The organism is Alteribacter natronophilus (assembly GCF_006007885.1).
Taxonomy (GTDB): domain Bacteria; phylum Bacillota; class Bacilli; order Bacillales; family Salisediminibacteriaceae; genus Alteribacter; species Alteribacter natronophilus.
In genome coordinates, this window is the sequence record NZ_VCRO01000004.1 from 170,177 (window position 1) to 223,698 (window position 53,522).

Consider the following 53,522-nt stretch of genomic DNA (forward strand, 5'->3'; position numbering starts at 1 on the left):
GAAAAGGAGGCAACCAGGCAGTTGCCGCCGCACGGCTCGGAGCGGACGTAACGATGGTAACCAAAGTCGGCGTGGATCCTTTTGGTGACGAGGCAATCCGCAATTTTACCGTTGAAAAAATTAATGCGCCCTGGATTACCCGGCACGAAAAGGAGGCCACCGGTACAGCACTGATCGCCGTCGATGACCAGGGTGAAAACATGATTATCGTCTCGCCGGGTGCGTGCGGAGTGATGACAAAAGAGGATGTGGAGGCTGCGGGAGAGGCTTTTGCCCGGGCAGACGTGATTCTCGTTCAGCTCGAAATCTCCATGGAGGCAGTGAAAGCAGCCGCAGGGATGGCACAAAAGTATGAGAAACCCCTCATTCTGAACCCGGCGCCGTACCAGGAAATCGATGACGATCTCCTCGCCGGTGCCGCTTATATCACACCGAACGAAACGGAAGCCCGTCTCCTGACCGGGATTGACGTACGGGACGAAGCAACCGCCGGGCTTGCTGCACGTAAGCTGGCGGAAAAAGGGGTCCAAAACGTCATCATCACCCTTGGAAAACAGGGATGCTACGTGCCACACAGACGGTGAAGGGACAATGGTAGAGGGCGTCCAGGTGGAAGCCGTGGACACAACGGGCGCAGGAGATGCCTTCAACGGAGCACTCGCTGTTTTTGTCGCAGAGGGAAATGGGATTCATGAAGCCTGCCGGAAAGCAAACCGGGCAGCTGCTCTCTCGGTCACGAGAGAAGGAACGTCCCCTGCCATGGCATACAGGAGCGAAGTGGACTCTCTGTGAGGAACAGAACAGGGGTGGAAGAAGGAGAGGGAAATAAAAAAGAAGAGGCCGGGACATAAAGGAAGTGTCCAACAGAGAGAACCCGGAGAATAAACAGCATTAGCGGATGAAATATACGCTGACTCCTGCGGGAGGAAAAGCGCAGGTGAGACCCCGCAGGGCGAAGCACGCGGAGGCTCAGCCGCTTCCCGCGGAAAGCAGCGTATATTTCAGGAGCGATTTACCTGCCCCGCATATTGGTTGTTCGGATTTCCGTCTGTAAAAACACTTCTGGCCCAGTTTCTACGAAGAATACGATTATTTTTCCTTATAAATGAAGTAGTCAAAGTCCGCAGGCTGTCCGGCTCCGGATGTGTCCTGGCACTGCATGCCCACAAAGGCACCGGTAAAGAAGCCACCGCCCTGAATGTAGTCATCGGACAGTTTCCACGAAGGAAGCTCAGCAGGGATCTCTGTCCAGCTGCTGCCATCGAAGGAATAGGAGTACCGGTAAACGGCTGAATCCACATCAACCCGCAGGTAAACATACTCCACGTCGTCAGGTATCACAGGTTCGCGGCCCTGAAGAGGCTCAGAAAATGAGAAATTATCGCAGACGGTGAGCTTGAGAATCCGCCCTTTGTCCTCATCCAGTGTAATCTGCAGGGCCGTCCAGTTCTGCGTATTGTAGTAGTTTACAAGACCCGCGGCCTGCTGGAAGGACTCAGGCTGGAAGGAAACTCTGGTTTCCGCCTGGAACTGAAAATGCTGCCAGCGTCTGGCCACATAGGCCTGGGTAAACTTCGAGGTCAGCGATTCCCTGCCGTAAATACGGAGGTGGCCGGGGCGGTCCTGAAGCGATACGGTCTGTTCGTTAAGGGGAATACGCAGTGTCTGAAAGTCCAGGCTCAGTTTCTCTGAATCGAAGTCTTCTTTTTCCCCGGTATTTTCCCACTTCACTTCATCAATGGCAGGGCCGGTTATTTCCGCTGACGGCTCGTTTCCACCTGTAACGTACGGCCAGTCGTTCTTCCACTCCAGCCGCTGAATCGCTGTCTCCCGACCGAGGGGACAGAATCCGCGGGGATCAAGCAGTGGCTGTCCTTCCATCGGCAGCGGTCTCCCTGTTAAATGAACGAGGAACCATTCATTCGTATGGGTTTCAACGATCGAGGCATGTCCGGCTTTCTGCAGGGGGTTTCTCGGCGAAGCAAAAGACGAGATGAGCGGGTTTTCCGGATGAACTTCATAGGGCCCCCATAGATTTTCCGAGCGGGCAATGGTAGCCTGATGGTCGTATTTTGTACCGCCTTCAGCAGTTAACAGATAATAATAACCGTTGATTTTATACAGATGCGGCGCTTCGGTAAGCTTTACATCCGTACCTTTAAAAATGATTTCCTTTGGCCCTGTCAGCTTCCTTTCCTCGGCATTGTATTCCTGAAGGACGATGCCGTAAAAAGGATGATTGCCCACACGCTGGTCCCAGACCATGTTCACGAAGTACTTTCTTCCATCATCGTCATGGAAAAGAGAGGGGTCAAAGCCTGAACTGTTCATATGTACCGGCTCCGACCACTCACCGTCGATCGTCTCGCAGGTAACGAGGTAATTATGACAGTCTTTCCACTGTCCCTCTGTCACTTTTACGTCGGTATAAATGAGCCAGAACTTTCCGTCGCTGTAGGAAAGAGCAGGAGCCCAGATTCCGCCGGAGTCGGGGTTGCCCATCATGTTAAGCTGGCTGAGCCGGTTTAAAGGTCTTGAAACGAGACGCCAGTTTTTCAGATCCCTGGAATGATAGATTCCCACCCCGGGAAACCATTCGAATGTGGAAACGGCGATGTAATAGTCTTCGCCAGCACGGCAGATGCTCGGGTCGGGATTGAAGCCTGTAAGAATTGGATTTTGAATCATGTTCATTACTTCATCTCCTCTGTTTTTTCTTCTATATTTACTGCCAGAAACTGCTCTGCAGAAAAGGCAGCAACTCCGAGAGCGGCGGATCTTTTCTCCAGCTTTGAAAAGTGAATCTCAAAGTCCTTCTCGGATGGGGAGCTGCCCTGCTGATTAAGACAGTCTGCCAGCGCAGGCTCCAGCCACTCCTGGAGGAGGACGAGTCTGTTGCCGATAATAATCTGCTCAGGGTTGAAGCTGTTAATAATACTGTTTATCCCAACCGCCAGGTAGCGGCTGTGGGCCTGGATCAGTTTAATCGTTTCTGCATCTCCGGTCTCTGCAAGGAAGATGATGTCTTCCAGTGAAAGGCTGTTACCGGAGCGGGAAAGGTTCTGCTCACGTGCCAGTTTCAGAAGGGCTTTCTCCGAGGCATAGAGCTCCCAGCATCCTCTGTTGCCGCATTTGCAGACGGGTCCTTCCATATTAATGGTCATATGACCGAGCTCTCCTGACAGCCCGTTGTGTCCTCTGTACAGCTCACCGTTCAGAATGAGGCCAACCCCAATCCCGATGCCGCCGCTGATATAAATGATGTCATTTAATTCTTTTCCGGCACCGAACTTTTTCTCCCCGTAAGCCCCGGCGTTGGCTTCATTCTCAATTCTGACAGGAACCTGGTAGCGGTCTTCAATCACGCTTTTCAGATCAGCGTTTTTCCAGTCAAGGTTTGGGGCAAGCAGTATTTCACCTGAAAGACTGACTGTACCTGGTACGCCAATCCCGATCCCCACGACGCCGTAAGTGGATTCAGGCATCTCCTTTATCAGGGCGTCAATGACCTGAAAGAGCAGGTCCTGCGTGTCGTCGAGGGACAGATTTTCCACTTTCATCTGCTTTTCGTTGCAGATGTTCCCCTGAAGATCGCATAAAACCGCAAGAATGTAGTTCACGCCGATGTCAATCCCGATGGAATAGCCGGCAGACTGATTAAACAGCAGCATGACCGGGCGTCTGCCTCCGCTGGAGACCCCGGGGCCGGATTCGGAAATGAGATCCTCCTCAAGCAGGTCACTCACCATGGAGGAAACGGTTCCCTTATTCAGTCCCGTCTGGGCGGCAATGCCGGCACGTGAGATCGGATAGGAATGAATAATGGAATGAAGAACCAGTGATTTGTTCCGCTTTTTAACAACGTGCTGATTGAATGTCTGAATCATTTTCATAGTCGGCTCCACACTTTCTTTTTTAGATTCTACGTTTGATCGCGTTTAAAAACGGTGTGAAGAGTATGTTTGAATGATTTGAAAACGCTTTAGTGGAATCTATTATAGCATTTATAGTTTTTATTATACACTTAGTTTATCCACTGGACAAACTATGATTGTGATGATATTCTGAATTTACAGTCTTACTTTTTCAAAAATTAAAGGGGGAAACATCATGGTGAAAATGAAAGCGATTTCTTCGTTTGCTGCTTTAGCTGCGCTGAGTCTGGCTGCTTCAGGATGTGGAGGAACCGATGATGCGAATGTGGAAGGAAGCGGTAACGGTGACAGCGGTGATTCGGCAACAGTTGAATTCATGCATCTATGGCCTCAGGGAAGTTCTGCTGAGCATCATCGCATTGTTAATGAAATTATTGATGATTTTGAGTCGGAGAACAGCGGCATTAACATCGACCTGCAGGTTCTGAGCAACGAGCAGTACAAGGATCAGATGACGGTGCTGTCATCTTCCAATCAGCTTCCTGACGTAGGAATGACGTGGGCTGCGGGCTATCTTGATCCGTTTGTAAATGGCAATCAGTTTGCCCCGCTGGATGATATGCTGGAAGACGGACTGAGAGATGAGTTTGTGGCAGGAACACTTGAAGCCTATGAAAAAGACGGTGAGACGTACGGCCTTCCCCTTGAACTGAACACGGTATATGTCTACTATAACCAGGCGATCTTTGACGAGTACGGTCTAGAGGCACCACAGACCTATGACGAGCTTGAGGCAGTCATCGATACACTGAATGAAAATAATGTGGAGCCGATTGCACTCGGAAACAGAGACCGCTGGACCGGCTCCATGTGGTACATGTACTTTGCTGACCGCATTGGCGGGGAAGATGCCCTGAACAGCGCGATCGACAGAAGCGGATCTTTTGAAGACCCGGCGCTTGTAGAGGCAGCGGCAAAAGTACAGGAAATGGTTGAAAATGATTCTTTTGCAAGCGGATTCAACGGACTGGCCGATGAAGAAGCCAAGAGTATGTTTATGAATGACCAGGCTGCCATGTATATGATTGCCACCTGGGACCTTCCGAACTATACCACAAATGAGGATGTTCCTCAGGAATTCCGGGACAACGTGGGTTACTTTAAATTCCCTACTGTAGATGGGGAAGGGGACACTGACAGCTTTGTCGGGGGACCTGGTGTTGGTCTGTTTGTGAGTGAAAACTCGGACGTTCAGGACGAGGCGAAACAGTTTGCAGCCTACTTTGTACAGGAGTGGGGAGAAAGAGCAGTCAGTGAAGCCGGCGTAATCCCGGCAACGATTGTGGACGGAGAGGATCTGGAGCTTCCGGACATGTATGTGGAGGTTCTTGAAGATCTCAACCAGGCTACGAATCTCACACTTTATGCAGATGTTCAGATGAGTGCCTCGGTGGCCCAGACACACCTGGATCTGATTCAGTCGCTGTTTGGTATGGAAATTACCCCTGAGGAATTTGCAGAGAAGCACGAGGAAGCTCTTTCGCAGGAGTAACCGGACCGGATGTCCGGAGCCGAACGGGAAACGAGCAGGTAAGAAAAGGGCGGTCTTAATCACATGATTGCCCTTTTCCATTCTTTTTTTACTGGAGTTGTGGAATATGAATAAAGTCATGTCTGACAAATGGTTTATTACCCTTTATATTCTGCCTGCGATGCTGCTGCTTGGCATTCTGATCTTTATTCCACTGGTTCTTACAGGCTATTACGGCCTGATGAGGTGGGACGGCATTGGTTCGATGGAATTTATCGGTCTCGCCAATTATATAAATGTTCTTCAGGACGGGGTCTTCTGGCGAAGCGCAGGTCATTCTTTTCTGCTGGCTCTTTTTTCAACACTGAGTCTGATCATTTACCTTGCTGTGGCAATGATTCTCGCCTCGAAAATAAAAGGTGCGGACTTTTTGAGGAAGATCTATCTGATTCCGATGCTTTTATCATCCGTGGCGATTGCCCAGCTCTGGATCAAAATCTATAACCCTTCCAATGGAATGCTGAATGAAATTCTACGGGGTCTGGGTGTTCAGAATCCGCCATTATGGCTTGCGGATCCGAACATCGTCCTGTACTCGATTTTCGTTCCGATTCTCTGGCAGTACGCAGGTTTTTATATTCTTATTTATTATGCAGCGCTTAAAGGAATCCCGGAGTCCATCGTTGAAGCAGCAAAAATCGACGGGGCTACACCAATTCAGATTGCCTACAAGATTAAACTGCCTCTTATTATGGGGGTAGTGAAAGTAACCGTGGTTCTTGCCATCATCGGTTCTCTGAAATACTTTGACCTTATCTGGGTCATGACCGGCGGCGGGCCGAACGGGGCAAGTGAAGTAATGGCCTCGTATATGTATAAACTCGCATTTGCGAACAATAATTTCGGATACGGAAGTGCAGTTGCATTTATGCTGCTTTTAATAACACTCCTGGTTACGTTAATTGTGCGCAAACTCACTGCGGATAAAGAAGAACTTCAATATTAGGGAGGTTGACATATGGGACGGATCGGCTACTTCCTGCTGTACATCTGTTTAAGTATAGTGGCGGTCTTTCAGATTTTTCCGATCGTCTGGCTGTTTTTATTTTCCCTTAAGGATAATCGGGAAATCTTTGCAGGATCCCCTTTTGCTCTTCCGAGTGAAATTCAATGGCAGAACTACGTAAACGTCTGGCAGGGAGGGATCGGAAACTATTTCTTTAACAGTGTCTGGATTACCGGCGTTTCGATTGCACTGACGCTGCTGTTTGCAAGTATGGCAGTTTTTGTGATTACGAGAATGACGTGGAAGCTGAATAAGTTTTTCCTCGGCCTGTTTATGGTCGGACTGATGATCCCGATTCATTCATCATTAATTCCGCTGTTCAGCATGTTTTTAAGTGTGAACCTGATTGATAACCCGTGGTCCATTGTTCTCACCTATACGGCTTATAACCTGCCGATTACGATGATGATTCTGCTCGGTTTCTTCTACACGATTCCGAGAGAGATCGAGGAGGCTGCCATTATCGACGGGGCATCTCTTCACCGGCTGTTCTTTGGGATCATTTTACCGATCTCCACTCCAATCCTGTCGACGACTGCCATTATTAACATGATTTATAACTGGAATGAATTCGTATTTGTAAATACGTTTATCTCCTCTGACCGTTACAAAACGCTGACGGTGGGGATTCAGAATTTCGTCGGCCAGTATATGACCGACTGGGGTGCGATCGGCGCCACGCTTGTGATCAGTGTGCTTCCAATTCTCATTGCCTTCCTGTTTTTCAGTAACAAAATCGTCGACGGCATTTCCTCGAGTGCGGTTAAGGGATAGATGAGATTAATTATGGAGCGAAAGGCGGCGATTCCGGCGGGAACAACATCAGGTGAAGACCCCGCAGGGACGTTTTTCCCGAGGAGGCTGAAGCGATGCCCGCGGAAAGCGTCCGCCTGCAGCCTGATAAAAAAACCACCCGCCGGGAAGCGGGCAGTTATTGAGGCTGCTGTTTCTCCTGGATCCTGTTAAAGGCATGGTGAGCAAACCACATCATGATGAACCCGGAGTAGCTGACCCCGAAAATAAATCCGAGGGCAGGGACCGCGGAGACGAGAGTGTAAAAAGCTCCGAGACTGATGAGCATCAGCAGCGTATGTCCGGGACTGACCAGCATTGTGAGAAAGGCGTTTTTGGCTGTTTTGAAAAGAGACAGGTCAAAGTGAACATAAGCCGGAAACAGATAGGACAGAATCATCAGAAACAAAAGCAGTCCTGCAAGAAGAGGCGCTGACGTCCATGTAAACAGTTCTCCGATGTTGGCATGGAGAAAAAAGAGATTGAACACGAAAATTGAAGATAGCAGATAAATGACAATCCCAAGCTGATTGCTTTTCAGAAATTCGATTTTATAGTACTTCCAGAATGTCGTGAAGACAGGGAGATCCGTGTCTCCCATCAGCCACCTCCTGATAACGGAGAACATGGCTGCTGTGGCCGGAAAGAGTCCGAGCAGGACAGCTCCGGCAAGTGTGAATACGATCCATAACACGTTTATGTATGCAAATCTGGTAATCCATTCCATCATGCTGTACAGTGTGCGGCTCATCTGATCCCTCCTGACATTAACGTCAGTTTCATTATAAGGGATTTATGGATGGATGTAACACCTTTGTTTGTCTATTGAATTAACAAAGAAAAAATATACGTTAATTTCCAGGAGGTAACAACTATGACAATGTTTAAATCTGTTGAAAAAGTGAAGTTTGAAGGACCCCGCTCAACGAATCCGTATGCCTTTAAGTTTTATGACCCGCAGGAAAAAATAGCCGGAAAGACAATGGAAGAGTACCTCCGTTTCGGCGTTGCCTACTGGCATACCTTTACAGAGGATCTGTCGGATCCGTTCGGTACAGGCACGGCAGACCGTCCGTGGGATCATTTTAAAGGAATGGACCTGGCGAAAGCACGGGTGGAGGCAGCTTTTGAGTTTTTCGAAAAGCTCGGCGTACCGTATTTCTGTTTTCACGATGTGGATATTGCCCCTGAAGGTGACAGTTTAAGAGAAACGTACCGAAACCTCGATGAGATCACCGGGATGATCAAAGAATATATGAAAGACAGTAAAACGAAGCTTCTCTGGAATACAGCGAACAACTTTACGAACCCACGTTTTGTGCATGGAGCGGCTTCCTCCAGCAATGCAGACGTGTTTGCCTACTCTGCTGCAAAAGTGAAAAAAGGTCTCGAAATCGGAAAAGAGCTTGGTGCGGAAAACTACGTATTCTGGGGCGGCCGTGAAGGGTATGAAACGCTTCTGAACACGGATCTCAAACTGGAGCTGGACAACATGGGACGCTTCTTCCATATGGCTGTCGACTATGCGAAGGAAATCGGCTTTGACGCCCAGTTTCTCATTGAGCCGAAACCGAAAGAACCGACTTCCCATCAGTATGATTTCGATGTGGCAAGCGGGTATGCATTCCTCCAGCATTACGGACTGCAGGACCACTTTAAATTCAACATTGAAGCCAATCACGCCACGCTGGCCGGCCATACGTTTGAGCACGAACTCCGCTACGCCCGCACTCACGGCATGCTCGGATCAGTGGATGCCAATCAGGGGCACCCGCTGCTCGGATGGGACACAGATGAATTTCCGACTGACCTTTACTCAACGACACTTGCCATGTATGAAATTATTAAAAATGGCGGGCTCGGTTCAGGCGGCCTGAATTTTGATGCAAAAGTGAGACGGGGTTCCTTTGAAGCGGAAGACCTGTTTGAAGCACACGTCGCCGGTATGGATGCTTTTGCAGTCGGACTGAAGGTGGCGCAGAAGCTGATTGATGATAACGTGATGGAGGATCTGGTCAGCAGCCGTTACAAGAGCTATACAGAGGGAATCGGCAAGGACATTGTGGACGGTAAGGCAGACTTTAAACAGCTTGAGGACCATGCCCTCAGCCTCGGCGAGATTAAGAATCAATCCGGCAAACAGGAGCGCATTAAAGCGGTCATCAATCAGTACCTGCTCCGTGCGTACGCTGGAGAATAACAACAGGACACGGGGAGGGAACAGGTAAATGAAGTATGTGATCGGTGCAGACCTGGGAACCAGCTCAGTAAAGCTGCTCCTGGTTGATCAGAACGGGACGGTCGTTCACGAGGTATCACGGCCGTATCCTCTCTATCAGACCTCGGGAGGCTACAGTGAGCAGGATCCGGACGACTGGGTGAAGGAAACGATTGCCGGCCTGGCCGAACTTGTGGCCGGATTTTCCGGAAACCCTGAAGATATAGAGGGGCTCAGCTTTTCGGGACAGATGCACGGCCTCGTACTGCTGGATGAGAATCACGAACCACTCCGCAGAGCGATTCTCTGGAACGATACGAGAACAACAGCCGAATGCCGGGAGATTTACGAAAAAGCCGGGAAAGAACGGCTGCTGGAGATTACGAAAAATCCGGCACTTGAGGGCTTTACGCTCCCTAAAATTCTCTGGGTCAAAAAGCACGAACCGGAACTCTTTTCAAGAGCGGTTGCGTTTCTTTTACCGAAAGACTATGTGCGTCTTAAACTGACTGAGAAGCTTCATATGGAGTATTCCGATGCTGCCGGAACACTGCTCCTCGATATTTCGGAAAAAGCGTGGAGTAAGGAGCTGTGCAGCGTGTTTGAACTTCCTGAAGGATTCTGCCCGCCGCTTGTGGAACCGGGAGATGAAACAGGACGGATCACAGCAAGTGCAGCAGAAGCAGCAGGTCTGCCTGACACCCTCCGTGTTTTTGCCGGAGGTGCCGACAATGCCTGCGGCGCGATCGGAGCCGGCATCCTGGAGGAGGGAAAAACGCTGGTGAGCATCGGTACGTCAGGCGTGTTGCTGTCCTATGAAAAAGATCACGCTAAGGACTTTAACGGTTCGGTTCATTACTTTAACCACGGGGCTCCCGGTGCCTGGTATACGATGGGGGTTACGCTTGCGGCAGGACACAGCCTGAGCTGGTTTAAGAATGTGTTTGCCAAAGGGGAGGACTTTGACAGCCTGCTTGAAAACGTGGACAAAGTACCCCCGGGTGCTAACGGTCTCTTATTCACCCCCTATATCAACGGGGAAAGAACCCCGCACGCGGATGCACAGATCAGAGGAAGCTTTATCGGGATGGATGCCTCCCACCGCCGGGAGGACTTTACCCGTGCGGTTCTGGAGGGCATCACCTATTCCCTTAACGAGTCGGCTGCTGTTTTCAGGGAGAACGGGAAAACAATCGACACGATCGTTTCCATCGGCGGCGGAGCAAAGAACGACGTCTGGCTTCAGATGCAGGCGGACATTTTCGGGGCGAAAATTGTGAAACTGGCAAATGAACAGGGGCCGGGCATGGGAGCGGCCATGCTCGCTGCCGTAGGATGCGGCTGGTACGATACGCTTGCCGCTTGTGCGGATACTTTTGTGGAAGTGGAAAAAGAGTATCTCCCTGATCCATTGAACCAGGAAGTGTATGCAGAACATTTCCGTCTGTATCAGGGTGTGTACGCTAAGACGCGGGAACTGAGTGAACAGCTGGCGGCATTTAGAAAGTAACTGTAAGACACAGGGAGAGCACAGGGCAAAAGAGCGCTGTGCTCTTTTTGTGCCGTCACTCCAGGTGAAGGATGGGAAAAATGTCTCCGATCGCTTATAATAAAGCTGGAAGTCACATTTACAGGGAGTATCGGATCTCATGGACCTTTTCATTTATTTTGCGGTTATTCCGGCCGTCTCAATTGGAGCCGGGGTACTCGCGTTTTACTTTGCATACAGGGAATGGTGGATGGCGCCTCTCGTAACCGGTGTGCTCTACATCGGCATTTATGCAGTGGCCGTCCAGTCGTTCGCCCAGTCGCTTGCCAATCCTTTTCTGATCCCGGTCAGCGCCCTTGCCGCACTCATCGTCTGGTTCTTCAATCCGTCCGAAGAGATAAAGGAGGAAAAGGAAGACGAAATGATGGCATTCTCGAAAAAATGGCGCAAGTCCGAAGGGGACAATTCGTAGCGGGAGTTGCATAACTAACAGGCAATGGCTGTGCGTGCATCGGCCAGACCGGAGCAGCACCGGTCAGGCTGGAAGACTATAAGCGGCTCCGTACATTACCTAAGGGGTTGTCCAGATGACCGGACAACCCCTTATTGAAATTTTCAGAAAGTAATAGTATACTTGTCTGAAAGCGCTATCATTACATAGGGGGAATCACGATGGCATCAGTAGCAGAACAGTTGAAGCAGGTAATGGATAACCGCAGCCTTACACCAGAACAGGTAGCTGAAAAAAGCGGCCTGTCCCCGGAGGTGCTCCGGGATCTCGACGGCCACATGGACATCGCCGTTCTGGAAAAAATATCAGAGAGCCTGAACGTGACGTTCAGGATCGGCTCGTCTTCCATTTAAAAGAATAGTACGCACTGAAAAAGTCTGGGGCTTGTCCTCAGGCTTTTTTTAAACGCTGTGTTCGTATAGATTGCTGCTATTGACGACGTTAATTATGGAGCAAAAGGTGGCGTATCCAGCGATGCCCGCGGAAAGCGAACGGACGGCGTGGAGTGAAGTTTTGTTTTTAAAAGACATGTCAGCGTTTTTCCTCCCGGGCAAAAAATCAGTCTCCGGTCTGAGAAAGCGACGGTCTCTGTCCTGATGCAGGCTTATCCTGATCAGTCTATAATGGAAGCAGGATCGGGGACAGGGGAAAAAAAGCGACTAACCTGCCGGCCGGTGAAATAAAGTGAAAAAGTGAGAGAAGAAGCGACTACAGAAGAGGGTGATTACACATGAGTCAAAACGAATTAAGCGACCTGGCCATTGAAGCGAAAGGGCTCGTCAAGGTGTTTGGAAAGCACCGGGCCGTGGATGGGGTTGATCTGCAGATTAAAAAAGGAACCGTGTACGGGTTTCTCGGCCCGAACGGAGCCGGAAAAACAACGACGATCCGGATGCTTGCGACGCTTCTGAATCCCGACGGCGGGGAAGCGTGCATTTTCGGTCATGACACCGTAAAGGAAGCAGCTGAAGTGAGAAGCCGGATCAGTCTGACGGGTCAGTACGCCTCGATTGATGAGGATCTGACGGGGACGGAAAACCTCGTGCTCATGGGGCGGCTCATGGGTTATACCCGCAATCAGGCAAAAGCGCGGGCGGCTGAGCTTCTCCACGCGTTCGGTCTGGAGGATGCTGCCAAGCGTCAGGTGAAAAAGTACTCCGGCGGAATGCGGCGCAGAATCGATATTGCCGCAAGCATCGTCGTGACACCGGAGCTTCTGTTTCTCGATGAACCGACGACCGGGCTGGATCCGCGGAGCCGCAACCAGGTGTGGGATATCGTCCGCACGCTCGTAGGCACAGGAACGACAGTCCTTCTCACCACACAGTACCTTGAGGAGGCCGACCAGCTGGCTGACCGGATCGCGGTCATTAACGAAGGGAAAATTATTGCAGAAGGAACAAGCGGGGAACTGAAGGCGTCCGTGGGAACAGGAACCCTGACGATTCGCCTTGCAGATCCGGCCGACCGGGAAAAAGCGAGGGGTGTGGTCGAGCAGGTTCTATACGGACAGGTGCACGACTCAGCAGATGCGACTGTTCTGACTGCAAACGTGACGAATCCGTCCCTGGCCGCTGAAGTGCTCGGGGAGCTCGGCCGTGAAGGAATCGAGCTAAGTGACTTCTCACTCGGACAGCCGAGTCTTGATGAGGTGTTCCTGACGCTCACCGGTGAGCCGGCAAAAGAACAGGAGAATAAAAAGGAGGTGCAGGGATAATGGATGCAGTAAACGATGACCGCCAGCAGGTGAGGGATGAGCACCTGAGAGAGGCAGTTGCCTCGAGTGAGCGGCCGAAACCGCCCAATGCCTTTTCCTCCTGTATGACCTTTGGATCCCGATCGCTTCTTCGAATCAAACATATTCCGGAACAGCTGTTTGACGTAACCGTCTTTCCCATTATTTTTCTGCTTATGTTTACGTACCTGTTCGGCGGTGCTATTGCAGGATCCACAGCGGAATACCTTCAGTTTCTCCTGCCGGGTATTCTCGTGATGACTGTGGCACAGATTACGATGTACACAGGGCTGGACATTAACAACGATATCCGCAAAGGCATCTTCGACCGGTTCCGGACGCTCCCGGTCTGGCTGCCGTCCGCCCTGGTCGGCTCGCTTCTCGTGGATACTGTGCGCTACACAGGTGCTTCGGCGGTCATGCTCGGCCTCGGCTATATTCTCGGTTTCCGTGCCGACGGCGGGCTGCTCGGCGTCCTGGGGGCTGTGGCAATCGTGCTTTTTTTCAGTTTCAGCATTTCCTGGGTATGGACGACGCTCGGGATTATCATGCGCTCCGATAAATCGCTCATGATGGCAAGCTTTATGGTCATGTTCCCTCTTACGTTCGTGAGTAACGTGTTCGTGGATCCGGACACGCTTCCGGGCTGGCTCCAGAGCTTTGTCGACGTGAACCCGATCTCCATTCTCGTGGATGCGGTGCGCGGCCTCATGCACGGGCATGCAACTGCAGACCAGATTATCTGGGTGTTTATCGTATCGGGCATCTTTATCGTCATCTTTGCCCCGCTTACGATGTATCTGTACCGGAACAAGAAATAAGTTTTTATGGAGGCTCTGCCGATTCAATTCGGCGGGGTCTTTTGCTGATTAGCGGCAGAATGCTTCACCGGAGTTCTGCCGGAGAGGCTAAAAGCTGAATAAATGAAGGTAACCACCAAATCCACCAAACTAAAAGCTGAATAAATAAAATAACCACCAAATCTTAAGAATTAAAAGCTGAATAAAACAGCAACACCAATTTGATGAACAGCTCCCATCAGCCTGCTCCTCTCTTCATGTCATCCACCGGATCGGAATTTCGCTCCACCCTAAACTGCAGAAATTGTCCGAAAACAGTTGCTTATCTGAACCGTTCGTTTATAATGGAATTAACAAATGTTCAATATTACATAAACAAATGTTCACATGAGCGAAACCGAACGAATAAAGCGAGGAAAAAATTATGGACGCAGTAAAACTGAAACGGATTGTCCGCGCTGCGAAGATGTACTACCAGCTCGACTACAGCCAGCAGCAGATCGCAGCGGAGCTCGGCATTTCCCGCCCGTCCGTATCGCGCCTGCTTCACGAGGCGAAGGAGCACGGGATCGTTCGCGTGGAGATTCTCGATCCGACAGAAGACGCCCAGAAACTGAGCGGCGTAATCCGGAAGCGCTACGGCCTGTCCGACTGCATTATCGTCAGTGCCTCCGGCCGTGACGATACAGCGATTAAGAGCGCCATCGGAAAAAAAGCCGCAGCCTACCTCCGTGACACCGTAAAGGACGGGGACACGATCGGCGCCACGTGGGGGACAACGTTATATGAAGTCACAAAGCACCTTACACCCAAACACGTGAACGGCGTGTCTGTCGTACAGCTGAATGGCGGTGTGAGCCATTCGGAAACGAACACCCACGCCCACGATATCCTGAACCGTCTCGGGGAAGCGTTCAGCACCGCCCCGCACTTTCTCCCGCTCCCGGCCGTGGTGGATCACCCACTCGTAAAAGAGGCGATCGTGGCGGACCGGCATATTAAACGGACGCTGGATCTGGCAGAACAGGCGAATCTGGCCCTCATTACCGTCGGGGACCGGACGGAAAACTCCACCCTCGTGCAGGCGGATTATTTTACGGACGATGATTTGAACGTGCTTCAGGAAAACGGTGCCGTCGGGGATATCTGCTCAACGTTCATCGACAGTGCCGGAAACGTCTGCAACAAGGAGCTCGCGGCACGCACGATCGGCATCGAACTTTCCCGGCTGCAGAAAAAAGAGCGCACCGTTCTCATCGCCGGCGGACTCAACAAAGTGGAGGGCATTCTCGGTGCCCTGAAAGGCGGATACGCCAACGTGCTGATCACCGATCAGTTCACAGCCGAAAGCATGGTGGAACATGACGCCGGAAAGGAGTGAACGTGATGAACGAAGCAAAACTGAGAGAGCTCATCAAAGAGACCGTTGCCCGAACACTGGAACACCGGTCAGCTGAACAAGTTGACAGCACAAGCCCTCAGCTCAAGCCAGGCCAGGTGCCGATCGCCGTATCCAACCGGCATATTCATCTCTCGGAAACGGCGGTGGAGCGCCTGTTCGGCAAAGGGTACCGGCTTACAAAGAAGAAAGACCTCTCCCAGCCCGGCCAGTTTGCTGCAGAGGAAACGGTTACGATAATCGGTCCGAAAGGCCGGATCGAACGGGTCCGGGTGCTCGGCCCGGCCAGAGGTAACACCCAGGTGGAAGTGAGCCTCTATGACGGCTTCACCCTCGGGGTAACCCCGCCGGTCAGAAATTCCGGTGACATTGAAGGCACACCGGGGGTCAAAATTCAGGGCCCCCGGGGACAGCTGACGATCGATAAAGGGCTGATCTGCGCTGCCCGCCATATTCATATGCATCCGGATGACGCTGAGCGGTTCGGGGTAAAAGATCAGGATTTTGTAAGCGTTCACGCACCCAGCGAGCGTCCGGTCACCTTTGATCACACACTGATTCGTGTATCGGAAAAGTACAGGCTCGAGATGCACGTGGATCTGGATGAAGCAAACGCCGCCGGTATGAAATCAGGTACCGTTGGTAACCTCATAAAAGGCAAATAAGAGCGCACTTGTTTTCTTTTCCCGATAGTTTAGTTCGCCGCCTTACGCTCTTAAAGAACAGCAGCCAATTTCCAGACTTCCCGAAAGGAGGGGGTAAAATTTGAGAGAGCAGATCGCGGCACTCGTTCAGGAGGCGGTGAAGGAGTTTTTCAGGGGACCGGGACAGAAAACGAGACGAAAAAATGTCCTTGTCCTGCTGGACTATGAATCTCTGAATCCTGAACTGGTAAACGCACATTTGAAAGCGGTCACACAGGCCCACGACGTGACGATGTACGCTGGCAAAGGATGGCGTGAGCTGTTTCCCGGGGCCGCCGCGCTTGAGGAAGCGGGTCGCAAGGAGCTCACGGACGCTGCCGAAGCGGCTGAAATCGTCTACATACCCGTTGCGAGCCATGGATTTGTCGCCAGACTGGCGCTTACGATCGACGACGATCCGGTGGCGCAGACAGCGATTGCCCTGCAGCTTGCCGGCCGGCCGTTCCTCGTGGCAGACGATGAGCTGGGGCTCCGCTCGTACAGACGGCTGTTTGCCAGACCATCGGTGGAAAAGCGGATTACCGGCTACATGCGCCAGGCACGTGAGGACGGAGCCGTGTTCACAACCCTGGATAAAGCAGAGCAGCGGATCGGGGCGATGAAGCCTCACGAGCCGAAACGGCCCCTCGTCCTTGCCTCCCACGTGGAGGAGGCGGAGCGGAACGGGGAAACGGAGCTCGTTGTCCCTGGAAAAACGCTCGTCACACCGATGGGACGCGACCGGGCCAGGGAGCTCGGCGTCACCATCATAGAAGAGGGGGAGCAGCGATGATTATTGGAAGAGTGGTCGGCAGTGTCGTCTCCACGACGAAAGCCGAGAAACTCAATGGAAAGAAGATGCTCGTCGTCCAGCCTCTCGACATGGTCACGATCGAACCGGACGGAAAGCCCCTTGTATCGATAGATACAGTCGGCTCCGGAACCGGGGAGGTTGTGATGGTCGTCGGCGGAAGTTCCGCCAGGCAGACGGCGATTACGAAAGACACTCCTGTCGACTCTGCCATTGTGGGCGTCATTGACCACGTGGAAATTGACGGGAAGCGGACCTTTGAATCAGGAGGGAGCGAATAGATGAGTATTTCGGAAAAAGACATACAAAAGCTGGTTGAGCAGGTTGTGAGCAAGGTGACAGCCGGCGAGCCTGGCGAAGCGTCGAAGGAGTCCTGCGGCTGCGGCTGTGGGGGCGATACCGGTGCTTCCGGACAGTGCATCACGCTTGAGAAAGGCGTATTTGCCACAGTCGATGAAGCGGTGGCAGCTGCCCAGAAAGCAGAAATCGAATTCAGCACCACATCACTGAAAACGCGCAAAAAGATGATCGAAAACATGCGGAAAGTAAGCCGTGAGCATGCGCGGGAACTGGCGGAACTTGCGGTGGAGGAAACAGGTCTCGGCCGGGTCGAGGATAAAACGGCAAAGAACCTTCTCGCAGCAGATAAAACGCCGGGCACGGAAGACCTTACAAGCACCACTTACACAGGCGACGACGGACTGACGCTTGTGGAGTACGCGCCGCTTGGCGTGGTAGGGTCGATCACCCCCACGACGAACCCGGGGGCAACGATTATTAACAACAGCCTCTCCCTCGTGGCGGCAGGCAATACCGTTGTTTACAATCCGCACCCGAGTGCGAAACGCGTATCGCTTCGTGCCATGCAGCTTTTAAACGATGCAATCGTCGAAGCAGGAGGACCGGAAAACGTCCTCACTTCCGTTGCTGAACCGTCCATCGAGACGAGCGGCGAAGTGATGAACCATACAGGTATCCGCGCACTGGTGGTCACTGGCGGCGGTGCCGTTGTGAAAGCCGCTATGAGCACCGGCAAAAAAGTCATCGCAGCAGGACCAGGGAACCCGCCGGTTGTGGTGGATGAAACCGCCAATCTGGAAAAAGCAGCCGGAGATATCGTCACCGGCGCGAGCTTTGACAACAACGTGCTCTGTACAGCGGAAAAAGAAGTATTCGTTGTGGACCGTGTGGCACATAAGCTGAAAACGGAAATGACGAAAAACGGCGCCTTTGAACTGAAAGGCTTCCAGCTGGATAAAGTGCTGAAAACCGTCATGGTGGAAAAGGACGGCCGCCGTTTTCCGAATAAGGACTTTGTCGGAAAAGACGCAGCGGTCATTCTTGAAGCAGCGGGGATTAAAGCAGATCCTTCCGTACGCCTTCTCATCTGTGAAACAGGGGCGGATCACCCCCTCGTTACAACGGAGATGCTCATGCCGATCGTGCCGATCGTTAAAGTCCGGGACGTGGACACGGCGATTGCCGAAGCGGTCAAAGCGGAAAAAGGCAACCGTCACACTGCGGTCATGCACTCCCAGAACGTAACGAACCTGACGAAAATGGCCCAGCGGATCCAGGCAACGATCTTTGTGAAAAACGGACCGTCCGTCAGCGGGCTCGGCTACAACAGTGAAGGCTTTACGACCCTTACAATTGCCGGCCCGACAGGAGAGGGGCTCACATCGCCGAAGACGTTCACCCGTCAGCGCCGGTGCGTCCTCGTTGACGGACTCCGGATCATATAAGGATGGTGAATCGCCGTGAGCGCAGATAACCAGTCACAGACACAGACCGGTGAAAAAAAGAAGCCCGCACGCCGGGGACGGCCAAGGAAGAACGCGGCAGCTGAAACAAAGCCGGCACAGACAGAACAGAAAGCAGCACAGTCAGAAGCACCGAAAGCGAAGCAGGAAATTAAGCAGAAGCCGCCTGCAAAAAACGCGGCTGATTCTAAAGGAGGAAGAACAATGAACAGAGAAGCACTTGGAATGATCGAAACCAGAGGACTAGTAGGGGCAATCGAAGCAGCAGACGCCATGGTGAAGGCGGCGAACGTACAGCTCGTAGGAAGAGAACTCGTAGGCGGCGGACTTGTAAGTGTCCTTGTACGCGGAGATGTTGGCGCAGTAAAAGCAGCAACTGAAGCAGGAGCAGAAGCCGCCCAGCGCGTCGGCGAACTCACTTCTGTACACGTGATCCCGCGTCCGAACGGTGAAGTGGAAGCCATCATCCCGAAGTCGGAATAGGCTGACCGTTTATGACGGAATCAATGGAACAATACATCCGCTCACTAGTGGAAAAAAGCGTTCAGGGTGTGCTGGCTGACGGCACCATAAACAGCAGCAGACGGAAGCTCGTGATCGGCAACTGGAAAATGAATATGTCCATCGAGGAATCGGCTCTCCTGTTTGAAGGACTCCGCGGGGAGGAGCAGGCGTGTGACGTTGCGGTCTGCCCGCCGTTCCCTCTTCTGTATCCGGTCAAAGTGATGCTGGCCCAGTTTCAGGACAGCATCGCTCTCGGAGCCCAGAACATGCACTGGGCGGAAAAAGGCGCCCATACCGGCGAAGTATCGGCAGCGATGCTTAAGGAACTGGACTGCCGCTACGTGATCCTCGGTCACTCCGAGCGGCGCCAGGCAGGGGAAACAGATGAAGAAGTAAACCTGAAGGTCAAGCAGGCGCTGGCGGCAGGAATCCAGCCGGTGCTCTGTGTCGGAGAAACGAAAGACGAGCGTGAACAGGGACGAAGCGGCGAAGTAGTCGTCAGTCAGCTTCACGCCGGGCTGGACGGGGTGGAAGACGTGAGCTCCGCAGTCGTTGCCTACGAACCTGTCTGGGCGATCGGCACGGGACTCGCCGCCACTCCTGAACAGGCCCAGGATGTCCACCGGACGATCCGGGAAACGCTCGCCAATCAGTACGGCGCTTCGGCTGCGTCAGGCGTCCCTCTTCTTTACGGAGGGTCGGTCAAACCGGATAACGCCCTGAGCCTCGCGGTAATGGACGACATCGACGGCGCTCTCGTCGGCGGTGCCAGCCTTAACGCCGTGGACTTCAAAGGCGTCATTGACGGGTTTACACGGGGATAGACGTTAAGGGACCTGGTTAGTTATTCCGCTGCAGGCGGACGCTTTCCGCGGACAAGGCCTCAGCCTCCTCGGGAAGTTCGCCCTGCGGGGTCTTCGTCTCTTGCTTTTCCCGCCGGAGTCGCCGCCTTCCGCTCCATTATTTAAGGTAAATTCATTTTAAGGACCGACATACATGCTATCAGTTTCGTACGATTCCGTATGAAATGGTCCTTTGGTGACCAGGCGGAGTGAAGTGTCAGCAGCGAGACTCCTGCGGCAGCAGGGGCCAGGGGGAGACCCCGCAGGGCAAAGCCCGAGGTGGCTCCCCGGACCGCCGCGGAAAGCGAGCGGATGACTCGTACCGGAGCTTCTCTGAAAATCAGTACCTGCAAAATGATTACACCAATATACAGAACCGGAAGAAAGGAGGACACCTGATGAAAAAGAAAGTAGCCATCGCAAGCGACCATGGCGGATTCGAGCTCAAGGAAACGATCAAAAAACAGCTCACCGAACTCGGATACGAATACCTCGACTTCGGCTGCCATAACGGCGAATCCGTCGATTATCCGGACGTGGCGTTCCTCGTCGGCGAATGCGTGGCCACCCACGACGACTATATGGGGATCATCATCGACGGTGCCGGCATCGGAAGCGGCATGACAGCCAACAAAATTCCAGGCGTACGCTGCGCCGTCTGCTGGGACCTGTCCTCAGTCATTAACAGCCGCGATCACAACAACGCCAACGTCCTCTCCATCGGCGGCCAGTCCCTCGGGGCCGGCCTCGCCAAACAGATGGTTCAGACGTGGCTCGAAACAGAATTCTCCGGCGGCCGCCACGACCGCCGCGTCACGAAGATCATGGAAATCGAAAGCCGGTTTATTAAGCGGAGCTGACCCGACATACGAAGCGGGCCACGCTCAACCTACTGTCGCGATTCAGTCCAGAGCCCGCAAAAGAAGGAAGGTTTTGCTTATGTTTATCGGAAAAGTCGTCGGAAACGTTGTCTGTACACATAAAGATCCGAGCCTGAAAGGCATCAAGCTCATGGCGGTCCATCCGCTTAAAGATGACCTGACGCCGAAAGGCAAGCCGATCATCGCCATCGATACAGTCGGCCAGGCCGGATACGGAGACATCGTCTACCTGGCAAAAAGCGGCGAATCGGGCATGCCCCTGAAAAAAGACATGGTGGCATCCGACGCCGGCATTATGGGAATCATCGATCACTACTATATAGAAGAAAAAATGAAAGATTAAGTGTGATCAACAAAATTACGATTAACTGACTCAACGGATTTCTTGATCATTAATATATGTACAAAACGGAGCTGCAGGTCAGGAGCGAGACTCCTGCGGCAGTGGGGGCCAGGCGAGACCCCGCAGGGCGATGCCCGAGGAGGCTTGCCGGCACCGCCGCGGAAAGCGAGCGGATGGGCTGCAGTGGAGCATTTACTTACAGTTAAAAACAAACTTAAGAACTCAAGGGAGGAACCAATAATGAATAACGCACTTGGAATGATCGAAACGAAAGGTCTTGTAGGAGCAGTAGAAGCAGCAGATGCCATGATGAAAGCAGCAAACGTAACACTCGTCGGTAAAGTGAACGTCGGCGGCGGCCTTGTAACCGTAATGGTACGCGGCGATGTAGGCGCAGTAAAAGCAGCAACCGAAGCAGGGGCAGACGCTGCCGGACGCGTAGGGGAATTCCTTTCTGTGCACGTCATCCCGCGTCCTCACCAGGAAGTGGAAAAAGTACTTCCGGCTTCTGAATAAATGAAGCTCGCAAAAGTGATCGGGAACGTTGTCGCCACGGTGAAAACCGAGAGTCATCAGAACACGAAGATGATGGTGGTGGAACCTGTTGACCACAGCGGCAAATCCATCGGCGGCTCTTTTCTCGCCGTGGACGGTGCCCAGGCCGGCATCGGTGACACCGTCCTGATTATTGAAGAAGGAGGCTCGGCCCGGGCCATTATGGGCAATCCGGAAGGGGCCGTGGACGCCATTATCGCAGGCGTCGTCGATCGACTCGAAGAATAAACATCGGAGGTGAGTTCAGGTGAGTACAAACATGGATCAATTAGTCAAACAGATCACCGACCAGGTGATGCAGCAGATTACTAACGCAGGCGCGGCGGAAAAAGCGTCCCAGAGTACAGCCAAACCGGCTCAGGGAGCATCATCGGGCTTTTCATCCAGCAGTCTTGTAACCGGTGCGGAAATCGCCCGCATGATTGACCATACCCTACTGAAACCTGAAAGTACGAAAGACCAGATCGTCAAACTTTGTGAAGAAGCAAAAGAATATAAATTCGCCACAGTATGTGTGAATCCTTCCTGGATTCCAACAGCTGCAGCACAGCTTGCAGGCTCAGATGTAGGGATCACAACCGTTGTCGGATTCCCGCTCGGCGCATCCACGACGTTTTCAAAGATGACCGAAACCCGTGACGCCATCGCATCCGGCGCTACGGAAATCGACATGGTTGCCAATATCGGCGCCCTCAAGTCCGGCGAGTACGAGCAGGTGAAGCAGGACATCGCAGGTGTCGTCCATGCGGCAAACGGCCAGGCCCCGGTTAAAGTCATCATTGAAACCGGCTACCTGACGGAGGAGGAAAAGAAGAAGGCGTGCATGCTGTCCAAAATGGCAGGTGCAGACTTCGTTAAAACGTCCACAGGCTTCGGTCCGGGATGTGCCACTCCGGAAGACATCAGGCTCATGCGTGAAGCAGTCGGCCCTGACATGGGCGTGAAAGCGAGCGCGTGCGTGCGCGACCTTGACACGGCCCGTAAAATGGTACAGGCAGGCGCCACGCGTATCGGTGCGTCCGCAGGAATCGCCATCGTTACAGGCGGCAAAGGCGAAGGGTACTAATATAAAAAAGACTGTTCTCTCCGTCACAGGAGTGAGCAGTCTTTTTGTCTCATCAAGAAATACATCTATTTCCATCCAATCTCCCCTTCCTCAATTGAAACCTCCATTACAAATGGAATGAGGAAAAACACAAGGAGAGGAGGAAAGAAGACAAAGGTGAGCCGAATGACGGCAGAATCAGTCGTGAATCCCGGCATAAACATTAGTACCAGCATAAGCAGTGTTAAGTAAAAAAACTGCCTTTGTGACTTTTTCTTCAGGTACTGCCGCGCTCCGCATCGTGGGCAGACGATTCTGGCCTCCATTACAGGACGCTGACTATTCATCGTTTCCCGCCATGTCCAGCGGGCGCAGCAGCCTTCACACGTTGGCACGATCAATTCGCTCCTTTTTTACTCTGGTGTGGCTTTCAATCTGATGCCTCCTGGATGTCCTCTATAAACCGGCCAACCCAACCCATATCAATCGGCCCGTTTAAAATCTCGTAATAAGCAGACCTGCTGTAAAGGTGTAATCGATCTTCATAGATGCCCGCCCATGCAAGCGTGCCATCCTCACCGTTAATGGAAACATCAAACCCTTTCGTTCCGGAAACATCGGGATCCCAGTCTCGGTTTCTCATTTTCCTTACCTGGTACTGGCTTAAATACGCTGATAATTCTTCTGCGTGCCTCTCGTTGTCCGTAATCAGTTCATGGTTCATCACCAGTGAATCAACTTCCGAGGTATCATAGGCCATAACGTCATCAAGGCTTTTCTCCCTGTAATCGTCATAGGTTTTAATAGAGAAGAAGATGATGACTGCTGCAGCTCCAGTAATGATCAAGTGTTGCTTTTTCATTCAACCATTCCAAACCTTTTAAGAGTAACCGGGCCTCACGAAGGAGCCTGGGGGTCGTTCATTTCCTCCAGGTTCTTCCTCCCTTTGATTATCGTTGTAACAATGAGCGCCCAGCTCATCACAATAATCGTATAAATGGTGAAAATAGAATAAAAAAGATTACCGGGTGAAAGATTTCCGTAGAACCCTATCTCCGCCACAGCATGCCCGATACCATAAACTGTGAAGGCAGCAATCGGGTTCAGCCACCATTTGCCCGTTTTCAGCTGGACGGCGGCTCCGCATACAACCGCCAAAAGCGGGATCAGAATCAGGTAAATTAAAATACCTTCAAAAATAGCAGAACACGACCTTCCTTAATAGATAAACTGTCAGACTTTCTCCGCCACGATGAACAGATAATCCCCGCGGCTGCTGCGGTAGCGGGAACGAACTTCTTCAATCTGTCCGGATTCGATGTCAGCCTGGAGCCGGCGGCATCCTTCCGTTACTTCCTCTTCAGACGCAAGAGAGGAAAAGGTGGAAATTCCCGCCCGTACATCAGGGTCGAGGTACATTGAAGGATCGAACTTGCCGCTGTACAAAAAGAAATCCTGAAGATCCGGCTGCACGAGAAAGGACTCGTGGCCGACGATCCGGAACCCGGCCTGCATCAGGGTGCGGTTCACTTCCTTTGGCATGGGCATCTGGCTGGCCGACTCATCAACTGCTTTTGGAAAATATTCCTTCAGCCAGTACCTGTCCATCTGTTCTGGTGCCGAGGTGAAAATAACGAATCGTCCGCTGCGCATGACACGGAACACTTCCTTAAATGCAGGAAGCAGTGTTTGCATATGATGAATAGCGAGCGTACAGACGGCACCTTCGAACTGGCCGTCCTCATAGGGCAAATTCCCGGCATTCGCTTCGTCCCATGTAATAGAGTGTGATTTGTCCCGGGCTTTTTCAAGCATTTCATCAGAGATATCGCATCCGGTTATGTCAAGACCGGATTTCTCCAGTGCAACTGTGTAGTTTCCTGTGCCGCAGGCCACATCCAGCACTTTGGCTCCGTCTTTTACGTGAAGCTGGCTCCGCAGTCTTCTCGTAATCTCAGGATCCGCTTTCCTGGTAGTATCGTAGGTTTTCCCGATCCGATCGTAGAGTGCACCCATAAGTAACCTCCCGTTTTGTTACAAATTTCCACTCATCTGTTTTCATCGTATCATGTAACAAAACTGTTTGAAAGTTATGATAAAATTAAACCAGTTTCCATTTTTTCCAAAGTGAGGGTGAACCATGTTTTTTCCATTACTGTTCATTACGGTTATCGCCAGCTTTGCAGCTTTTACGGCGGCAAAGGGAGAAAGAAAAGGACTCAAGCTGGGACTCAGCCTTGTTCTTTCATTTTTAACCGCAGCTGTAATGTACGCCCTTCCGGCTGCTCTGGCGGCAACGCCAACGCTTTTACTGTCAGTGTCGTGGAACACACTCCTCCTCGTGTTCACAATCCTGCCTGCCGCCGCGTTTATTATGTTCCAGCTGCTGCTTTACAATATAAAACTCATGGGCTGAGGCTGAAGCCATTCAGCCGCCCAACTCCAGTGACCGTTGCCGGTATACTTGAGCCGTGGGACGATCGCCCGTAACAGCATGAAAAGAAAGAAGGGATTCACATCATCGTTTTACTTTTATTCACTATCATCACTGCCCTCACCGTGGCTATTGGCTGGAATCTTTCAAAAGACCTGCCAGAAGATTACCTGATTCTGAAACTGATCGGATATCAGCTTCTCGGCACATTTACGATCAATATTGATTGGATTCAGCTGCCTGTGGGACTTGTGATTGTCTACTTTATGAACCAGAAACAGAACCGGAAAGCCAAGCTGACCGTGGCGGTGATTGGATATATCCTTTCCGTATTACTCTATTAAGGAGGTGGCCGGATGAGAGACCTTCCTGATTTTATGATACAAAGCCGGGGGCCGGTGTCGGAGACGGTGCTGCGCCTCGGGTTTCGCACATTTCATGAAATAGCCGCGTTTGTCCGGGATCTGCCTTACGGACGAAACACCGACCGAAGTGACTACAGGCTCATCCTGACCGAGGGGAAAGGCACCTGCAGTACCAAGCACGCCCTTTTGGCAGCACTCTGCGGGGAGCACGGTAAAGATGACATCAGGCTGTACACCGGAATCTATCAGATGAACGGCCAGAACACACCGGGAACGGGGCCGGTTTTGTCACGGCATGGATTAACGCACGTGCCCGAGGCACACTGCTACCTCAAGTTCAATGATGAGAGGTTTGATTTTACCCGTCCGGGAGCAAAAGCGGAAGGAATCACCGCGGAAAAAGCGATCACCCCTGAACAGATCGGCGAGGATAAAGTCAGGTTTCACCGCCGGTACACAAGCGAGTGGATTAAAACAGAAAACCTGCCGTATGAGCTGAAGGATGTGTGGCAAATCCGGGAACAGTGCATCGAGGCCCTGGCCGAGGGGGAAGGAAGGTAAACAGAGATGTTTGATTTTATGTTAATGGTGCACATTGCTGCCGGTACCATTTGCCTCATCAGCGGTCTGATGGCCATGAGTTTCAGGAAAAAGCGCGGACGTCATTCTGTATCAGGTGAAATCTATCACGGAGCGTACATCGTTATTTTTCTCACCTCCACCTTGATGGCGGTATGGAACTGGAGCGGGAGTGCGTACCTGTTTTATATCGGAATTTTTTCCTACGCTCTGGCACTGACCGGTTATCTTGCAGGGAAGCGGAGGCAGAAAGGCTGGATCGGTACCCATATCGGCGGCATGCTGGGCTCCTACATCGCTGTGATCACTGCCATTATCGTGGTGAACGTCCATAAAGTGCCCATGCTTGGTGATGTGCCGATTCTCGTGTTCTGGCTCCTGCCCACCGTAATCGGTTCGCCGGCCATCTACGCTGTCGGAAGAAAATACCGGCGGAAACGCCAGCCGAAGCAGCCGATCGCCTCATAGAAGGGAAGCTGGGGGCGATGAAATTCTCAGCATGGGAAAAGTGAGGACGAAGGTTTTCCTGGAATCAGATCTGGCATTCCCTCCGGCAGGCAATTGGAAAAATCGATGATTACCTGCCGGAAATGCGGGTCTGTGCATAGATTCAGGCCATCAGAAACAGAGATCAGCCGAGTGATGACAGAAGTCGAAAAAGGAAGGTATTCTGGGAAGCTTATGGTCCCGACTATAAAGAATAGAGTGAGGTTCTGCTATGAAACTCGTTATATTGGATGACTGGGAACATCTCTTTTCAGCGCATCCGCGTCTGGAGGAACTAAAGCGTCACTTTGATGTGCACATCTACGACGATCAGCCCTCCCACGGCACGCTCATCAGCAGGATACAGGATGCAGACATCATATTACCGATCCGAGAGCGGACAAGCTTTACGAAGCCTGTGCTGGAAAGCATGAAGAACGTGAAGCTGATTGCCCAGACCGGAGGAGGACTTGCCCATCTGGATCTGGAGGAGGCGACCCGGCTCGGGATTCCTGTGGCGACGACCCCGGGAGGGTCTGCTTCAGTGGTGGAGCTTATTTTCGGACTCATTTTGTCCCACGCGCGGAGGCTTCCACGCCTCGACGAGGAAATGAAAGCGGGAGAGTGGACGGAATCTGTCGGATTTGGCCTGGAGGGAAAGACGGTGGGCATCATCGGTCTCGGAAAAATCGGTTCAGGCGTGGCAAAAGCAGCGCAGGCATTCGGGATGAACGTCATCGCGTGGGGGCCAAGGCTGACTGAGGAAAGGGCAAGGGATAAAGGCGTCGGATATGTCTCCTTTGAAACACTTCTTCAGAACTCCCATTTCATTGTGACCGCTGTCCGCCTGGTACCGGAGACAAGACATCTGCTGAAAAAGGAACAGTTTTCCCTCATGCGCCGGGATGCCTTTCTCGTCAACACCTCCAGGGGTGAAATTGTGGATGAACAGGCTCTGATCGAGGCACTGGAAACAAAGCGGATTGCCGGTGCCGGGCTCGACGTGTTCGCAGAAGAGCCGCTTCCCTCGGATAATCCACTCCGAAAAATGGACAACGTGATTCTCACACCTCACATTGGATGGAAGACGGATACGATCTTCAATCGCTTTTTTACCTCGGCTGCGGAGAACATCCTTTCCTTTTTTGTGGAAGGAAAGCCGATCCGGATTAAGAATCCGGAAGTGCTCGAGCGAAAAGAAAAAGGAGATAATCGATAAAACGAATCATTATACCTTTTGTAGATCGGCGAGTTTTTTAATCCATAAAAAAGGAGCACTGAATCATGTCCTTTCCCGAACTGGAAACAAACAGGCTCAGGCTGGTGAAAATAGATGAGAAACATGTTACGCCTTACTTTAACATCATGAAAAGAGCGGATGTGATGAAGTACTACGGTATGGATGCCCTTGAAACAATCGAGCAGGCGGCAGCAATCGTTGCCTCGTTCGGGCAGACATTTGAGGCGGGACGGGGCATCCGCTGGGGAATTATTCATAAAGAGGACAGTGAGTTTGCCGGCACCATTGGCCTCAATGCCCTGAATATGTTCAGTAAACGGACAGAGATCGGATACGAGCTTCACCCTGACTATCATAACCGTGGAATCATGTCCGAAGCCCTTGGACACGTGCTGAAGTACACCTTTGAGGAACTCGATCTTTACCGCACAGGGGCTGTGACTTTTCCTGAAAACGAGGCTTCCACCGGACTCCTTAAGCGGTTTGGATTCAGGCAAGAGGGGACACTGCGCGGTTATCTGTACCAGGGTGGCCGGTCACACGACGCTCTCGTTTTCTCCCTTTTAAAACCGGAGTGGGAAAAACGGAATCTGAGACCACGGTCTTAGACATTTTCAATCACTGCTCTCACGAAAAAACGTCTTCTCCTGCTTATGATGAATGTATAAACAGTGAGGAGGCGTTTTTTATGATTGAAGGACTTTATGAAGCTCATCTGCCGGTAAAAAACCTGAAGAGGGCTGCTGCATTTTACGAAAAGCTCGGGCTGGAACTGGCCTGTGATGCAGGGGATACCCTGTTTTACTGGATCGAGAAGGAAAAAAGCTGGCTCGGCCTCTGGGAAGGCGAGGAGTACAGAACACCGTACCACCCCTCGCTGAAACACGTGGCGTTCAGAGCGGGTTATGAGAATATGAAAAGGTCCCGGAAGTGGCTTGAGGATGCAGGCGCCACAGTCGTTCCGTTTGGCGGCCGCACGTCAGCCGATCCTTTTATCCGGCCGTGGCAGGGCAACGGATCGGTATACTTCGAGGATCCGGACGGCAACAGCCTCGAGCTCATGTGCTTTGTCGACGTGCCTGACCATTTAAAACAGGTAAAAGAGAAGCTCTCATTCGATGAATTTGAGAGAAGGACCGGTAACCGTCATTTCAACAACTAAGGCGAGTGCGGAAGTTTTCCGGAGAGAGTCTCGAGGTCTTCGATCATTTCGGGCAGCCACTCCCCGGCAATGGGCATATGACCAATCCCGTACCTGAGCGTCCAGTCAAGCATCCGTACGGTCCAGAGGATGCCTCCAAGCGTGAGCTGCCAGTCGAGGTCTTTTGTAAGGGTTGGCTCTGTTTTTGAGGTGAAGGCTTTCAAAACAGCATCCCTGTCCAGACCATCCCCTTCGGCTGCCAATAGAAGACAGTACAGATCCCCAAGGTCGGGGCTTACATAAGCCAGCGCCCAGTCAACGGGGGTGATGCTGTCACCATTTACGATCAGGTTTTTCGGAAAATAGTCGCTGTGGCACAGTGTCGCGGGAAAATGACGGTAAAGCTTTTCCAGGTGTGGCGGCAGCATCTGCAGCAGATGGTTCAATACCTGTTTCTGTGCCTTATCAAGATAGGAATTTCCTGTCATGGATGTGAGTGTATGTAACGTATCCCGTGGTGTCACCTTATAGGGTTCCTGGTTCTTTAATTTTCCTGAAGGGGCGGAAGCTTCTTTCCGGATGATGGCGAGCTGTTCAGCAGCTCTGATATACCCTGTTTCGGATGGCTCCTGTTCGAGTGTCCGTCCCTTCAGGTCTTCCATTAGAAGTACACCTGTACCGCCGTCTGTGGAAGAATGGTAAACGCAGGGCTGACTGACCGGAAGTGGGCCCAGGAGTTCTCTGTAGACAGCACCTTCCCGGGCAGGATGGCCCGTCCCTATTTTCCCGATAGCGGTACTTCCGTCCAAGAACGTGATTCTCCACACCTCGGAATACTGCCACTTTCTTAGGAGTTCCCACTTCACCGGCTTTCCGGTGACTTCAAGCTCGCTCTTATATTTCTCCCATGATTCAGGCAGAGATTTCATCCCGTTTCCTCCCTTTCACGATCAGAAAATTCGGGCGCGTCATCAGCTTCTGGTACCCTTCAGGATTTTTGTCCAGGAAACGCGCTGTGGGTTGTGGTTCGATGAGCAGCTCGAGATTGAAAACATCCAGAGTGTCATTGAGAATCATCTGCAGCGGACGGCGGTAAAAAGGCACCCGGACCGGGCCCTGGTCTGTGCTCCACTCATCCACGATCAGTTCGTGACCGAAATAATCGCCGCTCTTTGAAAGCCCCACATCCATAGTGGGGTGGTGGACCGAGTAAAGAATCACGCCACCCGGTTTGAGCACACGGGAAAACTCACAAAATACTGGTGGCCAGTCCCGTATGTAGTGAAGGGAGAGTGAGCATACGACATAGTCGAATGATTCTCCTTTAAACGGCAGAGGTGCGGAGAAGTCCAGTTCCAGCACCTCCGCTTTTTGGCCAATCCGCCTTTTGGCAGCCTGGACCATTTCGGGGCTGAGATCGGCTGCTGTGACGGAAGCACCGCGTTCAAGGAGCTGTTCCGTGTACCATCCGGCAGCGCAGCCGGCATCAAGTACATCCTTTCCATGGAGACTGCCGGGAAGCTGGTTCATCATCGCCGGACGTTCGTATTCGGCGTTGTATACGTTTTCGCTGTCGACCTGATGTTCGTACCTGTGAGCGAGTCGGTCGAACGTTTCTTTTACGCGTGCGTTCATGATGAAAGGCACCTCCGGATATCAAAATGCATTAACACAATTAGAAGGGAATGTTTCCCATTTTATCAAAGAAAAAAGCCGCGTCCGTTCCCGGGCGCGGTATTTTATACGGGTTTAAATCTGAATGGTGACAATCGCCCGGCCGCTTTCAAGGCGGGAGCGGATCCCGTTAAGGAACTGCCGGCGCTCGGGCGTGAGGTTTTCCACGTCCCACTTTTTATGAAGCACACCGAACAGCTCGCAGTCACGGAATCGGAGCATGTGGGGCAGATCCTTAAAGAGCTGCGGCGGCATTTCCGAATACTGGGTATAGCCCTGCATGAACCGGCTCAGGAACCGTTTCGCTTTTTCCGCCCTTGCATGGTCATCCTGAATGTGAAGCATCGAGTAGTAAAGCGGAATGGCGATGTCACTGGCCAGAAAATGATAGGCGGAATCGTCAAAGTCAAAGATATTAATGGTACTGCCGTCGTAAAAAAAGTTCCCGGAATGGAGATCCGTATGTATAAGCTGGTACCGGTTATGTGTTTTCGGGATCTGTTTCAGCGTATCGATCACATTGCGGATCTGCCAGACGATTTTTTTATCCCCGTGAGGCAGAAACGGGGCAAACTGGGTTTCAAAGGATTCAACGAGATCGGCGCGTTTTCGTATGTGAGCGGGAGGTTTGTACTGTTTGGTGAGCCGGTGGAGGCGGCCGGTTTCCCTGCCCCAGGCGTGAATCAGCCGGATGTCTTCGAGCTTCTCCTTAATTTTTACAGGGCTGCCCTGAGCTTTCTCGAACAGGGTCACATAAAACGTACTGTCTTTTACAGCGGCAGTTTCAATGAGCCTGCCTTCCACACTCGTGAGTGCCGGGCTGACCCCGGCTCCTTTTCCGCTCAGAAACATGAGCCAGTCTAGTTCGCTTGCAACTTCCTCATAATCCCGGTGACTGGAGTGGGTAAAACGCAGAATGACATTCCGGCTGCCGCGGACACCTTCGAAGACGTAATTTTCGAAATCCCCGACTTTCCTTACTTTTTCCACGCCGAATTTCCGTATGCCTTCCAAAAATACGTCATCTGTAAACAGCTGGTCGATGTAGGTTTCCATAATTAACGCCTCCTGTACTGCTTCAATTTCTGCGTCCATAGCATCGTCTTCAACCAACTGAACGGGCCTCGCCTTATCTACTGTTAAGTTTATCACAAATATCTGAAAGTTTCGTCAAAACTGTTGTAAATTTTATGAGGAGAAAGTGAAGGATTTGTCACAGGAGATGCGGGTTCTGTCGAACGAAAAGAAATAAAAATGATTGACGCCGGTGAAAAGGTTGTGTAGTATTATGGTTAATTACTCAAGTAACTAACCAAACAACGTGAGCATACACTGAGACTGAAAAAGAAGTTGGTGAAGCGATGAAGAAAAAACTCGATGAAAACCGCCCGATCTTCCAGCAGATCAAGGAGTGGGTGGAAGAGGACATTCTTGAGGATGAACTGGCCGAAGGGGATATGATTCCATCCACCAATGAACTGGCGAAGTTTTACGGTATTAACCCGGCAACGGCCCGGAAAGGGATTCAGGCGCTGGTGGACGATGAACTGATCTATAAACAGAGGGGGATCGGCATGTTTGTGGCAGAAGGGGCGAAAAAGAAACTGATGAACCGGCGAAAAGAGGAATTTTACGACGAGTACGTGAGACCTCTTGTAAAAGAAGCCAGGCGGATAGGCATGGAACCTGACGAACTGGCAGAACTTTTGAATAAAGGAGTGGAGAGGGAATGACGGAGACGGTGGTGGAAATCAGGAATCTGACATTTTATCACAGCAGGGATAAAAAGGGGCTGAAAGATCTGTCCCTCTCCCTTGAACAGGGAAAAGTATACGGCCTCTGGGGACGAAACGGCGCGGGAAAAACGACACTGATGAAGCTGATGACAGGTCTTCTGAAGCCCCAGCACGGCTCGATCACCCTGTTTGGCGAGGAACCTTTTGAAAACCGCCGGGCGCTCGGGAAAATCTGTTTCATTCAGGAAAACCATCCATTAAACCCGGCGTGGCGTATCCGTGATGTTATGAAAGTTGCCGCTTATTTTTACCCGGCATGGGATCCTGAAATGGCTGAAAGCAGTCTGAGAGCATTTTCCCTTGACCCGGGCAAAAAAGTAAAGACTCTTTCCAAAGGGATGAGAACGGCAGTGGCCCTGACCGTCGGCCTTGCGAGCAAGGCTCCGTTTACCATTTTTGATGAACCGACCAACGGACTTGATGCTGCAGTTAGGGAAATTTTCTATAATCTTCTGATCTCGGAGCTCGAGGAAGGGGAGCGGACCGTGATGCTGTCCACCCACTTCATTCAGGAGCTTCAGGCGTACATTGAAGACATGGTCGTGCTTCACGACGGGGAACTGATCCTGCACGAGCCGATTGAATCGATCCGGGAGCGTGCTGTATACGTAACAGGGCGCAAAAAAGAACTGGAGGAAGTCATTTCACACCCTGAGGCCCTGGAAGTGAAAACACTGGGCAGTTCAGCGTCGGTCCTCGTGGAAAAAACAGGCGAACCGTGGCAGCTTGCACAAAAGCAGGATATTACGATGGAAACACCGAGCCTCCAGGATTACCTGCTGAGAAAAACAGACCGGAAAAAAGAGGGGGTATGGTCATGAAAGAGCAGAGAGGAATATGGCAGATTATCTGGATCGAGATGAGCAAATCGTTTGTCTGGTTCTGGAGTATTCTTCTCGGGTTTATTGTACTCGGGATTGCGCTGTCCATGATATACGAACCCAGTGAGGTTATTTTTCAGACGAACGCAGCGATGTATATCTATTTTGCCGTTATTGGAGCCCAGCTGTTTAAACTCGGCCTCAATTATGGTTCCACAATGGGAAGCACCCGTCATCAGCTTTACACTGGTGTCGTGCTCAGTGCCCTCGTTCTTGCAGCGATCGGGACGGCTATTCACAGTGTTGTCTACTATTCTTTCGGCCCGCTTGCCCAGGGACTGACCAGCGGTATGGATCTCATACACCTTCTTGGCCTGCTCCCTGTGGAGGAAACGGTGTTTACGGTTATCCTGTTTGATTTTTCAACCAGTCTGATGGCGCTCGGCCTGAGTTTTGCCTTCTCGATTCTTTATTATAAATACGGGGGTCTGCCGCTTATGATTGCAGGTGGTGTTGTGGCCCTGAGTGTCATGTACAGTCCGATCCGGAACAGTTTCTGGGGAGAGATCGTTTCCTGGATTATGACAGGCGGTGCGGTTGAACTGTTTGCCATCCCGCTTGTATTTGCTGCTCTGGCATTCAGCCTGCCGTATCTGCTCGTCGTTCGCCTCAACATCTATCTCAAAGAGAGTGCTTCACTCAAGTAAATACTTTTATAGGGAGCACCTCTCAGGAGGGGCTTCCTTTTTTTTCTGGTAAAATGAGGGTAATAGTGTTGGGAAGGGGGCGTTTTGCATGAAAAAAATTGCAGTTATCGGCTCGGGGGGATCGGGAAAGTCCACGTTTGCCCGTGAGCTTGGTGAAAAGATAGATATCGATGTTCACCACCTGGATACGCTGTTCTGGAAACCCGGCTGGGTCGGCGTGCCGAAAGAGCAGCAGCGGGAAGTGCAGCACGAACTTGTACAGGAGGATTCCTGGATTATAGACGGAAACTACGGCAGTACAATGGACATACGTCTGGATGCAGCAGATACGGTGATCTTTCTGGATCTGCCGCGGATCACGTGTGCATGGCGGGTGGTTAAGCGCAGCCTCCTTTACCGGAAACGCCCCCGCCCGGACATGGCGGACGGCTGTGTGGAGCGGGTCTCCCCGCATTTTTTAAAGTGGGTATGGCAGTACCCGGAGAAGAGACGTCCTGGAATTCTTGAAAAGCTTGAATCTGTGAAAAGGGAAAAGCAGGTTGTTATTCTCCAGTCACCAAAGGAAGTACGGGAATTTCTCGGGCAGGCGGAAAAAAAGGGCGATTTTTATATAGTGGAAAAATGAACCATTCCTTTCTGCCGCTGGTATAAGGAGTAAGGAGATCAGCAGGGAGGGTTAAATATGTCGGGATTTATCGTTTCTATGATCGTTGCAGGGGTGATGCTTATTGTCATTCTCAGTATAGCGATTCCAATGGACCGGAAGTATATCGTCCGTGAAAACAGGCGGATCAACTACAGGAAGACGACCATTTTTCTCAGATGGAACTACTTTGACACGCTGACAGTTGTGCTTGCTGTATACACTGTGATCTGCGTGCAGATCCTGAACTTCCTGATTTCGGGAGGTTATACAGTGGAAAACAATTACGTCCAGTTTTTCACGAACCAGTCTCAGGCGTGGACGCTCGTAACGATGATTTACTTTGTCATGAGACTGACGAACACGTATAAAAGTATCCGGGCTCATTACGGTGAGGCTCATGCAGAATGAGCAGCTCGGTATTCTTGCCACGCGTTTTCAGGAGGGGGACGAGGAGGCGTTCGAACGCCTGTATGAACACCTCCACCCGCCACTTTACGCATTTCTGTTCCGCTTTACCCGCAACGAGCAGATGAGTATGGATCTTGTGCAGGATACGTTTCTGAAGTTCTACCGCAGCCGGTCTGCTTACCGGCCGGAGAAAGCCGGAGTAAAAACGTACCTGTTCCGGATCGGCTATACGCTCATGATCAATCGCGTGAACCGGCGGAAAAAGTGGCAGAAAATCATGCCGTTCCTGGTGCCGGATCCGGTGTCGGAGGCTTCGCCGGAGGACCGTGTGACGATCCGCGAGGCGCTCCTGAGGCTGCCGGAAAAACAGCGTGCAGCAGTTATTCTTTATTATTATCACGATCTCAGGCACCGGGAAATTGCTGATGTGCTTGGTATTGCGGAAGGCACGGTGAAATCGCGGATTTTTTCCGGTGTCAGTAAGCTGAGAAGGGAACTGGAGGGGGAGCTGGATGAAGAACGGCGGGAACGAACAAAGGTTTAAAGAGGACGATGCGCTTGTCCGTTATCATATGAAATCAGATCATGTTGATGTGCCGGAGATTCCTGTGCGGCGCTCGCGTCTGGCAGGATTCTTCCGCTATCTCGGTTCGCCGGCTAGAAATCCATTCGACCGGGTCGAGGTATTAGACGGCGGGGCTGTGCGGCTTGCAGTTTTACCGGCTGCAGCAGGTGCCGGACTGATGATTCTTCAGGCGGGTGTATACCTGTTTTTGTGAAATACAGTTGACAGCGGGAGCGGACCGGTGTATAAATGTTTGTAATCAGATGACGCAAAAGCTGTGACAGGAATAAGTAGTGTGCATCTCCCTGTTTAAGAGAGCCGGTGGCCGCTGTGAACCGGTACAAAGATGCCCGCGAATTACCTCCTCGAGCTCTGTCTGTGAACGTGCTGAAGTAGCAGGCAGCGGACCGGAACCGTTACCGGAAGTGAGTGGAAGAGACTGCGTGTCTCTTCAACAAGGGTGGTACCGCGTGCAGCCACGTCCCTTTTATGAGGGGCGTGGTTTTTTGTGCTGGTTTCGGTGACGAGCGTTGGCAAATGGTTCAATTAAGTGTAAAAGTGGTTCAATTCGGAGAGAAAGTGGTCCAATAACCAGCAGAAGCAGTCCAATCCTTTACTGTGGAAAAGTGCTTCGCGCAGTTTAGGGATAAAAAATAATCGAATGGAGGAACAGATCATGAGCACCTGGACAGAGAAACTGACCGCAGAACAGAAAAAAGAAACAGAAAGGCAGATGGCGCTGTATCTGGCAGGGGCCCATGAGGTGATTCCTGCATCGGATCTTGAGGAAAAGGTGGCACGCTCCGTCATCGAGGGCCGTCCGCTTAAAATCAAGCTCGGGCTCGATCCATCGGCGCCGGATGTGCACCTTGGTCATACGGTGGTGCTGAACAAAATGCGCCAGTTTCAGGAGAACGGCCACACGATTCAGCTCATTATCGGCGATTTTACCGGAAAAATCGGTGATCCAACGGGAAAGTCGGTGGCCCGGAAACAGCTGACCGATGAAGAGGTGAAAGAGAACGCACGGACGTACTTTGAGCAGTTCGGCAAAGTGATCGATATGGAAAAGGTGGAGCTGCATTACAATTCCAGGTGGCTCGCAAAGCTTGATTTTGAGGACGTGATTAATCTTGCGGGGCAGATTACGGTAGCCCGCCTTCTCGAACGGGATGACTTCGAGAAGCGGATGTCCGACCAGAAGCCGATCTCCCTTCATGAGTTCTTCTACCCGCTCATGCAGGGCTACGACTCGGTTGTCCTTGAAAGTGATGTGGAACTGGGAGGCACCGACCAGCAGTTTAACATTCTGATGGGGCGCCATTTTCAGGAAAAGTTTGGGAAGGGTAAGCAGGTGGCGATGCTCATGCCGCTCCTTGAAGGGCTGGACGGTGTGGAGAAAATGTCAAAGTCGAAGAACAACTACATCGGCATTGACGAAGCTCCTGCCGAAATGTTTGGTAAGGCCATGAGTATTCCAGATGAATTGATGATCAAATACTTCACACTCATCACGGATTTGCCGCTGGAGGAAGTCCGGAAGAAAGAGGCTGCTCTCGAGTCAGGCTCACTTCACCCCCGTGATGCAAAAATGCAGCTGGGCAGGGCGATCGTTGCCCTGTACCACGATGAGGCGGCGGCAGAGCAGGCTGAAAAACAGTTCATCTCTGTGTTCAGTAAAGGCAATGCTCCGGATGAAATCCCGGCCGTTACGTGGGACGGCCCGGCAGACACACCTGTCACGGAACTTCTGACAAAGCTCGGTTTCCTCCCGTCAAAAAGCGAAGCGCGCAGAATGGTCGCAAACCGCGGGGTAAAAATCGACGGCGAAACAGTGGAGGATCCGAAAACGCAGGTTAAAATAGCGGACGGAATGGTAGTCCAGGTGGGGAAAAGAAAGTTTGCCAGGCTTAATCTGAATCAATAGGAAACATACGAAGAGGGCCCAAAAGGATGGAAGCATCCTGTCTGGGCCCTCTTCTTAAATCTATTGGTTTATGTAGTCCTTTTCACAGGCTTTAGGATGGTGCGCTGCAGCGGGACTCCGCCCACATTCACGGTGCGTTCTGTGAAGAGGTAGGGACTTCCGTCGATTAGGAGTGACCGGTAGCCGCTGATTTCCGCTCTCTTTCCGTCCTTTTCAAGTTGTTCTCTGACAGCTTTCATATGATCACCGAGATCAGTGTAACGTTCCCTGAAGTCAATGATAATCCTGTCTTTACGGTACCCCATAAGATAATTAAACAGCAGCAGACCACCTGCCGAAATCAGTAGTGCAAGAAGAAAGATTTCCATCGTACCGACTCCTTTCCGATCCAGTCTGCTTCATTTACGAATGGGAGAGAGAGTTGGTTTCAATCTGTGAATAGTAGTTTACAGCTTTGCCCCGGCTTTTGGCGTAATGAATTTCGTTTGCAGTACTTTTGCCGACATAACCGTCCACATCAATGACGAAGATTTCATCGGCCAGATCAATTTTACGCAGATGAATTTTTTCGAACATCGCTTCCTGCTCCGGGGTAATTGCCACCCCTTCACTCTGCTCAAAAAAGCCGAGACTGATGGCGGCATGTCCCTGGAGTGTGAGTTTCTTCTCCATTTCACGGAAAGCATCTTTGAATTTTGTCGATCCGCACAGGGTAATGACTTTCATTCTCCTTCACCTCGCATTGGTAAGTAATTATAAAAAAATTGTAACGTTTTCCAGCTGATCAGTACATAGCTGAATATACGGGAAAAGCCCCGATGACGGTAACCTCAGCGGAATTACAGTTAATATGATATTTTTACGGAAGCCTGACCTGGAATAAGAAAACCCCGCCGGCCGGATCAGCCGTGCGGGGTTGAATGCTTATTTACGCTTCCACAAGCGGATAAACACCGTTTTCATCATGGATTTCGCGGCCGGTTAGTGCCGGCTTGAACACGCATACCATGCGCATGTCAGTTTTCGCACGGAGCAGGTGCTCATCGTTTTTGTCCAGGGCGTAAAGAGTGTTTGCAGAGATTGGATGAACTTTGTTGTCCGCAAGCGTTTCAACTTCCCCTTCGCCTTCGATGCAGTAAACGGACTCCAGATGATTCTGGTACCAGATGTGTGTTTCGGTACCGGCTTTAATAACCGTGTCATGAACCGAGTAGCCCATGCCCACATCGTTCAGCACGAGGCGGCGGCTCGTCCAGTTTTCCCCTTTTACTTCGTTATCTGTCCCGATGATATCTTCAAGTTTTATGACCTTCATAGGATCGCCTCCTGTATAGATTTAATGAATATACCCTTCCGTCAGTTTTGCGAAGCTCCGCTGAACGCCATCCGCTCGCTTTCCGCGGCGGTGCCGACGAGCCTCCGCGAGCTTCGCTCTACGGGGTCTCGCCTGGCCCCCACTGCCGCAGGAGTCTCGCTGTTGGCGTCAGCTACGCATAATAAAGGTTTGCTGACCGGAGGTATACTTATTATAGATTTAGTAGATGAATTGCTGAATCTTTGTTTTAGTCGGCTGCCTGTTTGTAAACCGAAACGGCGCTGTTGACACTTTCCTCAATAATATTAAAGCCCTGCTCGAGCTCTTCATCAGTCATCGTGAGCGCAGGGAACAGCTTGAATACTTCATCTTTCCCGCCGGACGTTTCCATAATCACGCCGCGCTTGAACGCTTCCGAAGCGACGCGCTCGGACAGACCGTCAACCGGTGAGGCGATGCCCTGCATAAACCCGCGGCCCCGGACCTCTCCCTGAATTTCAGGATGCTCTTCCACAATGCGGTTGAGGAATTCCGTAATCCGCTTGGATTTTGCCTGAATGCTCTTTTCGAACGAGTCGTCCTCCCAGAAGGAAAGGGACTCGGCAGCAGTGATGAATGCATGGTTGTTTCCGCGGAACGTCCCGTTATGCTCACCTGGTGACCAGTTGTCGTACTCCGGTTTTATCAGGGTAATAGCAAGTGGGAGGCCGTATCCGCCGATGGATTTGGACAGGCAGATCACGTCCGGTTTGAGCCCGGCTTCTTCAAACGAGAAGAATGTGCCTGTACGTCCAACACCGGCCTGGACGTCGTCAATAATGAGGAAGATGCCCCAGTGGCGGCAGATCTCCTCGACGCGTCGGAGCCACTCCACGCGGGCGGTGTTCAGTCCGCCTTCACCCTGAACCGTTTCAAGGATCACAGCAGCCGGGATCGCAACCCCGCTTCCGTTATCCTCAAGGAAACGCTCCAGGTAGTCGAGGCTGTCCTCTTCGTCTACAAAGTTGTCGTACGGCATGGTCACCGTGTTGTTAAGTGGAATCCCTGCTCCGGCCCGTTTCGTGGAGTTTCCGGAAACAGCGAGCGACCCAATCGTCATACCGTGAAAACCGCGGGTAAAGCTGATTACGTCTGTGCGTCCCGTTTCTTTCCGGGCAATCTTCAGGGCACTTTCAACCGTGTTTGTGCCTGTTGGTCCCGGGAACATGACGCGGTATTCCATGTCCCGGGGCTTCAGGATTACGTCGTTAAATCTGCGGAGAAATTCTCCTTTTGCATCCGTTGCTTTATCTAGAGAGTGGGTAATCCCGTCGTTCTGGATGTACTCCACGAGTTTTTCTTTCATTTTTGGTTCGTTGTGGCCGTAGTTCAGTGCTCCGGCCCCGGAAAAGAAGTCCAGATATTCTCTTCCATCAGCGTCCCACAGCTTCGATCCTTTCGCCTTTGTAAAAACGGCAGGGAAACTTCTTACATAACTGCGGACACTCGATTCAAGTTCTTCAAATACACTCAGGTTGTTGTTCGTCATATTGAAAAATTACCTCCAGCAAGTTTTTTCTGCTTAAGCAAAAGTTCTGCAGCTGCAGACGGACGCTTTCCGGGGGTGGATTAAAGAAAGGAATTCCTGCTTCTTCCTCTGCAAGTAACCCTCCGATGTGTCTGCGTCGAAGCAACTCGAAGCGAACTCACGAGGTAAACGCTCGTCGCTGGAGTCGCCGTCTTACGCTTAATACCATTTGCCCTCAGCAAAGAAATTTTTTTATCTTACGGATGTTACTTTTCATTAATCGGACCGATTCGGTATGTCAGTTCGGCCTCATGTCCCTCACCGGGAAAAAGCCGGGACGGAAAGCATGGCTTAACGTCACAGTGAACGCCGCTGCGCCGGGCATAGCCCTTAAACAGGCTGTCAGACGCTTCGTTCGTCGGAGTTACTGTGGCTTCGAGATAACGGACTTGTCTGCAGATGTCACGCGACATCAATTCGGAAAGCATGCGCCCTGCAATCCCGCGGCCCCGGTAGGACGGATCCACACCGACCTGCCACACAAATACTGTATCGTCTGCCTCGGGCGGGATAAAAGCCGTAATGAATCCAGCCAGGCGGTCATCCACCTTAGCCGTCACGCATGTTTCCGAAAAGAACTTGCACATCATTAAGTACTTGTAGGGGGAGTTCAGGTCGAGCGTGGAGTCTTTTACGAGTTCCCACATTGCAGCGCCGTCATCCACTCCCGGTTTTGTTAAAGTAAGGGTTTCATTTTCAATAGGCGGCATTAATTTACTCTTCACGTAAAATAATCACCTCTAAAGTAGAACGTGGTCTTATCCTTCATAAGAACCCTCTCCTTTAACAAAATATTTTCATTTGTGCGACAACATTATTAAGCATAGTAAGACCATGCCCGATAGGCAAACGCTGCCATCTGGCATATTCAGCTATATATCCCGCCTTATGGAGAAGGAACCCACTCATTATCAAAAGATAAGAAATAACTATGGAAAGGGCTCGATTGCAACCGATTTCACTTTAGACATCCAATCTTATGCCATTTATTCCTTATAAACGGGGACTTTCCCCCAGATAATCCTCCAAATAAGAAACGCAGCCGTAATCACGGGCTGCGTTTTGTGTGTCAGGAACTGAGTTCCAGGAGAAATTCCCACAGGTCTCCTTCTGATTTAAATTTATATGAATATCCATATGTAATCGGAGTTTTTCCCGTATGCATCTTTTCAGGGAAACGGAGCAGCGAGGTATGGTGGGTCAGCCCGTCGCTTTTTTCCTTAAGGGAGCTGTCGCCTTCCACTGCAGCCGGATCAAGAACAATCGTCGCAGTTACGTTAGGAAACAGGTAAATGACCTGTCCGCTCACTTTGTGTTCGAATTCCACAGCTTTCTTCGTTTCTTTTGTAACGGTAAACCCGTTGTGCAGAAAAGCACTTCTACGTTTGTCCATTTATTCAGTTTCCTTTCTGGTCTATTATTAGTTATATCGTACAGTATCTCATAGAAAAGGGGAGAAGACTTATGGGAGCCACTGTAATTATTCTGAGCGTGTTTTTGTTCTTCACGGCGTATATGCTTGGTATCAGAAGGAATATGCACTTTCTTCATCTGTTTATTCCCGGGCTTGGAGGCAGGGTCCTGACTGGAGACCGTGATAAGGTGGCGGTCCGCTTTGCCTTCCTGTCATGTATAACAGGAGGCACGATCCTCATTCATTTTCAGGCCGGCCCCCTGATTGGGAGTGCCGCCCCTTTTCTGGCAGGAGCCCTGATCCTGGCTGCTGCGATTTATGCCTACTCCGGACTCCTGAAATACGGTTTTCAGGACCAGGAAACGCAAAACGCAGACCGAAGTTAATCACGGTCTGCGTTTTGCGTTGAACTGTTACCTAGTGGAGCCACTTGGCCATTTCGTAGTAAACAGGTATGCCGATAATCAGGTTGAAAGGAAAGGTCACTCCTAAAGCTACACCCAGATAAATTGAAGGGTTGGCATCAGGTACAGAAGTTTTTAATGCTGCCGGCGCAGCGATATAAGATGCACTTCCTGCTATAATACCCATCAGTGCAGCCCCACCTGGCGACAGGCCGATCACACTTCCTGCAATTACACCTAAACTGCCGAAAAGAAGCGGGGTCAATAACCCGAACATTAACAGTTTTACACCGTGCTTTTTAACTTCCGGCAGCCGCTTGCCCACGATCAGACCCATATAGAGTAAAAACAAAATCAGTACGCTGCTGTATAAATCCATGAATAAGGGCTGAACCATCGGAATTGCCCGCGTACCGAGAACAAGGCCGATCAATAAACTGCCCAGCAGAAGCAGGATACTTTTGCCGAATAAACTTTCCTTTATGATTTCCGGATCAATTAATCTTCCAGGTGATGCAATAATTCCAAGTCTTTGAGCAGAAAGTGCAGGCATGGTATCGTTTTTCTCCATCATTTTAAGTAATACGATAGATACTAAGATTGCAGGGCTTTCCATCAGGACGACCATGGCATTCATAAATCCTTCGTACGTGACACCGCTTTTTTCTAGAAAGGAGACAGCGGCGCCAAAGCTTACGATACTGGTGGACCCGTAAGTGGCTGCCAGTCCAATGGAATTTTTCAGATCCATTTTCATCAGCCTTGTAATGAACAGAACGATAAAAGGGATTGTGACTCCTAAACAAAGTGTGGCGATAATCGGTGCAATGACATCGTTAATCGAGTAATGGGAAAGTTCAATCCCTCCTTTGATACCGATGGCAATTAAAAGATAGATGCTTAATGCTTCACCAAGTCCTTTTGGAAACTCCAAATCTGATTTAACCAAAGAAGCAAAAATTCCTAAAGCAAAAAATAATACTACAGGGGACAGTAAATTCTGAACGATAATTTCCGACATTTCGTACCTCCTCATTTTTTCAATAAAAAAACCGGCAATTCCAGAATTTAAACGGATTGGACCGCTAATTCTGAAAGTTGCCGGTTTTCCTTCAGCTAACCATCAGGTTTTCTGAAGAACTCCCATTATTTTGTTATTATTTTCTCGTAATCATTGTGAAGCCTGAACACCATGACCCTTTCGCCAGTGCGGGTACTAATATCTGTATGAAAACTTTTAACTTCCTGTTCAGTTATATTCAAAATTATTTTCGTTAATTCCTTCTGGCCTGACTCGACTAAATCAAACCGGAATCTTTTTACTGACAGCATTCCTTCATATGTTTCACAGAGTGAGAACTCAGCAGGTGTTAAGACTCCCTGAAGAGTCACAATGATCATATCCCTTAAAATATCGGTTTTCACAGAGACTGATCCGCGTCCAAGGTAATCTTTTTCCCACTGGGTTAATGCTTTACTTATTTCAGACTCAATCGATCCTTTAGTCCTTTTCATAGCCGCCTCCTCACAAAAAAAGTATACCCCCTGTCTCACATCAACAGAGAATATACCGATTCACATTATTCCAGTCTTCAAAATTCTCAGGGCAGTCTTTTTCATCCAGTCAATTAAGTAATTAACAGTATGCTAAAGAGTCCTTCAATGAAGTTGAAATAAATATCTCTCGGTCATTTAGTTTAAATAAACTTTACCTCTGAATATACAATATGTCAATATTCAAATTTCCAGGCAGGGAATAGAAAGGCTGCTTTATCTGCAAAAAACACGTGCGGCTTTAATAAGACCGGACGTGTTTTTCTGCTTGGCTGGATCGTTCTTTATTTTCCCGGGTTCCGGAGGTGTTTCAGCTTATGAAAAGAAGGAGAGAGAGCCTCGTACAGTTCCCGGTATACGCTGTAGGTTTTCTCATACACGGCATGTGCTTCAGGGTCTGCCTTCACGGTTTCCTTCATGGGAATGTGAGCTTTAATATCCTCCAGGCTTTCGGCTTCACCTGTCGCCACGAGACTCACCCACGCTGCTCCTCAGGCTGAACTCTGATGGCAGGCGGGAATGAGTGTATCCTGTCCGAAAATATCCGCCAGCATCTGCACCCAGAACGGGGAGCGGGCGAAACCGCCGCTTGCGTAAAGCGATGCAGGCGGGCCAGTGAGCCGCTCCAGTGCCGAACCGACGTCACGGACACTGTAGAGAACGCCTTCCAGACCGGCGCGGATCATATGCTCATTTCGGTGGTTGATCGATGGTGAAGACGGATGGGAAAATCAGGGGAAAACTGACCAGTCCCATCATCGGCGGCATCGAGCGCTTCCCCGGTGACATCTACATTGAAGGCAACCCATGGAAGCTGACGACCCTCTGGCTGGCCCAGTACTACCAGGCAATGGATCGTCACGAGGAAGCCAACGAGCTCATCGACTGGGTTGGGGAGTTCACCCCGGACCTGGGACTCATCCCCGAGCAGGTGGACAAATTTTCAGGCGAGCCGGCATGGGTGATGCCTCTTACGTGGTCTCATGCGATGTATGTGCTGGCGGTGCGTGAAGGAAAACAAGAACGATGAAGACTTCGAAAATCCCCCGTTCCGTTTAAGGAGCGGGGGATTCTTTGTGACGGGTGAAAATGAGGAGGCTGGGCCGGGGATTGTCCTGGGGTTGGATTGTGTCGCTTCGTCGATATCCGGACCGGTAAGGTCGATATATTCAAATTAAGGTCGATATCCCGGGAATAAGGTTGATATTCCGGAAATAAGGTCGATATCCCGGCCGCAGCTGACCGCCCGTTCTCGCTGACAGCGAGGTTTACCGGCAGATTCGTTCTGAAAGTTTACGATAAAACCCCATCACATCTGTGTCTTTCATGAAGTTCAGAACGTGTGTCTCTTTCTTTGTGGATACCTCAATATTATTGGAGAAAGAGAACATTCCTGTTTTTTCAATAGCGATTTCTTCTATTTTTCCATAGGGAATGGAAACGACGACGGATTTGGACTTGGAAAGAATCGAGCGGTCAACAAAGAGGATACGGTGGCTGGTAAAAGCGACAAAATCGACCAGCAGACCATACGTATCTTCAAGTTCTTCTCCTTCAAAGAGAAATTCACGTGCCTGATCCTGATGTTTCTGACGGTTGTCACCTTTTGAAAAGAAGCCCATTAAAAAACCTCCTGAGAGTAAATACAGCTTTGTTAAATTGCTGGATATGAGTATAGTAGGCACACGGTGGAATTGCAAGAATGTGCAGTATCAAGCATAAATCCCCACGGCAAAATGAACGAGAAGGTTATTCCCCAAACCCCTCCACGAACCGCCTCGCCTGCTTTGAAAGATGGCGCTGCTTCAGCCAGATGACGGCGGACTTCGCCCGGACCTCGGCATCTGCAATTGGAATTACCCGGATTTGCGACGGGTGAAAGGAGTCCAGCGTGGAAGCGGGCACGATCGAGGCACCGACACCTTTTGCCACAAGGGAGAGGAGCATGGTCACGTCCGGACACTCGCAGATCACGTTTGGCTCGAACCCGTGCTTTCGGCACTCCTCGAGAATCATTTCATACTGACCGGCACCGCTCACCCGGTGAAGGAGAAGGAGGGGCTGTTGTTCCAGAAGAGCCATCTTTAATTCTTTTTCAGCCCCTGCAGGGATATGTTCCTCGTGAAACACTCCCACATAAGGCTCATCAGGCAGCTGTACATGGTCAAATTCTTTCATCGGGAGGGGAAGGCGGACGATCCCCACTTCCACCTCCCGGCTTTTCACAAGCTCGCTGATCTGGTAACTGTCCCCGTCCCGGAGCAGAAACGTGACGCCGGGGAAGTCGCTTCGGAACTGCTCAAGACGCTCCGGCAGCATGGAAAAGCACGATTTAACCGTCCCGATCGACAGACGTCCCTTAAGCCCCTCGTCCCGATCCTTCACTTCCTCTCGAATTTCTTCCATCTCCAGGAGAATACGCTCTGCTTTTTCAAACAGAAAAGCGCCTGCCTCGGTGAGGGTCATCGTCCGTCCGTGACGTTCGAAGAGCTGTACATCGAGTTCCAGCTCAAGCAGTTTAAGCTGCTGGGAAAGAGGCGGCTGGGCCATGTGCAGCTTTTTTGCAGCTCGGGTGATCTGTCCTTCCTCAGCGATCGTGTAAAAATACTTCAGCTGTTTAACGTCCATCCACAAGCCCTCTCTTTCTATATGTATTTCATATCGTTTCTATATCAAATCTATATTTCTCATATAGTGTAGCACGTGTTACGTTAAAAATGAGTGAAAATTCGGATAAAACGACAGGTTAATATCAAGAAAAAGAGGAGCGGATGACACAATGAGATACGATGAAGCGAAACAGCGTCTGAGAGGATCGATTGCCCCGATCGTCACCCCATTTAAAAAGGACTACTCGATGGATCTGAACAAGCTGGAGGAACTGATCGACTGGCACCTTGACAGCGGCAGTCACGCCATTTCCGTAACAGGAACAACAGGAGAGCCGAGCTCACTTACCGTTCAGGAACGGATTACCGTTATGGAAACAGCAGCAAAAGCGGTGAACGGCCGCGTGCCGTTTGTACCTGGTACAGGGTCCACAAACCATCAGGAAACACTTGACCTCACAAAAAAAGCCCAGGAAATCGGAGCCGACGCCGCACTTGTAATCGTGCCCTACTACAACAAACCTTCCCAGCACGCACTTTACAAGCATTTCAAAGCCGTTGCTGAAAGCGTTGACATTCCGCTCATCGTCTACAACATTCCGGGACGGACTGCGGTCAACCTTGACGTGAAAACACTCGCCCGTCTGGCGGAGGACTGCCCGAACATTATCGGCGTAAAAGAGTCCAATAAGGACTTTGAGCACGTAAACCGGGTGCTCATGAACTGCGGCCGCGACTTTAACCTTTACTCGGGAATCGAGCTTCTCTGCTACCCGATGCTTGCCATCGGTGGAGCGGGGCATATCAGCGCAACGGCAAACGTCATGCCGGAGAAAGTAGCCGAAATTTACAACGCGTGGGAAGAGGGCGACGTAAAACGGGCCCAGGACCTTCACTTTGAGCTGATGCCGCTCAACGACGTGCTCTTTAAGGACACGAATCCGGCTCCACTCAAAGCGGCTCTTGGCATGATGGGCAAAATCGAGCCGGTACTGCGCATGCCGATGGATCTGCCGTCTGAGGAGCTGCAGAACGAAATCCGTGACGTGCTGAAAACCTACACAGACGTGGCTGACCAGGTCACATCACGCTAAAGCAGAGGAGGCTTTCAAGTGACAAAACAAGCAGATACATTGAACCTGAAAGAACTGACCCACGACTCAAAACTTGACGATATCCAGCTGTATATAAACGGGGAGTTTGTTCAGGCAAGCTCCAATGAAACGTTTGAAAATAAAAACCCGTTCACGAACCGGCCGATCAACCGCGTTGCTTCCGGGCAGAAATCGGATATCGATATGGCGGTGAGTGCTGCAAAAGCAGCGTTTAAAGGGGAGTGGGGGAGCCTGAAGCTTAAGGAGCGCCTCGCCTATATTAACCGGATCGCCGATCTCATTGACGAGCATATCGACGAGATCGCCCCGCTCGAATCCCTTGATACAGGGCTGCCGATTCACCAGACGAAAAAAATGGTCGCCCGTGCAGCGCAGAACTTCCGGTTTTACGCGGAAATGGTCTCCACACGCCTCACGGGAGACGCCTACCAGGTGGACGACGATTTCCTGAACTACACCGTTCATAAACCGGTCGGCGTGGCCGGTCTGATCACACCGTGGAACGCCCCGTTCATGCTCGAGACGTGGAAAATTGCCCCGGCCCTTGCCACAGGCAATACGGTCGTTCTGAAACCGGCAGAATGGTCCCCGCTTACAGCGAACCGTCTCGCTGAAATCATCGATAAAGCAGATCTACCTAATGGGGTGTTTAACGTGGTTCACGGATACGGGGAAACAGCAGGCGCTGCTCTTGTGGCCCACCCGGACGCCCCGCTAATCTCCTTTACGGGGGAAACAAAGACAGGTTCTGAAATTATGAAAAACGGCGCCGATCCACTGAAGCGATTCTCCATGGAGCTTGGCGGCAAGTCCCCGATCATCGTGTTTGATGATGCGGATCTCGACCGGGCGATGGATGCTGTTACATGGGGCATTTTCTCCTTTAACGGAGAGCGCTGTACGGCGAACTCCCGCCTGTTTGTTCATGAATCTATCTATGACACGTTTGTGGAACAGCTTATGGAACGTGTGGAAAACATACTCGTCGGCGACCCGCTGGACGACCGGACCCAGGTCGGCCCGCTTATACACACCAATCACTATGAAAACGTGAAACGCTACCTCGGCATTGCGGAAAAAGAGGGAGCCCGTGTGGTGAGCGGCTATGTGGACGAAGCACACGCAGACGGTAATTTCGTCCCGCCGACACTGCTTCTGAATGTGACGAACGATATGACGGTTGCCCAGGAGGAAATTTTCGGTCCCGTTATGTGCGTCCTGCCCTTCAAGGACGAAAACGAAGTGATCGAGATGGCCAACGACATCCGTTACGGACTCGCCGGCTACGTGTGGACGAACGACATGAAGCGGGGCCACCGCGTCGCCCAGAAAGTCGACGCCGGCATGATGTGGGTCAATTCCCAGAACGTCCGCGACCTCCGCACACCGTTCGGCGGATCCAAGCACAGCGGCATCGGCCGTGAAGGCGGCTATTACGCCTTCGAATTCTACACCGAAGTCCAGATCGTCCACGTCGCTCTCGGCGACCACCCGATCCCGCAGTTCGGAAAGGAAAAACGGACGTAAGGTGTTTTCCAATCAAATTTCAATAATATTAATAGCCGCAATGCCCGCAGACTCTTCGGAGTAACGAGACAGATGAGGAGGCTGGGACATAAGTAAAGTGTTTTTGAAAATTTGAACTCAATGCTGACAAGCGGATGAAATATTCGCCGACTCCTGCGGGAGGAAAAGCGCAGGTGAGACCCCGCAGTGCGAAGCACGCGGAGGCTCAGCCGCTTCCCGCGGAAAGCGGCGTATATTTCAGGAGCGACTTACCAGCTCCGCTTATTAATTGTTCGAATTCGTCTGGAATAATTCTACTGTCCCAGCCTCTCCCAAGGAGGCTCAGCGCGAGTCCGCGGAAAGCATGGAGGCTTAAAGGAGAATTAAAGGAGGAAACCCGATGCCAGCGAAAACTGGACACGAATACATCAGCCGACTCAAAAAGGCGAACAACAACATCTACCTGCACGGCGAGCGGGTCAGCGACGTCACCGAACACCCCGGCCTTAAAAACGTCGTAAAGTCCATGGCCCGCCTGTACGACCTCCAGCACGAAAAAGCAGACAAAATGCTCTACACCTCACCCACAACCGGTGACAAAGTCGGCATGACATTCATGCAGCCGAAAACCATCGACGATCTCATTGCAAGAAGAGAGGCCATTCAGGAATGGGCCCGAACATCAGGCGGGATGATGGGCCGTTCGCCAGACTACCTGAACGCCGAAGTTATGGCGATGGGCGTTAACAACAAGCTTTTTGCCGAAGACGATCAGATGTTTGCCGATAACGCAGCCAAGTACTACGACTACGCACGGGAAAACGACATCAGCCTGACCCACACGCTCATCCATCCACAGGTTAACCGGGCGAAAGCCCAGCACGAGCAGAAGGATGCCAACGTGGCGCTTCATCTGGTGGAGAAAAAGAAAGACGGGATTATCGTTGACGGGATCCGTCTTCTTGCCACCCAGGGCGGCATCACCGATGAAATTCTCGTTTTTCCTTCCACAGTGAAAAAGTCAGGCGAACACGACGACCCGTATTCCGTCGCCTTTGCGATCCCGAACAACACGCCGGGCCTCAAGTTCCTCAGCCGGGAATCGTTCGACTACGGAAAAAGCGAGTGGGATCATCCTCTAAGCTCCAGGTTTGAGGAAGGGGACGCGATCGTCAGCTTCGAAAACGTGTTTGTACCCTGGGAGCGCGTGTTTGTATGCGGCAACTCGAGCATCTGTAACCGGACGTTCGCCGAAACCAATGCCGTCGTGCATATGTCCCACCAGGTTGTGGCGAAGAACATCGTGAAAACCGAGTTTCTTCTGGGAACGGTGCTGGGCGTTATGGACTCGATTGGGATCGACCAGTTTCAGCACGTAAAGGACAAAGGCACAGAAATCATGCTCGCTCTTGAAACGATGAAATCCCACCTGTTCCGTGCCGAGCACAACGCAAAGCCGGATGCATCCGGCACCATGACACCGGACTTTGAAGCACTGAATGCAGCCCGGAACTGGTATCCGCGCATTTACCCGCGCATGGTTGAAATCCTCCGTGTTCTCGGAGCGTCCGGCATGATGGGGATTCCGACCGAAGCGGACTTTCATCACGAGGATATCGGCCCGATTCTGCACCGGGGTCTTCAGGGTAAAAACCTGGAAGGCTACGAGCGGGTTCAGCTGTTCCGTCTTGCATGGGACATGACGATGAGCGCATTCGGCAGCCGTCAGATGCACTACGAATACTACTTTTTCGGTGACCCGATCAAAATGGGCATGTCCTACTTTGACCAGTACGAAAAAGACGAATACAAGCAGTACGTGTACGACTTTTTAAAAGAAACCAAGTCCAGTAAGCCTGGCGCGTTAAACGTGTAGAGAGAGGAGGAGAGACAGATGGGAGCAGATATAATCCGGACGGGACGGGTCGTTCTTCATGTTGCTGACCTGGAGCGGTCCAGAAAATTTTACGTGGATGCCCTCGGCTTCATCGAAACTGAAACACGTGGTGGCGAACTGTACCTTCGTGGACTGGAGGAGCACAATCATCACTCCATCCTCCTGAAACAAAGCGCCGCGCCCCGTGTGGAAGTGATCAGCTACAAGGTGATGAGTGACGGTGATCTTGACCGGCTTGAGGAACTTTTTACGTCAAAAGGCATGAAGACATCGTGGATGGAAAAAGGCAGTCAGCACGCCATCGGCCGCACCCTCCGCACGCAGGATGTATCCGGCATGCCGGTGGAATTTTACGCCGAGATGGACGGGGCGGAGCGGATGCTTCAGCGGTATGATCTTTATAAAGGTGCACGCGTCCAGCGGATCGATCACTTTAACTGTATGGTCCGTGATGTGGAGAAGGCGTATGAATTTTACACAGAGGAACTCGGGTTTAAGTGCTCGGAGTACACAGCAGCAGAAGATGAGCGCATCTGGGCGGCGTGGCTTCACCGCAAGCCGAGCGTACACGATGTGGCGTTTATGAACGGGAAGGGCCCGCGCCTTCACCACACCGGCTTCTGGCTGAGCGATCAGCTGAGTCTGATTCACGCCTGTGACGTCCTGGCATCGATGGGGTATACTGGAAACATCGAACGAGGCCCGGGGCGGCACGGTCTGTCGAACGCGTTCTTCCTTTACCTTCGAGATCCCGACGGCCACCGCATCGAACTTTACAACGGCGACTACCTGACGAGCGATCCGGACTTCAAGCCCGTCCGCTGGGACATTAACGACCCGCGACGTCAGACATTCTGGGGCCATGCTGCGCCTGACAGCTGGTTTGATGAAGCCTCCGAGGTGACGGATCTGTTTGCCGGCGAGGATACGGAGTCCGAAAAAGTCATGGCGGTAGGCGAGCCAAAGCTCAAGCAGCGAAAACCGACGTTTGTAATATAAGGAGGAATCTTTATGGACGATCAGCTTTTTAAGAAGGCGATGGGGAAATTCGCCACCGGTGTCACGGTTGTCACTACGGAAGTGGGGGAAAACGTGCACGGGATGACAGCGAACGCCTTCATGAGTGTATCGCTGGACCCGAAGCTCATTTTAATTTCCGTGGCCAACAGGGCGACAATGAAAGGTTATCTCGATGAATCCGGCAGCTTTGCCGTATCGATCCTTGCCGACAAGCAGGCAGACCTGAGCATGTATTTTGCCGGGCAGAAAAAAGACGACAAGAGCGTCGCTTTTGACGTCTTTGACAATATGCCGGTTCTGCACGGTTCGGTTGCGACGATCACGTGCGATGTGCACAATACCCACCTTGAAGGGGATCACACCCTTTACGTCGGCAAAGTACGCGACATCCGCGTGGACGATGAAGCGAAACCGCTCGGCTATTTTTCCGGGAAGTACTACAATCTCACAGACTGAAAAAGAACCAGCTCTCGTATTTGAGGGCTGGTTTTTAGTAAACAGAATGAAGGGATAAAGGAATTCGTTAGAATAACAGGGGAATTTGTTAGAAAGATTCTTGATTTCACTAATAAGGAGTGGGAGATAAGCAGGCCTCTGTCATTAAAGAAGAACAAAGCAAAGCGGCACGGGGAATTTACTCCCGGTGCCGCTTTTGCATCTTATAGGTGCATTGTTTCACTGCTGTTTGTAACGCTTATGAATGTTGTTTTTCTTGTACGTCCCGCCGTCCCCGAATTCGTAAAGCTCGAGGCTCAGGGCGAGGCCGCGCTGGTCGTAAACGGGCGAGAGATAATCGCAGAGCGAGTCAAACAGCTCACCGCAGGCATCGTCTTTCTGCTCCTGGGTCCGGCCTGGAGCAATTTTTACCGTGACATGGACAAATGCATCATCTGCACCGGCCCCGTCAGCAATCATATAATCCGTAAGCCGGATCGCCCGGCTACGGACACCGCCGACAGGAAAAACATCGGGACGATCGGTGAATACTTTATTTATTTTATCGAGAACAGTTTTCGGGTGGAACTCTTCACGTGTCAGGTTGTCGGTGTACTCTACGATAATGTGCGGCACGGTTACGCGCCTCCTTTCCGGTGGTGGGGGTGGGTGCCGTCGAGAGCCAGTTCCGCTGCATAAGGGGAGTACTGCCGGAGAAGCGCTTCGGATTCCTCGCGGCACACACCTTCAATGTAATGGTGCACCCGGTCGCGGATATATGGATTGGACTCGATGAACGGCTTCATGTTCATGTATTTGTCCTCGGCGGCAAACACGATCGAGCGGATGTTGGCCATCACGAGAGTCGTCAGGCACATGATGCACGGCTCCACGGTCGTGTAAATCACACATTCGGGTGCGTGTTTCATCAGGTAGGGGGCACAGTCGTTCATGGCGTTTGTTTCCGCATGGGAGATCTTGCTCTCCATCGTTTTGCGCATGTTGCTGCCCCGGGCGATGATCCGTCCTTCGTGGACAATCACAGCACCGATCG

69 protein-coding genes and 1 other annotated feature (2 of these 70 running past the window's edge) are annotated in these 53,522 nt (G+C 51.4%); of the genes, 45 read left to right on the top strand and 24 right to left on the bottom strand.

All coding sequences use genetic code 11. The features are described from left to right. Positions 1-584 carry the 3' portion of a ribokinase gene (locus FGB90_RS13685; RefSeq protein WP_210237242.1) on the top strand. The gene continues 115 nt to the left of window position 1, outside the view, so the window shows 584 of its 699 coding nt (coding positions 116-699); the start codon falls outside the window, past its left edge; the stop codon is at positions 582-584. 7 nt (positions 585-591) lie between these two features. Continuing rightward, on the top strand, positions 592-792 hold the full coding sequence (locus tag FGB90_RS20140) for a PfkB family carbohydrate kinase (protein WP_210237243.1): 201 nt from the start codon (positions 592-594) through the stop codon (positions 790-792). Between the two features lie 297 nt (positions 793-1,089). On the opposite strand, the gene FGB90_RS13690 is transcribed toward FGB90_RS20140, so the two are convergent. Together FGB90_RS13690 and FGB90_RS13695 are read right to left on the bottom strand one after the other, a co-directional pair. Continuing rightward, positions 1,090-2,694, bottom strand: coding sequence for a glycoside hydrolase family 43 protein (locus FGB90_RS13690; protein ID WP_138811411.1), 1,605 nt, complete (start codon positions 2,692-2,694; stop codon positions 1,090-1,092). Beyond that, complete coding sequence (locus FGB90_RS13695; RefSeq protein WP_138811412.1) at positions 2,694-3,893, bottom strand: ROK family transcriptional regulator; 1,200 nt, start codon at positions 3,891-3,893, stop codon at positions 2,694-2,696. The genes FGB90_RS13690 and FGB90_RS13695 overlap by 1 nt, the downstream gene beginning before the upstream one ends. Before the next feature lie 217 nt (positions 3,894-4,110). Between FGB90_RS13695 and FGB90_RS13700 the strand changes: the two genes are divergently transcribed. From FGB90_RS13700 to FGB90_RS13710, 3 genes are all read left to right on the top strand, one after another. Then, positions 4,111-5,427 carry an extracellular solute-binding protein gene (locus FGB90_RS13700; protein ID WP_138811413.1) on the top strand — a complete coding sequence of 439 codons (1,317 nt, stop codon included), beginning with the start codon at positions 4,111-4,113 and terminating at the stop codon, positions 5,425-5,427. Positions 5,428-5,533: 106 nt separating this feature from the next. Continuing rightward, positions 5,534-6,412 carry a carbohydrate ABC transporter permease gene (locus FGB90_RS13705; protein WP_138811414.1) on the top strand — a complete coding sequence of 293 codons (879 nt, stop codon included), beginning with the start codon at positions 5,534-5,536 and terminating at the stop codon, positions 6,410-6,412. Positions 6,413-6,424: 12 nt separating this feature from the next. Next, on the top strand, positions 6,425-7,246 hold the full coding sequence (locus FGB90_RS13710) for a carbohydrate ABC transporter permease (protein WP_138811415.1): 822 nt from the start codon (positions 6,425-6,427) through the stop codon (positions 7,244-7,246). 157 nt (positions 7,247-7,403) lie between these two features. On the opposite strand, the gene FGB90_RS13715 is transcribed toward FGB90_RS13710, so the two are convergent. Next, entirely contained in the window at positions 7,404-8,015 is a 612-nt protein-coding gene (locus tag FGB90_RS13715; protein WP_138811416.1) for a YesL family protein, read from the bottom strand. Positions 8,016-8,138: 123 nt separating this feature from the next. On the opposite strand from FGB90_RS13715, the gene xylA reads away from it, so the two are divergent. From xylA to deoC, 18 genes are all read left to right on the top strand, one after another. After that, positions 8,139-9,464 carry a xylose isomerase gene (gene xylA / locus FGB90_RS13720; protein ID WP_138811417.1) on the top strand — a complete coding sequence of 442 codons (1,326 nt, stop codon included), beginning with the start codon at positions 8,139-8,141 and terminating at the stop codon, positions 9,462-9,464. Positions 9,465-9,492: 28 nt separating this feature from the next. Then, the gene (gene xylB / locus FGB90_RS13725; RefSeq protein ID WP_138811418.1) at positions 9,493-10,992 is read left to right on the top strand and encodes a xylulokinase; all 1,500 of its coding nucleotides are present in this window, start codon (positions 9,493-9,495) and stop codon (positions 10,990-10,992) included. A 139-nt stretch (positions 10,993-11,131) separates the two neighbouring features. After that, the gene (locus tag FGB90_RS13730; RefSeq protein WP_138811419.1) at positions 11,132-11,443 is read left to right on the top strand and encodes a hypothetical protein; all 312 of its coding nucleotides are present in this window, start codon (positions 11,132-11,134) and stop codon (positions 11,441-11,443) included. Positions 11,444-11,643: 200 nt separating this feature from the next. Continuing rightward, complete coding sequence (locus tag FGB90_RS13735) at positions 11,644-11,835, top strand: helix-turn-helix domain-containing protein (protein ID WP_138811420.1); 192 nt, start codon at positions 11,644-11,646, stop codon at positions 11,833-11,835. Between the two features lie 377 nt (positions 11,836-12,212). Next, a complete protein-coding gene (locus FGB90_RS13740) occupies positions 12,213-13,199 on the top strand; it encodes an ATP-binding cassette domain-containing protein (protein WP_138811421.1) in 987 nt (328 codons plus the stop codon). Then, positions 13,199-14,038, top strand: coding sequence for an ABC transporter permease (locus tag FGB90_RS13745; protein WP_138811422.1), 840 nt, complete (start codon positions 13,199-13,201; stop codon positions 14,036-14,038). The genes FGB90_RS13740 and FGB90_RS13745 overlap by 1 nt, the downstream gene beginning before the upstream one ends. Positions 14,039-14,441: 403 nt before the next feature. Further along, positions 14,442-15,398: a DNA-binding transcriptional repressor DeoR gene (gene deoR / locus FGB90_RS13750; protein WP_138811423.1), complete on the top strand. Its 957-nt coding sequence runs from the start codon at positions 14,442-14,444 to the stop codon at positions 15,396-15,398. A 5-nt stretch (positions 15,399-15,403) separates the two neighbouring features. Then, the gene (locus tag FGB90_RS13755) at positions 15,404-16,081 is read left to right on the top strand and encodes a phosphate propanoyltransferase (RefSeq protein WP_138811424.1); all 678 of its coding nucleotides are present in this window, start codon (positions 15,404-15,406) and stop codon (positions 16,079-16,081) included. Between the two features lie 100 nt (positions 16,082-16,181). After that, complete coding sequence (locus FGB90_RS13760) at positions 16,182-16,892, top strand: hypothetical protein (protein WP_138811425.1); 711 nt, start codon at positions 16,182-16,184, stop codon at positions 16,890-16,892. Next, positions 16,889-17,191, top strand: coding sequence for a EutN/CcmL family microcompartment protein (locus FGB90_RS13765; RefSeq protein ID WP_138811426.1), 303 nt, complete (start codon positions 16,889-16,891; stop codon positions 17,189-17,191). Before FGB90_RS13760 ends, FGB90_RS13765 begins: the two co-directional genes overlap by 4 nt. Further along, positions 17,192-18,655 carry an aldehyde dehydrogenase family protein gene (locus FGB90_RS13770; RefSeq protein WP_138811427.1) on the top strand — a complete coding sequence of 488 codons (1,464 nt, stop codon included), beginning with the start codon at positions 17,192-17,194 and terminating at the stop codon, positions 18,653-18,655. A gap of 222 nt (positions 18,656-18,877) precedes the next feature. Next, entirely contained in the window at positions 18,878-19,156 is a 279-nt protein-coding gene (locus tag FGB90_RS13775) for a BMC domain-containing protein (RefSeq protein WP_110520937.1), read from the top strand. Positions 19,157-19,167: 11 nt separating this feature from the next. Beyond that, entirely contained in the window at positions 19,168-20,001 is an 834-nt protein-coding gene (gene tpiA, locus FGB90_RS13780) for a triose-phosphate isomerase (protein ID WP_246056184.1), read from the top strand. Positions 20,002-20,417: 416 nt separating this feature from the next. After that, positions 20,418-20,879 (top strand): ribose 5-phosphate isomerase B, encoded by a 462-nt coding sequence (gene rpiB, locus FGB90_RS13785; RefSeq protein WP_138811672.1) that lies wholly within the window; start codon positions 20,418-20,420, stop codon positions 20,877-20,879. Positions 20,880-20,958: 79 nt separating this feature from the next. Further along, a complete protein-coding gene (locus FGB90_RS13790) occupies positions 20,959-21,243 on the top strand; it encodes a EutN/CcmL family microcompartment protein (RefSeq protein WP_138811428.1) in 285 nt (94 codons plus the stop codon). A 240-nt stretch (positions 21,244-21,483) separates the two neighbouring features. Then, the gene (locus tag FGB90_RS13795) at positions 21,484-21,759 is read left to right on the top strand and encodes a BMC domain-containing protein (RefSeq protein ID WP_138811429.1); all 276 of its coding nucleotides are present in this window, start codon (positions 21,484-21,486) and stop codon (positions 21,757-21,759) included. Beyond that, a complete protein-coding gene (locus tag FGB90_RS13800) occupies positions 21,760-22,026 on the top strand; it encodes a EutN/CcmL family microcompartment protein (protein WP_138811430.1) in 267 nt (88 codons plus the stop codon). Positions 22,027-22,216: 190 nt separating this feature from the next. After that, positions 22,217-22,864 (top strand): deoxyribose-phosphate aldolase, encoded by a 648-nt coding sequence (gene deoC, locus FGB90_RS13805; protein ID WP_138811673.1) that lies wholly within the window; start codon positions 22,217-22,219, stop codon positions 22,862-22,864. Positions 22,865-22,929: 65 nt separating this feature from the next. On the opposite strand, the gene FGB90_RS13810 is transcribed toward deoC, so the two are convergent. From FGB90_RS13810 to FGB90_RS13825, 4 genes are all read right to left on the bottom strand, one after another. Beyond that, a complete protein-coding gene (locus FGB90_RS13810) occupies positions 22,930-23,238 on the bottom strand; it encodes a TIGR04104 family putative zinc finger protein (RefSeq protein ID WP_138811431.1) in 309 nt (102 codons plus the stop codon). 35 nt (positions 23,239-23,273) lie between these two features. After that, complete coding sequence (locus FGB90_RS13815) at positions 23,274-23,705, bottom strand: hypothetical protein (RefSeq protein ID WP_138811432.1); 432 nt, start codon at positions 23,703-23,705, stop codon at positions 23,274-23,276. A 35-nt stretch (positions 23,706-23,740) separates the two neighbouring features. After that, positions 23,741-24,001, bottom strand: coding sequence for a hypothetical protein (locus FGB90_RS13820; protein WP_138811433.1), 261 nt, complete (start codon positions 23,999-24,001; stop codon positions 23,741-23,743). 75 nt (positions 24,002-24,076) lie between these two features. Next, the gene (locus FGB90_RS13825; protein ID WP_138811434.1) at positions 24,077-24,859 is read right to left on the bottom strand and encodes a class I SAM-dependent methyltransferase; all 783 of its coding nucleotides are present in this window, start codon (positions 24,857-24,859) and stop codon (positions 24,077-24,079) included. A gap of 124 nt (positions 24,860-24,983) precedes the next feature. On the opposite strand from FGB90_RS13825, the gene FGB90_RS13830 reads away from it, so the two are divergent. The 7 genes from FGB90_RS13830 to FGB90_RS13860 all read left to right on the top strand — a co-directional run bounded on the left by FGB90_RS13830 (position 24,984) and on the right by FGB90_RS13860 (position 29,109). Then, on the top strand, positions 24,984-25,259 hold the full coding sequence (locus FGB90_RS13830) for a hypothetical protein (protein ID WP_138811435.1): 276 nt from the start codon (positions 24,984-24,986) through the stop codon (positions 25,257-25,259). A gap of 143 nt (positions 25,260-25,402) precedes the next feature. Further along, positions 25,403-25,621: a hypothetical protein gene (locus FGB90_RS13835; RefSeq protein ID WP_138811436.1), complete on the top strand. Its 219-nt coding sequence runs from the start codon at positions 25,403-25,405 to the stop codon at positions 25,619-25,621. A 12-nt stretch (positions 25,622-25,633) separates the two neighbouring features. Next, positions 25,634-26,203: a hypothetical protein gene (locus FGB90_RS13840; RefSeq protein ID WP_138811437.1), complete on the top strand. Its 570-nt coding sequence runs from the start codon at positions 25,634-25,636 to the stop codon at positions 26,201-26,203. Between the two features lie 6 nt (positions 26,204-26,209). After that, a complete protein-coding gene (locus FGB90_RS13845) occupies positions 26,210-26,689 on the top strand; it encodes a DUF2306 domain-containing protein (protein WP_138811438.1) in 480 nt (159 codons plus the stop codon). A 250-nt stretch (positions 26,690-26,939) separates the two neighbouring features. Further along, a complete protein-coding gene (locus FGB90_RS13850) occupies positions 26,940-27,926 on the top strand; it encodes a D-2-hydroxyacid dehydrogenase family protein (protein ID WP_138811439.1) in 987 nt (328 codons plus the stop codon). Positions 27,927-27,991: 65 nt separating this feature from the next. Then, positions 27,992-28,555: a GNAT family N-acetyltransferase gene (locus tag FGB90_RS13855; protein ID WP_138811440.1), complete on the top strand. Its 564-nt coding sequence runs from the start codon at positions 27,992-27,994 to the stop codon at positions 28,553-28,555. Positions 28,556-28,635: 80 nt separating this feature from the next. Further along, positions 28,636-29,109 carry a VOC family protein gene (locus FGB90_RS13860; RefSeq protein ID WP_138811441.1) on the top strand — a complete coding sequence of 158 codons (474 nt, stop codon included), beginning with the start codon at positions 28,636-28,638 and terminating at the stop codon, positions 29,107-29,109. On the opposite strand, the gene FGB90_RS13865 is transcribed toward FGB90_RS13860, so the two are convergent. The 3 genes from FGB90_RS13865 to FGB90_RS13875 form a co-directional block, all read right to left on the bottom strand. Further along, entirely contained in the window at positions 29,106-30,017 is a 912-nt protein-coding gene (locus FGB90_RS13865; protein WP_138811442.1) for an aminoglycoside phosphotransferase family protein, read from the bottom strand. The genes FGB90_RS13860 and FGB90_RS13865 overlap by 4 nt on opposite strands. Further along, positions 30,001-30,723 (bottom strand): class I SAM-dependent methyltransferase, encoded by a 723-nt coding sequence (locus FGB90_RS13870; RefSeq protein WP_138811443.1) that lies wholly within the window; start codon positions 30,721-30,723, stop codon positions 30,001-30,003. The genes FGB90_RS13865 and FGB90_RS13870 overlap by 17 nt, the downstream gene beginning before the upstream one ends. A 114-nt stretch (positions 30,724-30,837) precedes the next feature. Continuing rightward, positions 30,838-31,818, bottom strand: coding sequence for a phosphotransferase enzyme family protein (locus FGB90_RS13875; protein WP_171051835.1), 981 nt, complete (start codon positions 31,816-31,818; stop codon positions 30,838-30,840). Between the two features lie 305 nt (positions 31,819-32,123). Between FGB90_RS13875 and FGB90_RS13880 the strand changes: the two genes are divergently transcribed. The 8 genes from FGB90_RS13880 (at position 32,124) to tyrS (ending at position 37,632) form a co-directional block, all read left to right on the top strand. Next, the gene (locus FGB90_RS13880; protein ID WP_138811445.1) at positions 32,124-32,495 is read left to right on the top strand and encodes a GntR family transcriptional regulator; all 372 of its coding nucleotides are present in this window, start codon (positions 32,124-32,126) and stop codon (positions 32,493-32,495) included. After that, on the top strand, positions 32,492-33,379 hold the full coding sequence (locus tag FGB90_RS13885; RefSeq protein WP_138811446.1) for an ABC transporter ATP-binding protein: 888 nt from the start codon (positions 32,492-32,494) through the stop codon (positions 33,377-33,379). The genes FGB90_RS13880 and FGB90_RS13885 overlap by 4 nt, the downstream gene beginning before the upstream one ends. Next, positions 33,376-34,086, top strand: coding sequence for a hypothetical protein (locus tag FGB90_RS13890; RefSeq protein ID WP_138811447.1), 711 nt, complete (start codon positions 33,376-33,378; stop codon positions 34,084-34,086). The genes FGB90_RS13885 and FGB90_RS13890 overlap by 4 nt, the downstream gene beginning before the upstream one ends. Before the next feature lie 88 nt (positions 34,087-34,174). Further along, a complete protein-coding gene (locus FGB90_RS13895) occupies positions 34,175-34,711 on the top strand; it encodes a DNA topology modulation protein (protein ID WP_138811448.1) in 537 nt (178 codons plus the stop codon). 57 nt (positions 34,712-34,768) lie between these two features. After that, positions 34,769-35,140, top strand: coding sequence for a group-specific protein (locus FGB90_RS13900; protein ID WP_138811449.1), 372 nt, complete (start codon positions 34,769-34,771; stop codon positions 35,138-35,140). After that, complete coding sequence (locus FGB90_RS13905) at positions 35,130-35,684, top strand: RNA polymerase sigma factor (RefSeq protein ID WP_138811450.1); 555 nt, start codon at positions 35,130-35,132, stop codon at positions 35,682-35,684. Before FGB90_RS13900 ends, FGB90_RS13905 begins: the two co-directional genes overlap by 11 nt. Further along, positions 35,653-35,919, top strand: coding sequence for a hypothetical protein (locus FGB90_RS13910; protein ID WP_138811451.1), 267 nt, complete (start codon positions 35,653-35,655; stop codon positions 35,917-35,919). Before FGB90_RS13905 ends, FGB90_RS13910 begins: the two co-directional genes overlap by 32 nt. A gap of 54 nt (positions 35,920-35,973) precedes the next feature. After that, positions 35,974-36,194: a binding site (T-box leader), on the top strand. A gap of 187 nt (positions 36,195-36,381) precedes the next feature. Then, positions 36,382-37,632: a tyrosine--tRNA ligase gene (gene tyrS / locus FGB90_RS13915; RefSeq protein WP_138811452.1), complete on the top strand. Its 1,251-nt coding sequence runs from the start codon at positions 36,382-36,384 to the stop codon at positions 37,630-37,632. Positions 37,633-37,700: 68 nt separating this feature from the next. Here tyrS and FGB90_RS13920 read toward each other — a convergent pair whose 3' ends face one another. The 6 genes from FGB90_RS13920 to FGB90_RS13945 form a co-directional block, all read right to left on the bottom strand. Then, positions 37,701-38,000 (bottom strand): hypothetical protein, encoded by a 300-nt coding sequence (locus FGB90_RS13920; protein ID WP_138811453.1) that lies wholly within the window; start codon positions 37,998-38,000, stop codon positions 37,701-37,703. A gap of 34 nt (positions 38,001-38,034) precedes the next feature. Continuing rightward, positions 38,035-38,358: a hypothetical protein gene (locus tag FGB90_RS13925; RefSeq protein WP_138811454.1), complete on the bottom strand. Its 324-nt coding sequence runs from the start codon at positions 38,356-38,358 to the stop codon at positions 38,035-38,037. Positions 38,359-38,560: 202 nt separating this feature from the next. Next, positions 38,561-38,947, bottom strand: a complete 387-nt coding sequence (locus tag FGB90_RS13930; RefSeq protein WP_138811455.1) for an ectoine synthase — start codon at positions 38,945-38,947, stop codon at positions 38,561-38,563. 247 nt (positions 38,948-39,194) lie between these two features. After that, entirely contained in the window at positions 39,195-40,475 is a 1,281-nt protein-coding gene (gene ectB, locus FGB90_RS13935; protein ID WP_138811456.1) for a diaminobutyrate--2-oxoglutarate transaminase, read from the bottom strand. 245 nt (positions 40,476-40,720) lie between these two features. Beyond that, positions 40,721-41,239 (bottom strand): diaminobutyrate acetyltransferase, encoded by a 519-nt coding sequence (ectA, locus tag FGB90_RS13940; RefSeq protein ID WP_306419239.1) that lies wholly within the window; start codon positions 41,237-41,239, stop codon positions 40,721-40,723. 344 nt (positions 41,240-41,583) lie between these two features. Continuing rightward, positions 41,584-41,907: a hypothetical protein gene (locus tag FGB90_RS13945; RefSeq protein WP_138811457.1), complete on the bottom strand. Its 324-nt coding sequence runs from the start codon at positions 41,905-41,907 to the stop codon at positions 41,584-41,586. 71 nt (positions 41,908-41,978) lie between these two features. On the opposite strand from FGB90_RS13945, the gene FGB90_RS13950 reads away from it, so the two are divergent. After that, the gene (locus FGB90_RS13950) at positions 41,979-42,314 is read left to right on the top strand and encodes a hypothetical protein (protein ID WP_138811458.1); all 336 of its coding nucleotides are present in this window, start codon (positions 41,979-41,981) and stop codon (positions 42,312-42,314) included. A gap of 31 nt (positions 42,315-42,345) precedes the next feature. Here FGB90_RS13950 and FGB90_RS13955 read toward each other — a convergent pair whose 3' ends face one another. The 4 genes from FGB90_RS13955 to FGB90_RS13970 form a co-directional block, all read right to left on the bottom strand. Continuing rightward, positions 42,346-43,353 (bottom strand): sodium-dependent bicarbonate transport family permease, encoded by a 1,008-nt coding sequence (locus FGB90_RS13955; protein ID WP_138811459.1) that lies wholly within the window; start codon positions 43,351-43,353, stop codon positions 42,346-42,348. 125 nt (positions 43,354-43,478) lie between these two features. Next, the gene (locus FGB90_RS13960) at positions 43,479-43,847 is read right to left on the bottom strand and encodes a Na-translocating system protein MpsC family protein (RefSeq protein WP_138811460.1); all 369 of its coding nucleotides are present in this window, start codon (positions 43,845-43,847) and stop codon (positions 43,479-43,481) included. A gap of 323 nt (positions 43,848-44,170) precedes the next feature. Beyond that, positions 44,171-44,365 (bottom strand): hypothetical protein, encoded by a 195-nt coding sequence (locus tag FGB90_RS13965; protein ID WP_138811461.1) that lies wholly within the window; start codon positions 44,363-44,365, stop codon positions 44,171-44,173. 12 nt (positions 44,366-44,377) lie between these two features. Continuing rightward, a complete protein-coding gene (locus FGB90_RS13970) occupies positions 44,378-44,572 on the bottom strand; it encodes an FGGY-family carbohydrate kinase (protein WP_138811462.1) in 195 nt (64 codons plus the stop codon). Between the two features lie 23 nt (positions 44,573-44,595). Between FGB90_RS13970 and FGB90_RS13975 the strand changes: the two genes are divergently transcribed. After that, positions 44,596-44,916 carry a glycoside hydrolase family 15 protein gene (locus FGB90_RS13975; protein WP_138811463.1) on the top strand — a complete coding sequence of 107 codons (321 nt, stop codon included), beginning with the start codon at positions 44,596-44,598 and terminating at the stop codon, positions 44,914-44,916. Positions 44,917-45,154: 238 nt separating this feature from the next. Here the strand turns inward: FGB90_RS13975 and FGB90_RS13980 are convergent, their stop codons facing one another. Next, complete coding sequence (locus FGB90_RS13980) at positions 45,155-45,508, bottom strand: PH domain-containing protein (protein ID WP_138811464.1); 354 nt, start codon at positions 45,506-45,508, stop codon at positions 45,155-45,157. 127 nt (positions 45,509-45,635) lie between these two features. Continuing rightward, the gene (locus FGB90_RS13985; RefSeq protein WP_138811465.1) at positions 45,636-46,514 is read right to left on the bottom strand and encodes a LysR family transcriptional regulator; all 879 of its coding nucleotides are present in this window, start codon (positions 46,512-46,514) and stop codon (positions 45,636-45,638) included. A gap of 151 nt (positions 46,515-46,665) precedes the next feature. Here FGB90_RS13985 and hpaI point away from each other — a divergent pair, with 151 nt between their 5' ends. The 5 genes from hpaI to FGB90_RS14010 all read left to right on the top strand — a co-directional run bounded on the left by hpaI (position 46,666) and on the right by FGB90_RS14010 (position 52,489). After that, positions 46,666-47,589, top strand: coding sequence for a 2,4-dihydroxyhept-2-ene-1,7-dioic acid aldolase (hpaI, locus tag FGB90_RS13990; protein ID WP_138811466.1), 924 nt, complete (start codon positions 46,666-46,668; stop codon positions 47,587-47,589). A 45-nt stretch (positions 47,590-47,634) separates the two neighbouring features. Continuing rightward, entirely contained in the window at positions 47,635-49,137 is a 1,503-nt protein-coding gene (hpaE, locus tag FGB90_RS13995) for a 5-carboxymethyl-2-hydroxymuconate semialdehyde dehydrogenase (protein ID WP_438502706.1), read from the top strand. Between the two features lie 379 nt (positions 49,138-49,516). Continuing rightward, positions 49,517-50,992 carry a 4-hydroxyphenylacetate 3-monooxygenase, oxygenase component gene (gene hpaB / locus FGB90_RS14000; RefSeq protein WP_138811467.1) on the top strand — a complete coding sequence of 492 codons (1,476 nt, stop codon included), beginning with the start codon at positions 49,517-49,519 and terminating at the stop codon, positions 50,990-50,992. Positions 50,993-51,010: 18 nt separating this feature from the next. Next, complete coding sequence (gene hpaD, locus FGB90_RS14005) at positions 51,011-52,012, top strand: 3,4-dihydroxyphenylacetate 2,3-dioxygenase (protein WP_138811468.1); 1,002 nt, start codon at positions 51,011-51,013, stop codon at positions 52,010-52,012. Between the two features lie 12 nt (positions 52,013-52,024). Then, positions 52,025-52,489 (top strand): flavin reductase family protein, encoded by a 465-nt coding sequence (locus FGB90_RS14010; RefSeq protein ID WP_138811469.1) that lies wholly within the window; start codon positions 52,025-52,027, stop codon positions 52,487-52,489. 219 nt (positions 52,490-52,708) lie between these two features. Here FGB90_RS14010 and FGB90_RS14015 read toward each other — a convergent pair whose 3' ends face one another. Then, a complete protein-coding gene (locus FGB90_RS14015; protein WP_138811470.1) occupies positions 52,709-53,104 on the bottom strand; it encodes a 5-carboxymethyl-2-hydroxymuconate Delta-isomerase in 396 nt (131 codons plus the stop codon). A 2-nt stretch (positions 53,105-53,106) separates the two neighbouring features. Beyond that, a protein-coding gene (locus FGB90_RS14020; RefSeq protein WP_138811471.1) for a nucleoside deaminase crosses the window boundary here: on the bottom strand, positions 53,107-53,522 show its 3' portion. It continues 91 nt past the right edge of the window; only the last 416 of its 507 coding nucleotides appear in the window; its start codon lies off the right edge, out of view — the gene reads right to left on this strand; it ends in the stop codon at positions 53,107-53,109.

What these genes read in the sequence shown, in the direction of transcription:
- FGB90_RS20140 (WP_210237243.1), top strand. Translation starts at nt 592, where the DNA reads ATGGTAGAGGGCGTCCAGGTGGAAGCCGTGGACACAACGGGCGCAGGA.
- FGB90_RS13690 (WP_138811411.1), bottom strand. Translation starts at nt 2,694, where the DNA reads ATGAACATGATTCAAAATCCAATTCTTACAGGCTTCAATCCCGACCCG.
- FGB90_RS13695 (WP_138811412.1), bottom strand. Translation starts at nt 3,893, where the DNA reads ATGAAAATGATTCAGACATTCAATCAGCACGTTGTTAAAAAGCGGAAC.
- FGB90_RS13700 (WP_138811413.1), top strand. Translation starts at nt 4,111, where the DNA reads ATGGTGAAAATGAAAGCGATTTCTTCGTTTGCTGCTTTAGCTGCGCTG.
- FGB90_RS13705 (WP_138811414.1), top strand. Translation starts at nt 5,534, where the DNA reads ATGAATAAAGTCATGTCTGACAAATGGTTTATTACCCTTTATATTCTG.
- FGB90_RS13710 (WP_138811415.1), top strand. Translation starts at nt 6,425, where the DNA reads ATGGGACGGATCGGCTACTTCCTGCTGTACATCTGTTTAAGTATAGTG.
- FGB90_RS13715 (WP_138811416.1), bottom strand. Translation starts at nt 8,015, where the DNA reads ATGAGCCGCACACTGTACAGCATGATGGAATGGATTACCAGATTTGCA.
- xylA (WP_138811417.1), top strand. Translation starts at nt 8,139, where the DNA reads ATGACAATGTTTAAATCTGTTGAAAAAGTGAAGTTTGAAGGACCCCGC.
- xylB (WP_138811418.1), top strand. Translation starts at nt 9,493, where the DNA reads ATGAAGTATGTGATCGGTGCAGACCTGGGAACCAGCTCAGTAAAGCTG.
- FGB90_RS13730 (WP_138811419.1), top strand. Translation starts at nt 11,132, where the DNA reads ATGGACCTTTTCATTTATTTTGCGGTTATTCCGGCCGTCTCAATTGGA.
- FGB90_RS13735 (WP_138811420.1), top strand. Translation starts at nt 11,644, where the DNA reads ATGGCATCAGTAGCAGAACAGTTGAAGCAGGTAATGGATAACCGCAGC.
- FGB90_RS13740 (WP_138811421.1), top strand. Translation starts at nt 12,213, where the DNA reads ATGAGTCAAAACGAATTAAGCGACCTGGCCATTGAAGCGAAAGGGCTC.
- FGB90_RS13745 (WP_138811422.1), top strand. Translation starts at nt 13,199, where the DNA reads ATGGATGCAGTAAACGATGACCGCCAGCAGGTGAGGGATGAGCACCTG.
- deoR (WP_138811423.1), top strand. Translation starts at nt 14,442, where the DNA reads ATGGACGCAGTAAAACTGAAACGGATTGTCCGCGCTGCGAAGATGTAC.
- FGB90_RS13755 (WP_138811424.1), top strand. Translation starts at nt 15,404, where the DNA reads ATGAACGAAGCAAAACTGAGAGAGCTCATCAAAGAGACCGTTGCCCGA.
- FGB90_RS13765 (WP_138811426.1), top strand. Translation starts at nt 16,889, where the DNA reads ATGATTATTGGAAGAGTGGTCGGCAGTGTCGTCTCCACGACGAAAGCC.
- FGB90_RS13770 (WP_138811427.1), top strand. Translation starts at nt 17,192, where the DNA reads ATGAGTATTTCGGAAAAAGACATACAAAAGCTGGTTGAGCAGGTTGTG.
- FGB90_RS13775 (WP_110520937.1), top strand. Translation starts at nt 18,878, where the DNA reads ATGAACAGAGAAGCACTTGGAATGATCGAAACCAGAGGACTAGTAGGG.
- tpiA (WP_246056184.1), top strand. Translation starts at nt 19,168, where the DNA reads ATGACGGAATCAATGGAACAATACATCCGCTCACTAGTGGAAAAAAGC.
- rpiB (WP_138811672.1), top strand. Translation starts at nt 20,418, where the DNA reads ATGAAAAAGAAAGTAGCCATCGCAAGCGACCATGGCGGATTCGAGCTC.
- FGB90_RS13790 (WP_138811428.1), top strand. Translation starts at nt 20,959, where the DNA reads ATGTTTATCGGAAAAGTCGTCGGAAACGTTGTCTGTACACATAAAGAT.
- FGB90_RS13795 (WP_138811429.1), top strand. Translation starts at nt 21,484, where the DNA reads ATGAATAACGCACTTGGAATGATCGAAACGAAAGGTCTTGTAGGAGCA.
- FGB90_RS13800 (WP_138811430.1), top strand. Translation starts at nt 21,760, where the DNA reads ATGAAGCTCGCAAAAGTGATCGGGAACGTTGTCGCCACGGTGAAAACC.
- deoC (WP_138811673.1), top strand. Translation starts at nt 22,217, where the DNA reads ATGATTGACCATACCCTACTGAAACCTGAAAGTACGAAAGACCAGATC.
- FGB90_RS13815 (WP_138811432.1), bottom strand. Translation starts at nt 23,705, where the DNA reads ATGAAAAAGCAACACTTGATCATTACTGGAGCTGCAGCAGTCATCATC.
- FGB90_RS13825 (WP_138811434.1), bottom strand. Translation starts at nt 24,859, where the DNA reads ATGGGTGCACTCTACGATCGGATCGGGAAAACCTACGATACTACCAGG.
- FGB90_RS13830 (WP_138811435.1), top strand. Translation starts at nt 24,984, where the DNA reads ATGTTTTTTCCATTACTGTTCATTACGGTTATCGCCAGCTTTGCAGCT.
- FGB90_RS13840 (WP_138811437.1), top strand. Translation starts at nt 25,634, where the DNA reads ATGAGAGACCTTCCTGATTTTATGATACAAAGCCGGGGGCCGGTGTCG.
- FGB90_RS13845 (WP_138811438.1), top strand. Translation starts at nt 26,210, where the DNA reads ATGTTTGATTTTATGTTAATGGTGCACATTGCTGCCGGTACCATTTGC.
- FGB90_RS13850 (WP_138811439.1), top strand. Translation starts at nt 26,940, where the DNA reads ATGAAACTCGTTATATTGGATGACTGGGAACATCTCTTTTCAGCGCAT.
- FGB90_RS13855 (WP_138811440.1), top strand. Translation starts at nt 27,992, where the DNA reads ATGTCCTTTCCCGAACTGGAAACAAACAGGCTCAGGCTGGTGAAAATA.
- FGB90_RS13860 (WP_138811441.1), top strand. Translation starts at nt 28,636, where the DNA reads ATGATTGAAGGACTTTATGAAGCTCATCTGCCGGTAAAAAACCTGAAG.
- FGB90_RS13865 (WP_138811442.1), bottom strand. Translation starts at nt 30,017, where the DNA reads ATGAAATCTCTGCCTGAATCATGGGAGAAATATAAGAGCGAGCTTGAA.
- FGB90_RS13870 (WP_138811443.1), bottom strand. Translation starts at nt 30,723, where the DNA reads ATGAACGCACGCGTAAAAGAAACGTTCGACCGACTCGCTCACAGGTAC.
- FGB90_RS13875 (WP_171051835.1), bottom strand. Translation starts at nt 31,818, where the DNA reads ATGGAAACCTACATCGACCAGCTGTTTACAGATGACGTATTTTTGGAA.
- FGB90_RS13880 (WP_138811445.1), top strand. Translation starts at nt 32,124, where the DNA reads ATGAAGAAAAAACTCGATGAAAACCGCCCGATCTTCCAGCAGATCAAG.
- FGB90_RS13885 (WP_138811446.1), top strand. Translation starts at nt 32,492, where the DNA reads ATGACGGAGACGGTGGTGGAAATCAGGAATCTGACATTTTATCACAGC.
- FGB90_RS13890 (WP_138811447.1), top strand. Translation starts at nt 33,376, where the DNA reads ATGAAAGAGCAGAGAGGAATATGGCAGATTATCTGGATCGAGATGAGC.
- FGB90_RS13895 (WP_138811448.1), top strand. Translation starts at nt 34,175, where the DNA reads ATGAAAAAAATTGCAGTTATCGGCTCGGGGGGATCGGGAAAGTCCACG.
- FGB90_RS13900 (WP_138811449.1), top strand. Translation starts at nt 34,769, where the DNA reads ATGTCGGGATTTATCGTTTCTATGATCGTTGCAGGGGTGATGCTTATT.
- FGB90_RS13905 (WP_138811450.1), top strand. Translation starts at nt 35,130, where the DNA reads ATGCAGAATGAGCAGCTCGGTATTCTTGCCACGCGTTTTCAGGAGGGG.
- FGB90_RS13910 (WP_138811451.1), top strand. Translation starts at nt 35,653, where the DNA reads ATGAAGAACGGCGGGAACGAACAAAGGTTTAAAGAGGACGATGCGCTT.
- tyrS (WP_138811452.1), top strand. Translation starts at nt 36,382, where the DNA reads ATGAGCACCTGGACAGAGAAACTGACCGCAGAACAGAAAAAAGAAACA.
- FGB90_RS13920 (WP_138811453.1), bottom strand. Translation starts at nt 38,000, where the DNA reads ATGGAAATCTTTCTTCTTGCACTACTGATTTCGGCAGGTGGTCTGCTG.
- FGB90_RS13925 (WP_138811454.1), bottom strand. Translation starts at nt 38,358, where the DNA reads ATGAAAGTCATTACCCTGTGCGGATCGACAAAATTCAAAGATGCTTTC.
- FGB90_RS13930 (WP_138811455.1), bottom strand. Translation starts at nt 38,947, where the DNA reads ATGAAGGTCATAAAACTTGAAGATATCATCGGGACAGATAACGAAGTA.
- ectB (WP_138811456.1), bottom strand. Translation starts at nt 40,475, where the DNA reads ATGACGAACAACAACCTGAGTGTATTTGAAGAACTTGAATCGAGTGTC.
- FGB90_RS13945 (WP_138811457.1), bottom strand. Translation starts at nt 41,907, where the DNA reads ATGGACAAACGTAGAAGTGCTTTTCTGCACAACGGGTTTACCGTTACA.
- FGB90_RS13950 (WP_138811458.1), top strand. Translation starts at nt 41,979, where the DNA reads ATGGGAGCCACTGTAATTATTCTGAGCGTGTTTTTGTTCTTCACGGCG.
- FGB90_RS13955 (WP_138811459.1), bottom strand. Translation starts at nt 43,353, where the DNA reads ATGTCGGAAATTATCGTTCAGAATTTACTGTCCCCTGTAGTATTATTT.
- FGB90_RS13960 (WP_138811460.1), bottom strand. Translation starts at nt 43,847, where the DNA reads ATGAAAAGGACTAAAGGATCGATTGAGTCTGAAATAAGTAAAGCATTA.
- FGB90_RS13970 (WP_138811462.1), bottom strand. Translation starts at nt 44,572, where the DNA reads ATGATCCGCGCCGGTCTGGAAGGCGTTCTCTACAGTGTCCGTGACGTC.
- FGB90_RS13975 (WP_138811463.1), top strand. Translation starts at nt 44,596, where the DNA reads ATGGTGAAGACGGATGGGAAAATCAGGGGAAAACTGACCAGTCCCATC.
- FGB90_RS13980 (WP_138811464.1), bottom strand. Translation starts at nt 45,508, where the DNA reads ATGGGCTTCTTTTCAAAAGGTGACAACCGTCAGAAACATCAGGATCAG.
- FGB90_RS13985 (WP_138811465.1), bottom strand. Translation starts at nt 46,514, where the DNA reads ATGGACGTTAAACAGCTGAAGTATTTTTACACGATCGCTGAGGAAGGA.
- hpaI (WP_138811466.1), top strand. Translation starts at nt 46,666, where the DNA reads ATGAGATACGATGAAGCGAAACAGCGTCTGAGAGGATCGATTGCCCCG.
- hpaB (WP_138811467.1), top strand. Translation starts at nt 49,517, where the DNA reads ATGCCAGCGAAAACTGGACACGAATACATCAGCCGACTCAAAAAGGCG.
- hpaD (WP_138811468.1), top strand. Translation starts at nt 51,011, where the DNA reads ATGGGAGCAGATATAATCCGGACGGGACGGGTCGTTCTTCATGTTGCT.
- FGB90_RS14010 (WP_138811469.1), top strand. Translation starts at nt 52,025, where the DNA reads ATGGACGATCAGCTTTTTAAGAAGGCGATGGGGAAATTCGCCACCGGT.